Annotated in this window: 45 protein-coding genes and 9 pseudogenes (2 of these 54 only partly in view); 18 read left to right on the top strand and 36 right to left on the bottom strand. The window is 58.7% G+C overall.

Annotation, left to right across the window (positions count from 1 at the left end):
• From GKZ67_RS11615 to ureC, 6 genes and pseudogenes are all read right to left on the bottom strand, one after another.
• Positions 1–1,210, bottom strand: partial view of a glutamate synthase subunit beta gene (locus GKZ67_RS11615; protein ID WP_410505016.1) — the 5' portion only. It extends 209 nt beyond the left edge of the window; only the first 1,210 of its 1,419 coding nucleotides appear in the window; the start codon lies at positions 1,208–1,210; its stop codon lies beyond the left edge, outside the window.
• 32 nt (positions 1,211–1,242) lie between these two features.
• Positions 1,243–1,767: a hypothetical protein gene (locus GKZ67_RS11610; protein WP_173242491.1), complete on the bottom strand. Its 525-nt coding sequence runs from the start codon at positions 1,765–1,767 to the stop codon at positions 1,243–1,245.
• A gap of 27 nt (positions 1,768–1,794) precedes the next feature.
• Positions 1,795–6,299 (bottom strand): annotated as a pseudogene (gltB, locus tag GKZ67_RS11605) (glutamate synthase large subunit).
• Positions 6,300–6,637: 338 nt separating this feature from the next.
• Entirely contained in the window at positions 6,638–7,390 is a 753-nt protein-coding gene (ureG, locus tag GKZ67_RS11600; RefSeq protein ID WP_173242489.1) for an urease accessory protein UreG, read from the bottom strand.
• A gap of 88 nt (positions 7,391–7,478) precedes the next feature.
• Entirely contained in the window at positions 7,479–8,147 is a 669-nt protein-coding gene (locus tag GKZ67_RS11595; protein WP_173242488.1) for an urease accessory protein UreF, read from the bottom strand.
• 642 nt (positions 8,148–8,789) lie between these two features.
• Positions 8,790–10,471: pseudogene (gene ureC, locus GKZ67_RS11590) on the bottom strand (urease subunit alpha).
• Positions 10,472–10,611: 140 nt separating this feature from the next.
• On the opposite strand from ureC, the gene GKZ67_RS11585 reads away from it, so the two are divergent.
• On the top strand, positions 10,612–11,442 hold the full coding sequence (locus GKZ67_RS11585; RefSeq protein WP_410505015.1) for an IS5 family transposase: 831 nt from the start codon (positions 10,612–10,614) through the stop codon (positions 11,440–11,442).
• Positions 11,443–11,454: 12 nt separating this feature from the next.
• On the opposite strand, the gene GKZ67_RS11580 is transcribed toward GKZ67_RS11585, so the two are convergent.
• The 5 genes and pseudogenes from GKZ67_RS11580 to GKZ67_RS11560 all read right to left on the bottom strand — a co-directional run bounded on the left by GKZ67_RS11580 (position 11,455) and on the right by GKZ67_RS11560 (position 15,161).
• Positions 11,455–11,937, bottom strand: a complete 483-nt coding sequence (locus GKZ67_RS11580; RefSeq protein WP_173242486.1) for a hypothetical protein — start codon at positions 11,935–11,937, stop codon at positions 11,455–11,457.
• 29 nt (positions 11,938–11,966) lie between these two features.
• The gene (locus GKZ67_RS11575; protein ID WP_173242484.1) at positions 11,967–12,692 is read right to left on the bottom strand and encodes an urease subunit beta; all 726 of its coding nucleotides are present in this window, start codon (positions 12,690–12,692) and stop codon (positions 11,967–11,969) included.
• Positions 12,693–12,871: 179 nt separating this feature from the next.
• On the bottom strand, positions 12,872–13,471 hold the full coding sequence (locus tag GKZ67_RS11570) for an urease accessory protein (RefSeq protein WP_173242475.1): 600 nt from the start codon (positions 13,469–13,471) through the stop codon (positions 12,872–12,874).
• 162 nt (positions 13,472–13,633) lie between these two features.
• A pseudogene (locus GKZ67_RS11565) lies at positions 13,634–13,947 on the bottom strand (GNAT family N-acetyltransferase).
• A gap of 269 nt (positions 13,948–14,216) precedes the next feature.
• A complete protein-coding gene (locus tag GKZ67_RS11560; protein WP_173242473.1) occupies positions 14,217–15,161 on the bottom strand; it encodes an acetylornithine carbamoyltransferase in 945 nt (314 codons plus the stop codon).
• A gap of 155 nt (positions 15,162–15,316) precedes the next feature.
• Between GKZ67_RS11560 and GKZ67_RS11555 the strand changes: the two are divergent.
• Positions 15,317–15,921: pseudogene (locus GKZ67_RS11555) on the top strand (Uma2 family endonuclease).
• Positions 15,922–16,453: 532 nt separating this feature from the next.
• On the opposite strand, the gene GKZ67_RS11550 reads toward GKZ67_RS11555, so the two are convergent.
• The 12 genes and pseudogenes from GKZ67_RS11550 to GKZ67_RS11500 all read right to left on the bottom strand — a co-directional run bounded on the left by GKZ67_RS11550 (position 16,454) and on the right by GKZ67_RS11500 (position 27,351).
• Positions 16,454–16,774: a type II toxin-antitoxin system HigA family antitoxin gene (locus GKZ67_RS11550; protein ID WP_173242471.1), complete on the bottom strand. Its 321-nt coding sequence runs from the start codon at positions 16,772–16,774 to the stop codon at positions 16,454–16,456.
• 8 nt (positions 16,775–16,782) lie between these two features.
• Complete coding sequence (locus GKZ67_RS11545; protein ID WP_173242469.1) at positions 16,783–17,112, bottom strand: type II toxin-antitoxin system HigB family toxin; 330 nt, start codon at positions 17,110–17,112, stop codon at positions 16,783–16,785.
• A 79-nt stretch (positions 17,113–17,191) separates the two neighbouring features.
• Positions 17,192–18,022, bottom strand: a complete 831-nt coding sequence (locus GKZ67_RS22645; protein WP_217278583.1) for an ATP-grasp domain-containing protein — start codon at positions 18,020–18,022, stop codon at positions 17,192–17,194.
• A gap of 148 nt (positions 18,023–18,170) precedes the next feature.
• The gene (carB, locus tag GKZ67_RS22640; RefSeq protein ID WP_217278582.1) at positions 18,171–20,129 is read right to left on the bottom strand and encodes a carbamoyl-phosphate synthase large subunit; all 1,959 of its coding nucleotides are present in this window, start codon (positions 20,127–20,129) and stop codon (positions 18,171–18,173) included.
• 8 nt (positions 20,130–20,137) lie between these two features.
• Positions 20,138–20,416: a hypothetical protein gene (locus GKZ67_RS11535; RefSeq protein WP_173242467.1), complete on the bottom strand. Its 279-nt coding sequence runs from the start codon at positions 20,414–20,416 to the stop codon at positions 20,138–20,140.
• 45 nt (positions 20,417–20,461) lie between these two features.
• A complete protein-coding gene (locus tag GKZ67_RS11530; protein WP_173242465.1) occupies positions 20,462–21,247 on the bottom strand; it encodes an Imm50 family immunity protein in 786 nt (261 codons plus the stop codon).
• Positions 21,248–21,314: 67 nt separating this feature from the next.
• Positions 21,315–22,411 (bottom strand): annotated as a pseudogene (carA, locus tag GKZ67_RS11525) (glutamine-hydrolyzing carbamoyl-phosphate synthase small subunit).
• 166 nt (positions 22,412–22,577) lie between these two features.
• Positions 22,578–23,740 (bottom strand): annotated as a pseudogene (locus tag GKZ67_RS11520) (aspartate aminotransferase family protein).
• A gap of 15 nt (positions 23,741–23,755) precedes the next feature.
• Entirely contained in the window at positions 23,756–24,361 is a 606-nt protein-coding gene (locus GKZ67_RS11515; RefSeq protein WP_173242463.1) for a hypothetical protein, read from the bottom strand.
• Positions 24,362–24,437: 76 nt separating this feature from the next.
• Positions 24,438–25,424 (bottom strand): N-acetyl-gamma-glutamyl-phosphate reductase, encoded by a 987-nt coding sequence (gene argC / locus GKZ67_RS11510; protein ID WP_173242461.1) that lies wholly within the window; start codon positions 25,422–25,424, stop codon positions 24,438–24,440.
• Between the two features lie 155 nt (positions 25,425–25,579).
• Positions 25,580–26,764 (bottom strand): argininosuccinate synthase, encoded by a 1,185-nt coding sequence (gene argG / locus GKZ67_RS11505; protein WP_173242459.1) that lies wholly within the window; start codon positions 26,762–26,764, stop codon positions 25,580–25,582.
• On the bottom strand, positions 26,764–27,351 hold the full coding sequence (locus GKZ67_RS11500; RefSeq protein WP_217278581.1) for a GNAT family N-acetyltransferase: 588 nt from the start codon (positions 27,349–27,351) through the stop codon (positions 26,764–26,766). Before GKZ67_RS11500 ends, argG begins: the two co-directional genes overlap by 1 nt.
• A 406-nt stretch (positions 27,352–27,757) precedes the next feature.
• On the opposite strand from GKZ67_RS11500, the gene argB reads away from it, so the two are divergent.
• The 6 genes from argB (at position 27,758) to GKZ67_RS11470 (ending at position 36,719) form a co-directional block, all read left to right on the top strand.
• On the top strand, positions 27,758–28,543 hold the full coding sequence (gene argB, locus GKZ67_RS11495) for an acetylglutamate kinase (protein WP_173242458.1): 786 nt from the start codon (positions 27,758–27,760) through the stop codon (positions 28,541–28,543).
• Entirely contained in the window at positions 28,531–29,598 is a 1,068-nt protein-coding gene (locus GKZ67_RS11490; RefSeq protein WP_173242456.1) for a M20 family metallo-hydrolase, read from the top strand. Before argB ends, GKZ67_RS11490 begins: the two co-directional genes overlap by 13 nt.
• 116 nt (positions 29,599–29,714) lie before the next feature.
• Positions 29,715–31,031: an argininosuccinate lyase gene (argH, locus tag GKZ67_RS11485; RefSeq protein ID WP_173242454.1), complete on the top strand. Its 1,317-nt coding sequence runs from the start codon at positions 29,715–29,717 to the stop codon at positions 31,029–31,031.
• A gap of 72 nt (positions 31,032–31,103) precedes the next feature.
• A complete protein-coding gene (locus GKZ67_RS11480) occupies positions 31,104–34,547 on the top strand; it encodes a pyruvate carboxylase (RefSeq protein ID WP_173242452.1) in 3,444 nt (1,147 codons plus the stop codon).
• Positions 34,548–34,603: 56 nt separating this feature from the next.
• Positions 34,604–35,338 (top strand): hypothetical protein, encoded by a 735-nt coding sequence (locus GKZ67_RS11475; protein WP_173242450.1) that lies wholly within the window; start codon positions 34,604–34,606, stop codon positions 35,336–35,338.
• A gap of 115 nt (positions 35,339–35,453) precedes the next feature.
• Positions 35,454–36,719: a M20/M25/M40 family metallo-hydrolase gene (locus GKZ67_RS11470; RefSeq protein WP_173242448.1), complete on the top strand. Its 1,266-nt coding sequence runs from the start codon at positions 35,454–35,456 to the stop codon at positions 36,717–36,719.
• Between the two features lie 137 nt (positions 36,720–36,856).
• On the opposite strand, the gene GKZ67_RS11465 is transcribed toward GKZ67_RS11470, so the two are convergent.
• The 5 genes and pseudogenes from GKZ67_RS11465 to GKZ67_RS25160 form a co-directional block, all read right to left on the bottom strand.
• Complete coding sequence (locus tag GKZ67_RS11465) at positions 36,857–37,333, bottom strand: META domain-containing protein (RefSeq protein ID WP_173242446.1); 477 nt, start codon at positions 37,331–37,333, stop codon at positions 36,857–36,859.
• A gap of 261 nt (positions 37,334–37,594) precedes the next feature.
• The gene (locus GKZ67_RS11460) at positions 37,595–38,452 is read right to left on the bottom strand and encodes a transporter (RefSeq protein ID WP_173242444.1); all 858 of its coding nucleotides are present in this window, start codon (positions 38,450–38,452) and stop codon (positions 37,595–37,597) included.
• A 135-nt stretch (positions 38,453–38,587) separates the two neighbouring features.
• Positions 38,588–40,393: a M1 family aminopeptidase gene (locus tag GKZ67_RS11455; protein WP_173242442.1), complete on the bottom strand. Its 1,806-nt coding sequence runs from the start codon at positions 40,391–40,393 to the stop codon at positions 38,588–38,590.
• Positions 40,360–40,941 carry a M1 family metallopeptidase gene (locus GKZ67_RS11450; RefSeq protein ID WP_173242440.1) on the bottom strand — a complete coding sequence of 194 codons (582 nt, stop codon included), beginning with the start codon at positions 40,939–40,941 and terminating at the stop codon, positions 40,360–40,362. Before GKZ67_RS11450 ends, GKZ67_RS11455 begins: the two co-directional genes overlap by 34 nt.
• Before the next feature lie 284 nt (positions 40,942–41,225).
• Positions 41,226–41,608 (bottom strand): annotated as a pseudogene (locus tag GKZ67_RS25160) (CHRD domain-containing protein).
• Positions 41,609–42,049: 441 nt separating this feature from the next.
• On the opposite strand from GKZ67_RS25160, the gene dnaK reads away from it, so the two are divergent.
• The 3 genes from dnaK (at position 42,050) to GKZ67_RS11425 (ending at position 45,433) form a co-directional block, all read left to right on the top strand.
• A complete protein-coding gene (dnaK, locus tag GKZ67_RS11435; RefSeq protein WP_173242436.1) occupies positions 42,050–43,987 on the top strand; it encodes a molecular chaperone DnaK in 1,938 nt (645 codons plus the stop codon).
• Positions 43,988–44,762: 775 nt separating this feature from the next.
• Positions 44,763–45,158 (top strand): hypothetical protein, encoded by a 396-nt coding sequence (locus GKZ67_RS11430; protein ID WP_173242427.1) that lies wholly within the window; start codon positions 44,763–44,765, stop codon positions 45,156–45,158.
• Positions 45,155–45,433, top strand: a complete 279-nt coding sequence (locus tag GKZ67_RS11425; RefSeq protein ID WP_173242425.1) for a hypothetical protein — start codon at positions 45,155–45,157, stop codon at positions 45,431–45,433. The genes GKZ67_RS11430 and GKZ67_RS11425 overlap by 4 nt, the downstream gene beginning before the upstream one ends.
• A gap of 194 nt (positions 45,434–45,627) precedes the next feature.
• Here the strand turns inward: GKZ67_RS11425 and GKZ67_RS25155 are convergent.
• Positions 45,628–46,331: pseudogene (locus GKZ67_RS25155) on the bottom strand (endonuclease/exonuclease/phosphatase family protein).
• Between GKZ67_RS25155 and GKZ67_RS11415 the strand changes: the two are divergent.
• Both GKZ67_RS11415 and GKZ67_RS11410 read left to right on the top strand, forming a co-directional pair.
• Positions 46,239–46,523 carry a hypothetical protein gene (locus tag GKZ67_RS11415; protein WP_173242421.1) on the top strand — a complete coding sequence of 95 codons (285 nt, stop codon included), beginning with the start codon at positions 46,239–46,241 and terminating at the stop codon, positions 46,521–46,523. The pseudogene GKZ67_RS25155 and the gene GKZ67_RS11415 sit on opposite strands and share 93 nt — an antisense overlap.
• Positions 46,524–46,849: 326 nt before the next feature.
• Positions 46,850–47,463: pseudogene (locus GKZ67_RS11410) on the top strand (MarC family protein).
• Between the two features lie 64 nt (positions 47,464–47,527).
• Here GKZ67_RS11410 and GKZ67_RS11405 read toward each other — a convergent pair.
• Positions 47,528–48,244, bottom strand: a complete 717-nt coding sequence (locus GKZ67_RS11405; RefSeq protein WP_173242419.1) for a 3-ketoacyl-ACP reductase — start codon at positions 48,242–48,244, stop codon at positions 47,528–47,530.
• 135 nt (positions 48,245–48,379) lie between these two features.
• Between GKZ67_RS11405 and GKZ67_RS24655 the strand changes: the two genes are divergently transcribed.
• Entirely contained in the window at positions 48,380–48,685 is a 306-nt protein-coding gene (locus GKZ67_RS24655) for an alcohol dehydrogenase catalytic domain-containing protein (protein WP_317172135.1), read from the top strand.
• A complete protein-coding gene (locus tag GKZ67_RS11400) occupies positions 48,682–49,389 on the top strand; it encodes an NAD(P)H-quinone oxidoreductase (protein WP_317172134.1) in 708 nt (235 codons plus the stop codon). Before GKZ67_RS24655 ends, GKZ67_RS11400 begins: the two co-directional genes overlap by 4 nt.
• Positions 49,390–49,416: 27 nt before the next feature.
• Here the strand turns inward: GKZ67_RS11400 and bcp are convergent, their stop codons facing one another.
• From bcp to GKZ67_RS11380, 4 genes are all read right to left on the bottom strand, one after another.
• Positions 49,417–49,866, bottom strand: a complete 450-nt coding sequence (gene bcp, locus GKZ67_RS11395) for a thioredoxin-dependent thiol peroxidase (RefSeq protein WP_173242418.1) — start codon at positions 49,864–49,866, stop codon at positions 49,417–49,419.
• 71 nt (positions 49,867–49,937) lie between these two features.
• On the bottom strand, positions 49,938–50,342 hold the full coding sequence (locus tag GKZ67_RS11390) for a hypothetical protein (RefSeq protein WP_173242416.1): 405 nt from the start codon (positions 50,340–50,342) through the stop codon (positions 49,938–49,940).
• A 5-nt stretch (positions 50,343–50,347) separates the two neighbouring features.
• Positions 50,348–51,958, bottom strand: coding sequence for a M23 family metallopeptidase (locus GKZ67_RS11385; RefSeq protein ID WP_173242415.1), 1,611 nt, complete (start codon positions 51,956–51,958; stop codon positions 50,348–50,350).
• Positions 51,959–52,131: 173 nt separating this feature from the next.
• On the bottom strand, positions 52,132–52,746 hold the full coding sequence (locus GKZ67_RS11380) for a fumarylacetoacetate hydrolase family protein (protein ID WP_173242413.1): 615 nt from the start codon (positions 52,744–52,746) through the stop codon (positions 52,132–52,134).
• Between the two features lie 233 nt (positions 52,747–52,979).
• Here GKZ67_RS11380 and GKZ67_RS11375 point away from each other — a divergent pair, with 233 nt between their 5' ends.
• Positions 52,980–53,774, top strand: coding sequence for a M48 family metallopeptidase (locus GKZ67_RS11375; RefSeq protein ID WP_173242411.1), 795 nt, complete (start codon positions 52,980–52,982; stop codon positions 53,772–53,774).
• Between the two features lie 80 nt (positions 53,775–53,854).
• Positions 53,855–54,310, top strand: a complete 456-nt coding sequence (locus GKZ67_RS11370; RefSeq protein ID WP_173242409.1) for a hypothetical protein — start codon at positions 53,855–53,857, stop codon at positions 54,308–54,310.
• Between the two features lie 310 nt (positions 54,311–54,620).
• Here GKZ67_RS11370 and GKZ67_RS11365 read toward each other — a convergent pair whose 3' ends face one another.
• On the bottom strand, positions 54,621–55,292 hold the full coding sequence (locus tag GKZ67_RS11365; protein ID WP_173242407.1) for a hypothetical protein: 672 nt from the start codon (positions 55,290–55,292) through the stop codon (positions 54,621–54,623).
• 77 nt (positions 55,293–55,369) lie between these two features.
• Complete coding sequence (locus GKZ67_RS11360; RefSeq protein WP_254245246.1) at positions 55,370–56,695, bottom strand: UDP-N-acetylmuramate--L-alanine ligase; 1,326 nt, start codon at positions 56,693–56,695, stop codon at positions 55,370–55,372.
• A gap of 430 nt (positions 56,696–57,125) precedes the next feature.
• Here GKZ67_RS11360 and dnaB point away from each other — a divergent pair, with 430 nt between their 5' ends.
• Positions 57,126–57,671 carry the start of a replicative DNA helicase gene (gene dnaB, locus GKZ67_RS11355; protein WP_254245245.1) on the top strand. Its footprint extends 2,049 nt past the window's final position, so the window shows 546 of its 2,595 coding nt (coding positions 1–546); it begins with the start codon at positions 57,126–57,128; the stop codon falls past the right edge of the window.

Genomic DNA, 57,671 nt, shown 5'->3' with positions numbered 1-57,671 from the left:
GGGCCAGCAGCACCAACTGGCACGGGATTTCGCGGTCGGAGCCAGGCACTTCCTCGAAGCGCACGCGGCGGCCCAAGTCGTCGGTTTCCCAGGTTACGTCGCTCACGAGCAGGGCGCGCACAGAGCCGGTTGAGTCGCCCAGGTAAGCTTTGGTATTCACGCCCCAGTAGCGCTGGCAGCCTTCCTCGTGCGAGCTGCTGGTGCGAAAAATGGTAGGGTAGAGCGGCCAGGGCGTGTGCGCCGGGCGCTCCTCGCCGGGCTGGTGCATCATGGCAAACTGCGCTACCGACCTGGCCTGCTGGCGGTTGGCGGTGCCCACGCAGTCGGAGCCCGTGTCGCCGCTGCCGATAACCACCACGTCGAGGCCATCGGCCAGAATGTGCTCGCTATCTACGGGCGTGTCGCTCACGCGGCGGTTCTGCTGCGTCAGGTACTCCATGGCGTAGTGGATACCTTTTAGCTCGCGGCCGGGCAAATTCAGCTCGCGCGGAGCCGAGGCACCGCCCGCCAGCACCACCGCGTCGAAGCCCTGCCGCAGCTCGTCGGCCGAGAGGTCGCGGCCAATTTCGACCTGGCAGCGGAAGGTCACGCCGGCCGCTTCGAGCAGCTTGATGCGGCGCTCAATCACCCATTTTTCGAGCTTGAAATCGGGCACGCCGTAGCGCAGCAGGCCGCCAGGGTGGGGGTCGCGCTCGAAGACCGTGACGCTATGGCCGGCCTCAGTGAGCTGCGCCGCCACGGCCAGCCCGGCCGGACCGGAGCCCACCACGGCTACCGTTTTGCCGGTTTTGAGCACCAGCGCGGTAGGCTGCACGTAGCCCTGCCGGAAGGCTATTTCGATGATGTGCTTCTCGATTTCCTCAATGGCCACCGGCGCGCTGTGGATGCTCAGCACGCAGGCCGACTCGCAGGGCGCAGGGCAGATGCGACCGGTGAACTCGGGGAAGTTGTTGGTGGCCGTGAGAATGTCGTAGGCCTCGCGCCAGTCCTGCCGGTACACCGCCTCGTTGAACTCGGGGATGATGTTGCCCAGCGGGCAGCCCGAGTGACAGAAGGGTACGCCGCAGTTCATGCAGCGCGCCGCCTGCTGGTGCAGCTCCGGCTCGGGGTAGAGGCCGATGAATTCCTGGTAGTGCGCCAAGCGCTCGGTCGGAGCCGCTTTGGGCGGCGCGGTGCGCGGGTATTCCTTGAAGCCGGTGATGTTGCCCATTGGGAAGCAAACCTAGAATTTATTTGTAACGATTAATAACATCTTTTGTAAAACTCACCGCTTAAATCTGTGTGCTCATCAAAGTTCTGCAATGGCTTTATGTTATATGATTTTCGATAATCACAATTAGGGTAGAAGGCAAATTTATTTCCTTGACTTCTATTGTAGCCTTTTTCTGCATAAAGACATAAGAAGTCTTCTTGGCTAAAGTCAACAACTGCTATTATTACATCACCTTTAGTAAAGATTAAACGTGTACCGTTGCTGATTATTCCACCACTCATAACCTTAATACCAACAACCCTACTCATTTCCTCATCCGTTGGATAACCGGAGTCTTCACTGAAAAAATAAATATGTTCCCAATCACAACCCGTCAACTTATCCATATTCACAATCGCGTAAGCAGACTTTTGCGATTTAAGACTATCGGCATAATAATTTAGCTTACTTATTATTTTGTCGTGCAAAGCTTTATTAGGACCATCGCAGCTTTGTAATAGAAGTAGATAGGGTAACACAATGAGCATTACAGCACATTTTTTTGCATTATTCATAACGAAAATTCCATTAGCGCACAACCTTTAAGCAGCTTTCACCACCTTCTCCAACACCCGCTTATACTCCAGCGGGAACACCTTCACGAAGCGCCCGGCTTCCTCTTCCCAGTTGCCCAACAAGAAATTAGCCAGGTGGCTCCCTGTAAGCTCCGCGTGGTGTTTGAGCAGCGTTTGAATCTCCACCTCGTCAGCTTCCGTAAGGCCTTCGAGCGCCACCATTTCGGGGTTGCAGTTCACGGAGAACTGGCCGGCGGGGTCATACACCCAGGCCAGGCCGCCGCTCATGCCGGCGGCGAAGTTCCGGCCTGTGCGGCCCAGCACCAGCACCCGTCCTCCCGTCATGTACTCGCAGCCGTGGTCGCCCACGCCCTCGACTACGGCCGTAGCGCCCGAGTTGCGCACGGCGAAGCGCTCGCCCGCCTTGCCGCGCACGTAAAGCTCGCCCGAGGTGGCACCGTAGAGCGCCACGTTGCCGATGAGGATGTTATTCTCGGGCGTAAACGTGCTGGCCGCCGGCGGAAAAATTGCCAGCCGCGCCCCGCTCAGGCCCTTGCCCACGTAGTCGTTGGCTTCGCCTTCGAGCCGGAAGGTAAGGCCGCTGGCCGAAAAAGCCCCGAAGCTCTGCCCGGCCGAGCCGGTGAACTTGTAGCGAATCGTATCGGTCGGCAGGCCGACCGCGTGGTAGCGCTTGGAGACCTCGTTGGAGAGTAGTGTGCCAATGGTGCGGTCGGTGTTCCTGACCGCAAACTCGGCTGTTACCACTTCCTGGCGCTCCAGCGCGGGCCGGGCGTGTTCGAGCAGCTGCCAGTCGAGCACCTCGGCGATGCCGTGGTCCTGGCTTTCGCTATTATATAAAGTGCCGCCCGAGATGTTCGGGGCGGGCGTCAGCACCGCGTCGAGGTCGATGAGCCGGGCTTTCCAATGGCCGGCCTCGGGGTTTACTTTCAGGAACTCACTGCGGCCTACCATCTCGTTCACGGTGCGGAAACCCAGCCCGGCCATGATTTCGCGGAGCTCTTCGGCTAGGAAGTGGAAGAGGTTGACGATGTGCTCGGGCTTGCCGCTGAACAGCTTACGCAGCTCGGGGTCCTGGGTGGCCACGCCCACCGGGCAGGTGTTGAGGTGGCACTTGCGCATCATCACGCAGCCACCGGCCACCAGGGCGGCCGTGGCCACGCCCCATTCCTCAGCGCCCAGCAGGGCGGCCACGGCCAGGTCGCGCCCGGTTTTCAGCTGGCCGTCGGCTTGCAGCACCACCCGGCTGCGGAGCTGGCTGCGCAGCAGCGTCTGCTGCGCTTCGGCCAGGCCCAGCTCCCAGGGCAGGCCGGCGTGGCGGATGCTGCTGAGCGGCGAGGCCCCCGTGCCGCCGTCGTAGCCCGAGATGAGAATGACGTCGGCGTGGGCCTTGGCCACGCCCGCTGCGATGGTGCCCACGCCCGCCTTGCTCACCAGCTTCACGTTGATGCGGGCGGCGCGGTTGGCATTTTTCAGGTCGAAAATCAACTGGGCCAGGTCTTCGATAGAGTAGATATCGTGGTGCGGGGGCGGCGAAATCAGGCCCACGCCGGGCGTGGCGTGGCGCACTTTGGCAATCCAGGCGTCTACTTTATGGCCCGGCAGCTGGCCGCCCTCGCCGGGCTTGGCGCCCTGGGCCATCTTAATTTGCAGCTCGTCGGCATTGGTCAGGTAGTGCGCCGTGACGCCGAAGCGCGCCGAAGCAATCTGCTTGATGGCCGAGCGCATGGAGTCGCCGTTGGGCAGCTGCTCGTAGCGCAGCGGGTCTTCGCCACCCTCGCCGGTATTGCTCTTGCCGCCGATGCGGTTCATGGCAATGGCCAGCGTGCTGTGCGCCTCGTGCGAGATGGAGCCGAACGACATCGCGCCCGTGGCAAAGCGCTTGATAATGGCCTCAGCTGGCTCCACTTCTGCCAGCGCGATGCTGGGCCGGTGCCGGGCAAAGCCCAGCAGCCCCCGGATGGTGAACAGCTGGTTGGGATGCTCGTTGAGCAGCTGCGCATACTTTTGGTAGGTCTGGTAGTTGCCGGTACGGGTGGCGTGCTGGAGCAGATGCACCGTTTCGGGGTCAAACATGTGGGCCTCGCCGGTGCGCCGCCACTGGTACACGCCGCCCGTGGCCAGCAGCTCGGGGCCGACGGTGCTTTCCTGCCGGAAGCCGTGGAAGTGCTTGTATAAGGTTTCTTTGGCAATCTCATCCAGCCCCAGCCCTTCGATGCGCGTTACGGCGCCGGTAAAATACTGGTCGACTACGTGCTGATTAAGCCCCAGAATCTCAAACACCTGCGCGCCGTGGTACGATTGCAGGGTCGAGATGCCCATCTTCGAGAAAATCTTCAGCAGGCCATCGCACACGGCCTTAATATAGTTGTAGGCTAATTTATCGAGGGCCAGATTGGGGCCCAGCTGCCCCGCCGCGTGGCGCGTCTGAATCGTGGCCAGGGCCAGATAGGGGTTAATTGCCGTGGCTCCAAATGCCAGTAGGCAGGCAAAATGGTGGACCTCCCACACGTCGCCGGCCTCCACTACCAGGCCCACCGAGCCGCGCATTCCGCGCCGGATAAGGTGATGATGGACCGCCGAAACTGCCAGCAGCGCCGGCATCGCCGCGTGTTCCGAATCCATGGCCCGGTCGGAGAGAATCAATACCTCAAAGCCGTCGTTCACCGCGTCTTCCGCGTAGCGACACAGGCGTTCGAGGCCGCGTTGCAGCGCCCCCGGCTTGCCATCGGCCTGGAAGTAGGTCTGCAGCGTTTTGGCGTGAAACGAGCCGGTGTCGATGCTGCGCAGCTTCTCCAGCTCCAGATTGGTGAGCACCGGCTGCCTGGCTGCCACGCAGTGGCAGTGCAGCTGGTCTTCGTCCAGGATATTGCCGTTGTTGCCGATGAAGGTAGCCAGGCTCATCACCAGCCGCTCGCGAATGGGGTCGATGGGCGGATTGGTAACCTGGGCAAAAAACTGCTTGAAGTAGCTGCTCAGGTGCTGCGGCTGGTCGGATAGCACGGCCAGGGGCACGTCCACACCCATCGAACCGATAGGCTCCTTGCCCTCTAGCGCCATCGGGGTGAGCACGGTTTCCACATCCTCACGGGTGTAGCCGAATACCTGCTGGTATTTCCTGACGGCCTCCGCGCCCAGGTCGGTAAATACCTGGCGCGGCTCGGCCAGGTCTTCGAGCCGAATCTGGTAATTTTCGAGCCAGGTGCCATAAGGCTGCTGGCCAGCGGCCTGGGCCTTGATTTCGCGGTCGGTCAGAATCCGTCCGGCCCTGGTGTCGACCACAAACATCTTACCCGGCTGCAGGCGGCCTTTCTTGATAATGCTTGCGGGCGGCAGCGGCAGCACGCCAGCCTCGGAGGCTACCAGCACGCGCCCGTCGTTGGTGATGGCGTAGCGCAACGGCCGCAACCCATTGCGGTCGAGCATCGCGCCTACCAGGGTGCCGTCCGTGAAATTGAGCGCTGCCGGGCCATCCCAGGGGGCCATAAAGGTGGCGTGAAACTCGTAAAATGCCTTTTTGAGCGGGTCCATCTGCTCGTTGCCATCCCAGGCTTCGGGCACCAGCATCATCATCACGTGCGGCAGCGACCGGCCGCAATGATATAGTAACTCCACTATGTTATCCAGGCAGGCGGAGTCCGACTGCCAGGGGTCGATAACGGGCAGCAGCATCTCCATCTCTTCGGCCGAGAAGTAGGGCGATGTGTAGTTGGGCAGGCCCGCAAAAAACCAGTTCAGGTTACCACGCAGCGTGTTTATCTCGCCGTTGTGCGCCAGGTAGCGAAACGGCTGGGCCAGTCGCCACGAGGGCATGGTGTTGGTGGAGAAGCGCGAGTGCACCAGCCCGAACGCCGAGGTCACGCGCTCGTCGCTGAGGTCGGGGAAGTACATGCCGACCTGGAAAGTCGTCAGCTGGCCCTTGTACACAATGGTGCGGCACGAAAGCGAGGCGAAATAGAAGTCGTCGAGCGCGGCGGGCAGCTTTTCGTTCAAAAGCTTGATAACCAGCCGGCGCAACACGTAGAGCTTGCGCTCGAAGTCGGCCTCGGTAGCCAGGCCCAGCGGCCGCCCCAGCAGCAGCTGCTCGATGGTCGGCTCGGCCGACAGCGCCGTGACGCCGATGCCCGCCGTGCGCACCGGCACCGGCCGGTAGCCGAGTATGGGAATGCCCAGCCGCTGGGCGGCCTCCGCAATTACCTGCTTGCTGGCGGCGCGCAGCTTCTCTTTTTTGGGAAAGAAGACCATGCCCACGCCGTAGCTGCCCGGCTCGGGCAGCCGGATGCCGTGGGCCACGCACTCTTCGAGCAAAAACCAGTGCGGCAGCTGAATCTGAATACCCGCGCCGTCGCCCGAGTCGGAGTCGCAGCCGCAGGCCCCCGGTGCTCCATATTGGCGAGCATGGTCAGCGAGTCGGCCACAATCTGGTGGCTCTTGCGCCCGTCGATATACGTCAGAAACCCGGTGCCGCAGGCATCGTGCTCAAACTCGGGCCGGTAGAGGGTGGGCGTAGTCATGTCAGGTAAGAATTATCAAGTAGTAAAGCGGCCGCCTGCCTGTAGCGTGGACTCTGGGAGTCCGCGCGTGCTATCGTCCGGCTGCCACCTGCGCGCGGACTCCCAGAGTCCACGCTACAGGCAGGCGGCCGGGCACGGCTTCGCAGCGCTGGCCCCAAGCTGCTTTTTGAAAACAGCGAGGCTAGTGCCGAAAATCGGCATCCGTAGTGGGTGGGAAGGGGAAGGGTAGGGGCGAGGCAGGGCCAACAGAGTCAGCCGTTACCGGGGTAGTAGCGCGCAGTGGGGACGCGAACCGGAGAGTAAGATACAACGCTGAGGCTCAGTCCGCGTCGCCGGGGCTAGCGGCGGTCTTCGCGCACTGCCGCCAAAGCCTGCGCCTTAGCCAGGTGAATGTGGTCGATAATGGGCCCTAAGTTATGGCCATCGGCGGCACGCGCAAAAACAAACGGCCCGTCGCCGCGCATCCGGCGCGAGTCGCGGTCCATCACCTCCAGGTCAGCCTTGACCAGCGGAGCCAGGTCAATCTTGTTGATTATCAGCAAGTCTGATTGGGTAATGCCCGGCCCGCCCTTGCGCGGAATCTTATCGCCGCCCGACACATCAATCACGTAAATAGAATAGTCGACCAGCTCGCGGCTAAAGTGGGCAGCCAGGTTGTCGCCGCCGCTTTCCACAAACAGGTAATCAAGCTGATTGTCGAAACGCTCCATGAGCCCTTCCAGGGCATTCATGTTCAAGGATATATCCTCTCTGATGGCGGCGTGCGGGCAGCCGCCGGTTTCGACGCCCACGATACGGTCGGCGGTGAGGGCGCTGTGGCGAATCAGAAACTCAGCATCCTCGCGGGTGAAGATGTCGTTGGTGACGACCCCTAGCCGGTAGTCGTCGCGCAGGCTTTCGCACAACGCCTTGAGCAGCGCCGTTTTACCCGTGCCCACCGGCCCACCGATTCCCACCGTAAACGCCCGCTGGCGGAAGTTGCGGTACGGCGGCAGCCGCCGGGTTTCGCGCTCGGCAAAGCTGCCGGGCGAGTCGAGCACCTCGTGGCTGTGACCGTGGAGCAGCAGGGCGAGTTTATCGACGAAAGCCATGTTGAAGTAGCGTGGACTCGGCGAGTCCGCGCGTGAGAGTGTCGTTCAATGGATACCACGCGCGGACTCGCAGAGTCCACGCTACAGCTTAATTCTGAAAGAGTCGCGAGTAAATGTCGTCGTGAAAAATCTGGGCCACGTCGAGCAGCAGGGTACAGCGCGTAGCCTCGGTATAAGGCCGAATATCGGTGCTGGCTAGTAAATTCTCAAAAACTCCGTAAAAATCGTGCTGCAGCAAGTGCCCCGCCATCGGCCCGATAAAGCCCAGCCGAATGGACGCGCTGAGCTGGTCGCGCAGCGCCAGGTGCAGGTAAGTAGCCTGAATAGCAGCTGTCGCAAAGCCAATTCTGCCCAGGCTCAGCCCAAACAGCGGCACGAAATGCGCGGGCAGCTCTTGCCGCGCCAGCTCGCGGCCCAGCTCGGCTAGCCCGGCTTCGGGGTAAAAGGTCGTCAGCAGCCGGAGCCAGTTTTTGCCCTGCATAAGGCTGGCCCGGTGCAGGGGCGGTGTGAGGAGCTGCGCGTCGTATTCGCCGAGTAAAGCTGCCAGCTCGCCAGCCGCAGCCGTGGCCGCCGACGTGACGAACGGCAGCTCAAACCCAACTGCCTGCTGCAAAAATGAATAGAGGTAGGCCCGCAACTCGGTTTCGGTCTGGATAAGGCCAAACGTAATACTGCTTTCCAGCCCATAGGAATAGGCGAAGGAGCCAGTGGGCAAGGCTGAGTCGGCGAGGTGGAGCAGGCGGGCGAGGTGCGGCACGGGGAGCAGTTGAAGCGGGCAAGCTACAACTATAGTAGCTTACCTTTGTCACCCTCGCGTTTGGTAAGTCCCCCAGCCTACGGCTACTCTGTAAAAAGAGAAGCCCCGACTGTTGGACCAGTTCGGGGCTTCGAGAAGTGTGGGGGTTGTTGCGTAACCCTTCAACTTCTGAGGAGATGGAATGGAAAAACGCGAAGAAACTGCTAGATAAGTGGCTTGTCCCGCTTGTTTTTGAGCTTCTGAAAGGGCTAGCAAAAGGCGCAGGCCTGTTGTTGCTCGCTCATTGGCTCAGGTAGTTTCGGTAAGGGCATCGGCCGGATAGGCTGGTGCCCTTATTTGTTGTACAAACATACAACACAAACATAAATAGGGTTTCGCCGCCGCGCACGGTTGTCCATGATATTTACGCAAGAACGTCATGCTAGCGCGGTTTCGGAGTCGTTGTACTGTAGCGTGGACTTTTAGTCTGCGAGTTTCTGTACTGAGCACTCGCGGACTAAAAGTCCACGCTACTTGACCAGCCTTACCCTGATTCTGAAACCGCGCTAAGCTTGCCGAAGCATCTTACTCGCTTCATTCAACGATGCGGTAGAGATGCTTCGGCAGGCTCAGCATGACGTTCTTCTTTGCTGTGGGTATTTATTAAAATAGATTATACAGCTGCGCCAGCGGCAGCGTCTGCGCCGGCTCGCATGTCAAATGCACGCCATCCACCAGCACCCGGTACGTTTCCGGGTCTACCGAGATATTGGGTAAATAGTCGTTCAGCGCCATGTCTTTTTTGGCCACCGTGCGGCAGCCTTTCACCGCCACCACGCGCTTGCTCAGCCCGTAGCCGGCTACCGTTTCCAGCGAAGCGCTTGACACGAACGCCACCGAGCAATAGCCTACGCCCCCGCCATACGCCCCGAACATGGGCCGTGAAAATGAGGGCTGCGGGGTGGGAATGGAAGCGTTGGGGTCGCCCATCTGGGCCTGCACGATGACGCCGCCTTTCAGAATCACCTCCGGCCGTGAGCCGAACAGAGTCGGCTTCCAGAGTACCAAATCGGCCAGCTTACCGATTTCGACCGAGCCGATTTCATGGGCCATGCCGTGGGCGCGGGCGGGTTGATGGTATATTTTGCTATATATCGGCGGGCGCGAAAGTTATCGTTCGGGCGCTGGGCGCCGGCGTCTTCGGGGAGAGGGCCACGCTGCTGGCGCATTTTGTGGGCCGTTTGCCAGGTGCGGGTGATGACCTCGCCCACCCGGCCCATGGCCTGCGAGTCGGAACTAATGATGCTCAGCGCGCCCAGGTCGTGCAGAATGTCTTCGGCGGCAATGGTTTCGGGGCGAATGCGGCTCTCGGCAAAGGCCACGTCTTCGGGGATATTCTTGTCGAGGTGGTGGCACACGAGCAGCATGTCGAGGTGCTCGTCGATGGTGTTCACCGTAAACGGCCGCGTGGGGTTGGTGCTCGACGGGATTACGTTGGGCTCGCCGCAAATCTTGATGATGTCGGGCGCGTGCCCGCCGCCCGCGCCCTCGGTGTGGTACGAGTGAATGGTGCGCCCCTTGAAGGCCGCCACCGAGTTTTCCACGAAGCCGCTCTCGTTGAGCGTATCGGTGTGAATGCACACCTGCACGTCGTACTTCTCGGCGATAGTCAGGCAGTTATCAATCGTGGCGGGGGTGGTGCCCCAGTCCTCGTGCAGCTTAAAGCCCAGCGCCCCGGCTTCCACCTGCTCGGCCAGCCCCTCCGGCTTCGAGGTGTTGCCCTTGCCCAAAAACCCGAAATTCATGGGGAAGGCGTCGGTGGCCTTGAGCATCAGCTCGATATAAAATGCGCCCGGCGTGCAGGTGGTGGCTGTGGTGCCGGCGGCCGGACCAGTGCCGCCGCCCACCATCGTGGTAACGCCCGAAGCCAGTGCCTCGGTCAGCTGCTGCGGGCAAATGAAGTGGATGTGGCAGTCGATGCCGCCCGCCGTGAGGATGTGCCCCTCGCCGGCCACCACTTCGGTGGTCACGCCCACCACCAGACGTGGGTCCACGCCGGGCATGATGTGCGGATTGCCCGCCTTGCCAATGCCTACGATGCGCCCGCCCTTGATGCCAATATCGGCCTTGTACACGCCGGTGTAGTCGAGCACCAGCGCGTTGGTAATCAGCAGGTCGAGCGCGTCGGCCTGCCCGATGCCGGCCGCCTGTCCCATGCCGTCGCGCAGGGTTTTGCCGCCGCCAAACTTGCATTCCTCGCCGTACACGCAGTAGTCGCGCTCGACCTCAATCAGCAACTCGGTATCACCGAGGCGTACCCGGTCGCCCACGGTCGGGCCATACATAGCGGCATACGCCTGCCGAGAGAGGGGTAGGGGCATATAGTTCTTATGAAGCTGTTTAGGAAGTAGGCTGGAAACAAAAAAGACTCCCACGGCAGAGAGAAATTTGGGGTGCGACCCAACCAAGTTTCTTACGCCTGCCCGTGGAAGTCCTCTCCAAAGATATCATCGTGACCTGGCTACTGCCCTATTTACCCTTTCCCAGCCAGGGCCGGCGGCGGCGCGTGGCTGCGGCCGAGGTGGTGGGCGCCATTCTCTACAAACTCAAAACCGGTTGTCAATGGCGCTGGCTGCCGGTGGCCGCCCTGTTCAGCGGCGAGCCCCTGAGTTGGCAGGGGGTGTACTATCATTTCCACACCTGGAGCAAACAAGGGGCCTGGAAAAAGCTGTGGCTGACGCTCTTGCGCCTACACCGCCGCTTGCTCGACCTCTCCAGCGTGCAACTCGACGGCAGCCACACACCGGCCAAGAACGGCGGGGTGGCCGTGGGCTACCAGGGCCGCAAAGCGGCGCGCACCACCAACGCCCTGTTCCTGGCCGACAACCAGGGCCAGCCGCTGGCCCTGGCCACGCCTCAGGCCGGGCAGCACCACGATACGTTTGAGCTGGAAGCCGTCTTTGGCGAGCTTTGCCAAACGTTGGAGCAGGCGGACCTGTGCCTGCAAGGCTTGTTTCTGAACGCCGACAAAGCCTTTGATGTCAACAGCTTACGCCAGGCCTGTGCCCACCGCGATATTGAGGTCAACATCCCGCGCAACCGGCGTTCGGCCGACTGGCAAATCGACGATGATACCCTGTTTGACCCCGAACTCTACCGCCGCCGACAGGTTATTGAGCAACTCAACGCCTGGCTCGACGGCTTCAAAACGCTACTCGTGCGCTTTGAAACCTGCCTGCATACCTGGCTGGCGTTTCACTGGCTGGCCTTTACCGTGCTACTGCTGCGCAGAATTGGTCGCTCGCCTACTTCCTAAACAGCTTCTATATTAGTCAGGGTGCGTTGTGTAAGTTATCTGCTTGATTTTGTTGTCATAAAATAAGATGTCCAGCTCGTAGAAACCTGCTGTATCCTCTATCCTTACCTTATTGGAGTTCCAATATTTTTTCGTGATAAATGCACTTTTCTTTTTTGCCAAAAAAGGAATTAAACCTGCAATGGCAGAAGGATTATTAAACTTACAGCTGTAGATAAACTGCTTCCCACCTATTTTGGGATTACCTGTTTTGTAATATTTGATTATGTTGTCAGAGAGAGTAAATATTACAAAGCGCTCATCCCCACCTAGCTTCTGAATTTTCTTACTGAACCCATGCGGCTCATTCTCCAAATTAAGGCGCGTGATTTCTAAGGTGAGTTTTTCGATAGTTTTATAATCTTCTACTGACAAAGGATTAGTAGACAAGACTCTTTGGCCAAATGCAGCTGTAGTAGCGATACAAAGTGCGATTGTTGATGCAAGAACTTTCATAAGGAATAAATTGAAAACAGAAGCTTCAATTACCCCAGCTTCCCTAGCGCCTGCTGCTTGCCGGCCTCATCGAGCGGGCCATCAATCCAGCCATTGCCGCCGTACACGCGGCGCTCGCCGGCCAGCGCTACCAGCTGCACGCGCTTGCGCTCGCCCGGCTCGAAGCGCACCGCCGTGCCAGCCGGGATATTGAGCCGGAAGCCAAATGCCGCCGCCCGGTCGAAGTCCAGCCCCGCGTTGGTTTCGAAGAAGGGGTAGTGCGAGCCCACCTGCACCGGCCGGTCGCCCCGGTTCAGCACCTCCAGCTCGATAACGGGGCGGTTTTCGTTCAGGAGTATGTCGCCCTCGGCCAGCAGATACTCGCCCGGCACGGCGGCGGGTACCTGCGCGGCGGCCGGAACCGTGCGGCGGAGGCCACTGCCGTAGAGCGCCAGCTCGGGCGCGCCGTGCTCGCGGCAAATGGGCTGGTGCACGGTCACGAGTTTGGTGCCATCGGGGAAGGTGCCTTCTACCTGCACCTCGGGCAGCAGGTCGGCTACGCCCTCCAGCACATCGTTGAAGCCGAGCAGCTGCTTGCCCTTGTCCATGAGCGTCGCCACCGATTCGCCGTCGCGGATAAACTCCAGCAGCTGAGTGGCGAGCAGGGCGGCGGCCTCGGGGTAGTTGAGGCGCAGGCCGCGGGCGTAGCGCTTCTGGGCCACTACCCCGGCCTGGTGCAGTACCAGCTTATCAAGGTCTTTGGGAGCGAGGTGCATAGGCAGAGAGGTTTAGTTGCGAATGTAGGATGTAGCGTGGACTCTGCGAGTCCGCGCGTGAGGTGATGTGCGAACGGCGCAACGCGCGGACTCGCAGAGTCCACGCTACAGCACGGGCGGGCAGGCCTACGTGGATTTGCCCGCCAACGCGCGGACTCGCAGAGTCCACGCTACAGCCGTCACACGTGCGTCCAGACCATCCAGCCGCCGTACCCTACACTGAGCACCGACGACAGCACCACCGCGCCCGCCCGCAGCCGCCGGCCCAGCCGCATGCGGGGCGTGAACGGAATGCGCATCAGGCTGACGGCCACCAGCATTCCCAGCACCGAGCCCAGCCCAAACAGCAGGATATAGGCAATGGCCCCGGCCGGCCCAGGGATGGCGTTCAGGGCCAGCAGCACCAGCGCCCCGCTCCCGGCCAGCCCATGCACCAGCCCCACGGAGTAGGCAAAGCCCGGCCGCTGCCGCAGCACCGGCCCCGGCTGATACGAGTTTTTATCCACCAGCCGGCTGATGCCCAGGCCAATCAGCATCAGGCCCACCATGGCTTCGAAGTAGCCCGACTGCAAAAACGTAGCCCGCCCAAAAATCAGCAGTCCGCCGAAAATGGCGAGCATGGTGGTGTGCCCCAGTCCCCAGAACAAGCCGTTTTTGAGGGCTCCCCGCAGCTGGTCGTGGCGCGCCACGAGGGTGCTGACCGCCAGCAGGTGGTCGGGCTCGAAAGCGTGGCCCATGCCCATCACCACCGCGAATAGGAAGGGCAGGAGGGAGGGCATGGAGCTGGCAGGAGGTAGACTTAACGCAAAGAAAGCAGCCATGCGTCGCTGCCTGCGGCATGACTATTTATAGAAGCTGTTTAGAAAGTCGGGGCTGAAGCCGGCAGCCCGCCAGCGATGCCGCCCAACTCCACTTCCTAAAACTGCTTCATAGAGTAGTTGCTACAATTCCCGAATCATCCAAATCTGGCAGCTGAAGTGGCCGCTGTTGCCCATTGGCTGCGGCAGATAGTGAAAGCCCAGCTTTTCGTATAGCGGCAGGGCCTGGGTCATCTCCTCGAACGATTCCAGGTACACCCGGCCGTAGCCGCGGGCGCGGGCTTCGGCCAGGCATTTTTCCAGCAGCTGCCTGCCCAGCCCCGGCCGCGCGCCTGGGGCAGCAGGTATAATTTAACCAGCTCGGTGGTGTCGGCGGGCAGGTTGTCGGTAGGGTAGATGCCTGCGCCGCCCAGCACCACGCCGTCCGCCTCAGCCACGAAATAGGCGCTCTGCGCGTGCTGAAAGAGCGCGTGCAAGTGGTCGGTAGAAGGGTCATAAAATACGGAGCCCGGCTTAGCGGCGCCAAATTCCGTGAGCGTATCCCGAATAATGCGGGCCAGCGCCGCGTCGTCGCCCGGCGCAATGGGGCGAATGGTGATAGTAGCGTCCAAAACGAAGGGAAAGCGGAGAGCTAATCTGTTTTAAATATAGTATTTTAAATATATATTTTATGTATGAAGCCGGAGTGCCACGCCGCTCTGCAACCTTACTTCAGCAGCTCGTGCAGCACCGTCTGCATGGAGAATGTCCGGTTGCCCGCTTCCTGGATGATGAGCGAGCCCGGCGCGTCGAGCACGGCATCCGAAACTTCCACGTTGCGGCGCACGGGTAGGCAGTGCAGGAATTTCGCGTCGGTGGTCAGGCCCATGTGCTCCGGCGTGAGCATCCAACTCGGGTCGTTGCTGAGCACCTGCCCGTAGTCGTGGTAGCTGCTCCAGTTTTTGGCCTGCACGTAGTCGGCGCCCGCCAGGGCCTTGCGCTGGTCGTACTCGATTGTGGCGCCCTTCGTGAACTTCGGGTCCAGCTCGTAGCCGTGCGGGTGAGTAATCACAAAATCCACCCAGTCGATTTCCGAAAACCAGTCGCAGAACGAGTTGGGCACGCACTGGGGCAGGGCCCGCACGTGTGGGGCCCAGGTCAGCACCACTTTCACCCGCTCTTTTTTCTTGGTCTCGGCCACGGTAATTAAGTCGGCAAACGACTGCAAGGGGTGCAGCGTGGCGCTTTCCAGACTGATAACCGGCACCGTGGCGTACTGCAGAATCCTGCTCATCACCTCCTCGCTGTAGTCGGCTTCCTTATCCTTCAGCGTCGGGAAAGTGCGCACGCCCAGCACGTCGCAATACTGGCTCATCACGGCAATAGCATCCTTGATATGCTCCTGCGTCGAGCCGTTCATTACGGCGCCGTCGGCCATCTCCAGCGTCCAGGAGTCGGCCCCGGCGTTCAGCACCCAGGCTTGCGCGCCCAGGTTGTAGGCGGCCTTCAGGCTGCTGAGGCGAGTGCGCAGGCTGGGGTTGAAGAATATCAAGCCTACGGTCTTGTTCTTGCCAACGTGCTGGTAGCCAAAGGGATTTATCTTTATTTCGAGGGCTTGATTAAGCAGCGCTTTATAGTCGCCCGCATCGGCGAAGGAGAGGAAGTTTTTCATGAGAAGTAGCGCGGACTTTATAGTCCGCGAAGCAAAGCGCCAAAGCGGCACTATCCGCCAAAGGCCCTCGCATACTTTTAAGGAGCGGCGAAGATAAGGCCGTACCCAAGCCCCCGACCGTATATTTGGCTAACCCGCTTGCCAATTCTTTAGCCATGACGTTTGCCGACCTCGATAATGTGGTAACAATCCACGGCCCGCAGCTAACCCGGCTCACGGACGAAGAATTCTTCGACCTCTGCCAGCACAACCCCACCCTGCGCCTGGAGCGCAACGCCGACCACGAAATCATCTTTATGCCCCCCGCCGGTTCCGAATCCAGCCACAAATCAGGTGAAGTATATGGCCAATTGTGGTTCTGGAACCGCCAGCACCAACTCGGCTACGCTTTTGAGTCATCGGCCGGCTTCACTATGCCCGATGGCTCGGTGCGCTCGCCCGATGCCTCGTGGGTACCCCGCGCCACCTACGACGCTCTGCCCGAAGCTCAGCGTCTGCGCTTTCCGCCCGTGTGCCCCACCTTCGTGGTCGAAGTCCGCTCGCCCTCCGATGGGCTAGCCCCCTGCGCCACAAAATGGAAATCTACCTGGCCAACGGCGTGCAAGTCGGCTTCCTACTCGACCCCAGCACCGAAACCGCCACCCTCTACCGCGCCGGCCAGGAGCCCGAAGAAATCAGCAGCTTCGAACAGTCGCTCAGCGCCGAGCCCGCCTTGCCCGGCTTCTCGCTGGATTTGCGGCCATTGCGCCGCCTAGTGTAACCCGCTAAAAAACAGAGTGCGAAGCCAACCAGCCCCGCACCTTGCCACCCGCTAGCCTAGTGCTGCGTCAGGCAAGTTCCTTACCTAATCGTTCTGGTGGGCGCCTCACGAGACCCCTTTGGGGCCGGCCCCCTCTCCTCAACCGAGAGGGGGAGCCAGCCGATTCTTTAGGTAATTAAAGTCTATCCGAAAAATACTTTCTTGCTGAATAGGTAATAGTTCCACTCAGTTAGAAATAAAGTAGCTAAAAACTACTGACCCTTATACTCGTTCCAGCTCTCAATCTTCAAGTCGCTCATTTCCAGCTCGCAGAACGCGGTGATAAACGCGCTTGCCAGCCGCGCATTCGTCAGCAGCGGGATGCTGAAATCGACGGCCGTGCGGCGAGTTTAACAGCTAGGTAGCTAGGCAGCTATAGCTTCTGGTTGCTGCCGCTGATGCACAACTTTTGCGTTGCGAGGCAGCGGCTTGGCAGTTACCGCTAATTCGTAGGGCCGATTGAAGGCTTCCTGCGATACATGGAAGTAACTGGCTAAGCGCCGAATAACTGCTTTCGACATACCCGACGGCGGTTCAGCAGGTCGGAAACTGTGCCCCGCCCGATTTCCAGGATGCTGGCCAGGTCCTTAGCCTGCAATTGCTGCCCGGCCATGAGCGAACGGAGCAGGTCGATGGGGTCGGCGGCCGGCACGTGGGAATGCGCTTCGTCCCATGTTTCGATGAGAAGCGTGAGCAAGTCTATCTCATCTTGCGCGGCGGCCGTGGGGGCTTCGGTGAGCAGGGCCTCCAGTTCGCGGCAGTAGTGTTGGTACTGTTGCTCGGTTTTGATAAGGGTGTAGGGCAGGATTTTCATGGCGGAGCTTAGTATAGATTGACGGTGTACTGCTCACCTTTGGCGCAAAGCTTATCGTACTCGGCGTGGGTACCTACCCAGCATACAAACAGGTGGACTTGCTGCTTGCCAAATACGTAGCGGGCAATAAGCCGGTGGTGGTTGCCGCCGATGTCGAACACGACGCGGCTGCTGCCGTTGCCCAGTAAGTCGGCCGAGCCAAAGGTTTGCTGGATGTCTGCTGACGTGTTCCACTCTGCATATTTTACTGCCGTTAGCCACAAGGCAAAGGAGCGAATGCGAGCGTGGTGAGCCGCGTAATCTTCCACTGTCTGGTGTTTTATAAGGTGAACTTTCATAGCGGATACACCAAAGATAAGCCCGGAGTTCGCATTTTGCGAATTCCGGGCTTGCCGGTAGTCAATTCATTGTCTACTACTACTGACCCTTATACTCGTTCCAGCTCTTAATCTTCAAGTCGCTCATTTCCAGCTCGCAGAACGCGGTGATAAACGCGCTCGCCAGCCGTGCATTCGTCAGCAGCGGAATGCTGAAATCGACGGCCGTGCGGCGAATCTTGTAGTCATTATCCAACTCGCCTTTCGTGAGGTTTTTGGGGATGTTGATGACCATTTCGATTTCCTTGTTCCGCAGGTAGTCGAGCACGTTGGGCTGCTGCTGGCTGTCGGGCCAGTGAACGAGGGTGGAGGCTAGCCCCATGTCGGCGAAGAATTTATGCGTGCCCTCCGTGGCGTAGAGCGTGAAGCCGCGCTCGGCCAGCAACTGCGCCACGGGTAGCAGCGTCACTTTCGAATTGATGGGACCGCCCGAAATCAGCACCGACTTTTGCGGGATGCGGTAGCCTACCGACAGCATCGACTTGAGCAGGGCCTCGTCGGCGGTATCGCCCAGGCAGCCGACCTCGCCGGTCGAGGACATATCCACGGTCAGCACCGGGTCGGCGCCGGCCAGGCGGGTGAAGGAGAACTGCGAAGCCTTGACGCCCACAAAGTTGGCATCGTAGACCAGCTCGCTGGCGTCGCGGTCTACGGGCACGCCAAGTAGTATTTTCGTAGCCTTGGTAATCAGGTTATTGCCTGATACTTTCGACACGAAAGGGAAGCTGCGCGAGGCGCGGATATTACACTCAATTACCTTCAGGTCGTTGTTTTTACCCAGAAACTGGATGTTGAATGGCCCGCTGATTTCGTAGCGCTTGGCGATTTTCTCGGCAATGGCCTTGAGGCGACGCACCGTCTCCACGTACACCTTCTGGGCGGGTAGTACATGGTGGCGTCGCCCGAGTGCACGCCTGCAAACTCGACGTGCTCCGAGATGGCGTAGCTCACGATTTCGCCGTGGTCGGCTACCGCGTCCAGCTCGATTTCCTTGGCTTCCTCGATGAACTCCGACACCACTACGGGTATTCGGTGCTCACTTCCTTGGCAAGCTTCAGGAAAGTTTCCAGCTCGTAGTTGTTGGAAACCACGTTCATGGCCGCGCCCGACAGCACGTAGCTCGGCCGGATGAGCACCGGGAAACCGACCTTACCCACGAAGTCAAACACGCCTTCCAGCGTCGAAAGCTCGCTCCAGCGCGGCTGCGAAATGCCCAGCTCGTCCATAATCGACGAGAACTTGTGGCGGTTTTCGGCCTCGTCGATGCGCTCGGGCGAGGTGCCCAGCACCGGCACGTTTTCCTGGTGCAGGCGCATGGCGAGGTTGTTCGGAATCTGGCCGCCCGTGGAGAGAATGACCCCGCCCGGCTGCTCAAAATCCAGGATATCCATCACCCGCTCAAACGACAGTTCCTCGAAATACAACCGGTCGCTCACGTCGTAGTCGGTCGAAACGGTTTCGGGGTTGTAGTTGATAACGATGGTCTTGTAGCCCTCGGCGGCGGCGGTCTGGATGGCGTTCACGCCGCACCAGTCAAACTCCACGCTGCTGCCGATGCGGTACACGCCCGAGCCCAGCACAGCTACCGACTTCTCAGTTTCGGGTGCCAAATCGTTTTCGGTGCCGTGGTAGGTGAGGTAGAGGTAGTTGGTCTTGGCCGGAAACTCCGCCGCCAGGGTGTCAATCTGCTTCACCACCGGCAAAATACCCAGTTCCTTGCGGCGCTTGCGTACGCGCAGCTCACTGGTGCGCAAGTTATTTTCGCCGTAGAATTTGGCGGCCAGCTGCATGTCCGAGAAGCCCAGCTTCTTGGCTTCGGCCAGTAGCGCCTTCTCGGGCGCGGTGCCATCGCCGAGGGGTAGGAGGCGCTGGCCCATTTCAAAAATGGTGCTCAGGCGCTGCAAAAACCACAGGTCGATTTTTGTCAAATCATGGATTTGCTGCACCGTGTAGCCTAGCTCAAACGCCTGGTTGATAGCGAAAATACGCTCCTCATTCGGGTCGCTCAGCAGCTTGTCTACCTGAGCATTGGTCACGGGCGCCTCGGGCCGGTTGGCCACGAAGCCGCGGCGGCCGGTGTCCAGCATCCGCAGGCCCTTCTGAATGGCTTCCTCAAACGAGCGGCCGATGGCCATCACTTCACCCACGCTCTTCATGCTGGAACCAATCTGCCGGGTCACGCCGTCAAACTTGCCCAGGTCCCAGCGCGGCAGCTTCACCACCACGTAGTCGAGCGCCGGCTCAAACAGCGCCGAAGTCGTCTGCGTCACGCTGTTTTTCACCTCAAACAGCCCGTAGCCCAGCGCCAGCTTAGCCGCCACAAAAGCCAGCGGGTAGCCCGTGGCTTTTGAGGCCAGCGCCGACGAGCGCGATAAACGCGCGTTCACCTCAATCACGCGGTAATCTTCCGAAACCGGGTCGAGCGCGTACTGAATGTTGCACTCGCCCACGATGCCCAGGTGCCGAATAGTCTTGATGCCAATCTGGCGCAGCTTGTGGTACTCGCGGTTGCTGAGCGTCTGCGACGGGGCCACCACGATGCTCTCCCCGGTGTGGATGCCGATGGGGTCGAAGTTCTCCATGTTGCAGACTGTGATGCAGTTATCATAGCAGTCGCGCACCACTTCGTACTCCACTTCCTTCCAGCCCTTCAGCGATTCTTCCACCAGAATCTGGCTCGAAGTCGCAAACGCCCGCTCGGCCAGTGCCCGCAGCTCGTCCTCGTTATCGGCAAAGCCGCTGCCCAGGCCACCCAGCGCAAACGCCGCCCGAATAATCAGCGGAAAGCCGATTTCCAGGCCCGCCGCGATGGCGTCGTCCATCGTGGTAACGGCCCGACTACGGGCCGTTTTGACGTCGATTTCATTGAGCTTGTCAATGAAAATATCCCGATCCTCGGTGTCGATAATCGACTGCACCGGCGTGCCGAGCACGCGCACGTTGTACTTCTCGAAAATATTATTCCGGTAGAGCTGCACCGCGCAGTTCAGCGCCGTTTGCCCCCAAACGCCACCAGAATGCCGTCGGGTTTTTCCTTCTTAATTACCTCCTCGACGAAATACGGCGTGACGGGCAGAAAGTATACATCGTCGGCAATATTGTCCGACGTCTGCACGGTGGCAATATTGGGATTAATCAGGATGGTCGTAATGCCTTCTTCCTTCAGCGCCTTCAGCGCCTGCGAACCGGAATAATCAAATTCGCCCGCCTCGCCGATTTTCAGAGCGCCCGAGCCGAGAACCAGTACTTTCTTGATGTCTTTCATTGGTTGCTTAAAGCCTTCTAAGTGAGAAGGAAGCGAATGTGAAAATTAATTGCGTTTCTGTCCATAAGACATGACACCAACCATTCTAAAGCGCATGGCCTTAGAAAATTCTTTGTTGCATATAAGCACTTCCATGCTTTTCAGAAGAGTGCTCACTTGTCCTAGTGCTTCGCTCAATGTCGTTAAGTGTGAATCGTGGCGACCTATGACAAGATAAACCTCTGTTTCATCAAAGAGACTGTTAGCGTATTCTGCTACCATATCTGCTTTGTATTCACTAGCTTGTTCATGATTCAAGCCGACATAAATCCAATCAGACCAATCGAAATTGCGTAGCAAGTGCTCGCTTGCGATGAATATGTTTTTGGCATCCAACATGTCCACTGAACTAGTGTCAATAAGGGGCTCCCTAGGAATGGGTTCGGTTGGCACTAAGCTCAAAACAAACACCTCTTCAGCAACTACCACAAAAGATTCTAATCCATTGGACGAGTCTAAGGTGCATTTGATATAGCTATCGCTCTCTTTAAACGCTAAATCAAAAATGACATTTTGGTGGTCGAAGCCGTTGAACTTTAGCTCTTGAATACCGATGAATTGAAGCTCGACGTTGCAGTGCTTGATTAACTTGTAATAGCCTTGTTTATCAAGCTTATTCGTCATTTCGAAAGCAGCAATAACTAAGGTAACTGAGTAACGCCCAGTAGGGTGAGATTCAAAAGTTACCTTAGTTATTTCTGCGTCATGAAAATCTGGCCAATAACCGAAATGCTGCTCAACTACCTCGTAGTCGATTATGCGGCTAATTGCAGGATTCTCATGTGCTGTCATTACGCTTTTCGACAATGCGTTAGAGATACTTCGTTGCGCTCAGAATGACGTTGATTTTTGCTTCTGTCTATTCTGCTGGCTGAGCCTCCTTGTACTTCTCAACCGAAGCCAAAAAGTCGTCAAACAGATACTCCGTATCTACCGGCCCGCCGGCGGCTTCGGGGTGAAACTGCACCGCGAAGAACGGCTTGGTTTTGTGGCGGATACCCTCGCAGGTGCCGTCGTTCAGGTTCTCAAACAAGCCTTCCCAGTCGGCGGGCAAGTTCTTCATATCCACCGCAAAACCGTGGTTTTGCGAGGTTACGTAGCACTTGTTGGTGCCGAGCTGGCGCACGGGCTGGTTGTGGCTGCGGTGGCCGTATTTCAGCTTGTAGGTGCTGCCGCCGCAGGCCAGGCCCATGAGCTGAATGCCCAGGCAGATGCCGAAAATTGGCTTGTCGCCGGCCAGCGCGGTGCGCAGGTGGGCTATGGTTTTCTCGCACATCGTGGGGTCGCCGGGGCCATTGCTCAGGAACAGGCCATCGTAGTCTAGCTGGTTAAAATCGTAGTCCCAGGGCACGCGGGTTAGCTCCACGTCGCGCTCCAGCAGGCAGCGGATGATGTTGTTTTTCACGCCGCAATCGACCAGCACGATTTTGTGCTTACCGCTGCCGTAGCGCTTCACGCCATCCACGCTCACCTGGGCCACGAGGTTGTCCTCGTTGGGGTCGTGCAGCGGCACGTCGTGGTCGGGTGTCACGATTTTGCCGAGCATAGCGCCTTCTTCGCGCAGCTTCTTGGTGAGCATCCGGGTATCCACATCGTAGATGCCGGGAATATTGTGGGCGGCCAGCCACGCGCTCAGGCTTTGCGAGGCGTTCCAGTGGTTGTATTCTTCCGAATAATAGGATACTACGAGGCCCGAAATATGCACCTGGCTCGATTCGAGGGCGCTCGAAATATCCTGCTCAATCTGCTCCATCGGCACGCCGTAGTTGCCCACCATCGGGTAGGTCAGCACCAGAATCTGGCCCGGAAGGAGGGGTCTGTTAAGTTTTCGGGGTAGCCCGTCATGGCCGTGCTGAACACAACCTCGCCTGCCGACGCCGTGTAGGCCCCAAACGACTTGCCCTCCAGCTCAGTGCCATCGGCTAATACCAGTTTTACCGGCTTCGTATTTTCCACGCTTGTTGAGTTATGTGTAAAGTGGAGGAGTGCTCCGTTGGTCGCTAATTGATTAATTCACAAAGGCTTTTGCACACGTTGAGCTTGCGAAATATCTTACCTAAGGCTCGAACAACTTGTTCTGGCGCAGTAAGATGCTTCGCAAGCTCAGCATGATAGATGGGTCTTAATCCTGCTCTACTACTGTGGTATCAACCGGCACCTTAGCCGATTCCAGTGCGTAAAGCGCCTGCAAAAATAGGTCAGCTTCGGCCTTGGTGATGTTCAGCGGCGGCAATAAGCGCAGCACGTTCGGGTCGCTGGCGTTGCCTACGAAGATGTGATGCTCGAATAGCAGCTTATCGCGGATTTCTTTGATGGGGAAGTCGTACTTCACGCCTATCATCAGCCCGCGCCCGCGCACTACCGTGGCCTGGCTGTGGGTGCGCAGCTCCTGCATGATGTATGCGCCCAGCTCGGCCGCGTGCGCCACCAGGTTTTCCTGCTCTAATACTTCGAGCACCGCCAGGCCCGCCGCGCAAGCCAGATGGTTGCCGCCAAACGTGGTGCCCAGCAAGCCATACGACGCCTTAAACTCCGGCGAAATCAGCACGCCGCCAATGGGGAAGCCGTTGCCCATGCCCTTAGCCGTGGTGATGATGCCCGGCTGAATGCCCGCATGCTGGTGCGCAAAAAACTCGCCGCTGCGGCCGTAGCCGCTCTGCACCTCGTCGGCAATCAGCACCACGCCGTGCTGTGCGCACAGCGCCGACAGTCCCTGCAAAAACTCGTCGGTCGGCAGCACCACGCCGCCCACGCCCTGAATCGGCTCGATAATGCAGGCGCACACTGGCTGCGCCTGCATCACCTGCGCCACGGCCGCGAGGTCGTAGGGTACGAAGCTCACGCCGTGGCCCGCGTTGAAGGGCGCCACGATTTTGGGGTTGTCGGTGGCGGCTACCGCGCCCGAGGTGCGGCCGTGAAACGCGCCTTTGAACGCAATGACGTGGTTTTTGCCGGTGTGAAACGACGCCAGTTTCAGCGCATTCTCATTGGCCTCGGCCCCGAGTTGCACAAAAACAGCGTGTAGTCGGGGTAGCCCGACAAGTTGCCCAGCTTCGCGGCCAGCTCCTGCTGAATTGGGATTTTCACCGAGTTGGAGTAGAAGCCGATTTTGGCCACCTGCTCCTGCACGCGCTGTACGTAGTGCGGGTGGCTATGGCCGATGGAAATCACGGCGTGGCCGCCGTAAAAATCCAGATACTGCTGGCCGTTCTCGTCCCAAAGCGTCGCGCCGAGCGCCCGCACCGGCGTGATGTTTACGAGCGGATAAACGTCGAAGAGGTTCATGGTTTGTTAGCTAGATTATTTGAGGTTAAAATATCTTTTATAATCGGCTACGTAGTCGCTCGCACTTAGTGTAATCATCGCCCTTTTTTCTATATCGTAGTAGATGTAATTATTATTCTCAAAGTATGCGTAACGGAAACGCAGGGCATCATAGAAAAAGCAAATTTTCTTGTTTTTAAAAAGGTCGTAGACTATAGTTGCTGTCTCTGGGTCAGTTGCTCCCATACTCTCGATGCGCTTAGAGTTAGGGTACTGTGGAGAGGATACGATAATATTTGCCAACTCTTTTCGATTCATTAAAAAGGCAATGAAATGCGAATGGTCAGTTGTAAAAAGACTGTTGAGCTGCAAGTTTTCGCCATTTGCTATGCTGCTGGGTTCGAAGCGTAGAACGGGAATTGGAATAACTGTGCCTTTGCGATATAGCTCTTGCTTGTCATTGAATACCTCGCGACCAGACAAATCATCTGAAAAAATTTCGAAATTGTCTTTTCGCAGCAGGTAAGTCCATATTGCTTTTTCGGCTTTTAAGTAATCGTAAGAATAACACTGCTTCGGCTGTGAATAAGCCCTTGTGAAAAAGCAGAGAAGCAGTAAAGCAGCAGCGACATAGGTTTTCATCGTCTTGTATTATCGACTGAGGCAAAACCACCTCAATTAATATGATGCTAAGGTTGCTACTTCTTCACACGGTAGGTTAAAAAAACGAAGCCTTACTTTTCAACCCCGCCGTTTCCTTCAGGCCAAACAGCAGATTCATGTTCTGAATAGCCTGCCCCGACGCGCCTTTCAGCAGATTGTCCAGCGCGGAGGTAATGAGCACCTGGTCGTCGTGCTTGGTCACGTGCAACAGGCATTTGTTGGTGTTCACCACTTGCTTGAGGTGAATTTCCTTCTCTGATACTATCGTGAATGGCGCATCGCGGTAGTAGTCGGCGTACAACTCTTGTACCTCTGGTATTAAAAGTTCGCAGGTAGTATAAACCGACGCGAATATGCCCCGCGTGAAATTGCCCCGGTAGGGGATAAATCGCACCGGCTTGTCAAAGCTCGGCTGCAAGTCCACCAGCGTTTCGCCAATTTCGCCCAAGTGCTGGTGCGTGAATGTTTTATAGGTCGAAATGTTGCCGGTGCGCCAGGTGTAGCCCGTCGTTTCGACGAGGCCCCGGCCCGCGCCGGTGCTGCCCGTAATGGCCGAAATATGCACCGCATCGTGCAGTTGCCCGGCCGCCGCCAGCGGCAGCAGCGCCAACTGAATGGCCGAGGCGAAGCAGCCCGGATTGGCAATGCTGTCGGCCGTGCGGATTTGCTCCCGGTTCAGTTCCGGCAGGCCGTACACAAAGTGCCGGCCGGCTACGTCACTGTCGGCCGCCAGGCGAAAATCATTGCTCAGGTCAATGACTTTGGTGCTAGCGGGTAGGTTGGCTTCGAGCAGCCACTTGCGCGAGTGGCCGTGGCCGAGGCATAGGAAAACCACGTCTTCATCGCCGCGCAGCTCGCTGGCGAAGGTGAGGTCGGTATCACCCAGCAGGTCGTCGTGCACCGAGTGCAGCGGCTGCCCGGCCTGCGTCGAGCTGACGACCGCGCCGATTTCGGCGTGCGGGTGGTGCAGTAGCAGGCGCAGCAGCTCGCCGGCTGTGTAGCCCGCGCCGCCCACGATGCCGGCAGTGATAGATTTATTCATTGAGCTGCTGTGGCGCCTCACCCCCGGCCCCATCTCCGAAAAGGAGAGGGGGAGCCGAGGTAGCGCAAACGCAAAAACTAAAGCTAAAAACTAAGACTAAAACTAGTCCCCCTCTCCTTTTCGGAGAGGGGCTAGGGGTGAGGCGCCACGTCAGGCTAGTCCTGCAGCGAAGCGTGAATCTTCAGCTGATTCCCGAAAATCTTAATGAACCCGCGCGCGTCGCGCGAATCCCAGGCATTGTTCTCCTCGCCATAAGTCGCTACCTTCGACTGCATCATATCATACTTCGACTCAATGCCCAGCAGCTCAAAGTGGTAAGGTCGCAGCTCCACGAATACCGTGCCCGTTACCCGCTCCTGCGACGATAATAAGAAGGCCTCAAAGTCCCGCATCACCGGGTCGAGATACTGCGCCTCGTGCAGCAGCGTGCCGTACCAGGTCGCCACTGGCTCCTTGTGCAATTGCTGCCAGCGCGAGAGCGTGTGCTTTTCCAGCAGGTGGTGCGCCTTGATGAGTAGCAGCGCCGCCGGCGCCTCGAAGCCCACGCGGCCCTTGATACCCAGGATAGTATCGCCCACGTGTGTATCGCGGCCGATGGCGTAGGCGCCGGCGATGTCGTTTACCTGCTGAATGAGCGACACGGCATCCATGCGCTGGCCGTTCAGCGCCACCGGCTCGCCTTTTTCGAAAGTGATTTCCAGCTGGCTGGGCTTGGTCTGGGAAAGCTGGGTAGGGTAGGCGCTCTCGGGCAGGGCCTGGCGCGAGGTCAGCGTTTCGACGCCGCCCACGCTGGTGCCCCAGATGCCCCGGTTGATGGAGTATTTGGCCTTTTCCCAGCTCATCTCGAAGCCCTGGTCCTGTAGGTACTGGATTTCCTGCTGGCGCGAAAGCTTCTGGTCGCGGATGGGCGTAATAATTTCCACGTCCGGCGCAATCACCGCGAAGGCCACGTCGAAGCGCACCTGGTCGTTGCCGGCGCCGGTGCTGCCGTGCACGATATATTCAGCGTTTTCGCGCTTGGCATATTCGGCAATGGCCAGCGCCTGAAACATGCGCTCGGCGCTTACGCTCAGCGGGTACGTGTCGTTCTTCAGCACGTTGCCAAACAACAGGTAGCGCAGGCAGTCGTGGTAGTAGCGCTCGGTAATATCAATCACCTCATGCTTCACCGAGCCCAGCTCGTAGGCACGCTTCTCAATGGATGCCAATTCTTCGGCCGAAAAGCCGCCCGAGTTCACGATAACGGTATGGATTTCCAGGTCGTGCTCCCGCGAGAGGTTCACCACGCAGTACGACGTATCGAGGCCGCCGCTGTACGCTACAATTGCCTTTTTTTTCATTATTCAGAAAGAGTAGAAGTCGAAGAAGGGGTTTCCGTCTCGGTTTCCGAAGCGGGCAGCGGGGCCGTGACATCGTCGAAGACCATGCCCGTGCAGAGGCACATTTTGCGCTCGTTCTCGGTCAGGATACCGAAGTTTTTGCAGCTCTTGCAGCCTTTCCAGAAATCCTCGCTGGTCGTCAGCTCCGAGAACGTCACCGGCTTATAGCCCAGGTCGCTGTTGATTTTCATCACGGCCAGGCTGGTCGTGATGCCGAATATCTTGGCATCCGGATATTTGCTGCGCGATAGCCGGAATACCTCGCGCTTGATGGCGCGGCCCAGGCCGTGCTTGCGCAGCTCGGTGTTCACTACGAGGCCCGAGTTGGCCACGAACTTGCCGCTCTCGAAGGTTTCGATGTAGCAGAAGCCGGCTAGCTCGTCCTCGACAAACGCGATAACGGCGTTGCCCTGCACCATTTTAGCTTTCACGTACTCCGGGTCGCGCTTCGCGATGCCCGTGCCCCGCAGCTTGGCCGATTCGATGTACCATTGACACAGCAACTCCGCATACTGCGTGTCTGCTGCCGTCGCAACCCGTATTGTCATTTATTTAGAAGGAAAGACTTAGGAAAGAAACGTAGTTTACCGGCCCTCGCCCTCGCGAGTTGTGCGGCAGAAAACCCGAAATCTATCGGTAAGTGGCCGAGCTCGTTATCGGTGGCTCAGCAAAGCTGGCTCGCAGCCAGCACCCGGCAGTTGAAGCCGGCTAGGGTCGTCGCAGCAACGCGCAAACTAGCGTACGCACGCTTCCCGAGCCCGGGTGGGCCGCGTTAGAAAGCAGAGAATTGGTGCGAGCCAAGGAAGTCATTGCAGGAAAGCAGCCGTGGGCTAGCGAGTGAGCCAGCAAACCAGGGGCCATAATGGAGCCGCAAAGGTAAAAGTTCCTACTTTTGTCCGCAATAGGCTGGGTAGTTTTTTTTGTTGGCGGGGCCGGGGCGGCGATTAAGTAATTATGAACAAAACAGAGATAACTATTTATAAAATTGGCGGAGGTATTATTGATGATGCCGACGCCCTGGCTAAATTCCTGGGCTTGCTGGCCCAGGGTGGCGGCCCTAAAATTCTGGTGCACGGTGGCGGCAAAGGAGCCAGCACCATGCTACGCGAGCTGGGCCTCACGCCGCAGCTCATCAACGGCCGCCGCGTCACGGATGCCGCCACGCTCGATATCGTGGTCATGTTTTATGCCGGCAAAACCAACAAGCAGGTGGTAGCCGAATTGCAGCACCTGGGCGTGAACGCGCTGGGTTTGAGCGGCGCCGACGGCAATATTATTCAAGGTGTTAAGCGGCCAGTTAAGGATATCGACTACGGCTTTGTAGGCGACTTGACGCCGGCCAGCGTCAATGCCGGGCTGTTGCAGCAAGTAATTGCTGCTGGTATTACGCCGGTACTGTGTCCGATTATTCACGACGGCCAGGGGCAACTATTAAATACTAACGCCGATACCATTGCTTCGGCTGTAGCCGTAGCGCTGGCCGAATTTTATTCGGTAACGCTGCACTATTGCTTCGAGAAAAACGGCGTACTACATGACGTAAACGATGACCAATCAGTAATTTTGGAAATTAATTTGGTGAAATACGACGAGCTGAAAAAGCAGGGCATTATTGCCGACGGGATGCTGCCGAAACTGGAAAATTCCTTCGCGGCGCTGCACCAGGGGGTAAGCCGAGTAATTGTCGGTCACGCGCTTAATATTGGAAATTCACTACATACGGTGCTGTGTCTGAAGTAATTGAGCAGCTTGGCGACGACGCGATTGCGCTGTTAATTCAATTAATTAAAACGCAGTCGTTTTCGCGCGAGGAATCGGGTACGGCCGCTATTCTGGAGGAATTCCTGACCCGATACGATATTCCAACGCAGCGACGGGGCAATAACGTGTGGGCCGCGCAGCCGAATTTCGACCCGCAGAAACCCACTATTTTACTCAACTCGCACCACGACACGGTGAAGCCGGGCGCGGGCTGGACGTACCCGCCCTTCGGCGCGACGCGGGAAGGCGATAAATTAATTGGCCTTGGCAGCAATGATGCCGGGGCGTCGGTCGTCAGCCTGCTGGCTACCTTTCGCTATTTCTACAACCGGCCCACGGCGTTTAATTTAATCTGCGCCATTACGGCCGAAGAGGAAATTTCGGGCGCCAACGGCATTAAAAGTATTTTGCCGGAATTAGGAAAAATTGACTTCGGCATCGTGGGCGAGCCTACCGGCATGAACGCCGCCGTGGCCGAAAAGGGCCTGCTCGTGCTCGATGGCGTGGCGCGGGGCCGCACCGGCCACGCCGCCCGCAACGAGGGCGAAAACGCGCTGTATAAGGCGCTGGATGATATTAACTGGCTGTGCAATTACCAGTTCCCAAAAGTGTCGGAACTACTGGGGCCGGTGAAAATGACCGTGACCCAAATTTCGGCCGGTACGCAGCACAATGTAGTGCCCGACGAATGCCGCTACGTGGTAGACATTAGAACTATTGAATATTATTCGAACGAAGAAATTCTGGATACCGTGCGGGCCCACGTGCGGGCTGAAATCACGCCGCGCTCTACCCACTTGCAGTCGTCGGGAATCCTGCTGACGCACCCGATTGTGCGCAAAGCCGTGGCGATGGGCAAAACCACGTATGGCTCGCCCACGCTTTCCGACCAGGCAATGATGCGATTCGATACCCTGAAAATGGGACCGGGCGATAGCGCCCGCTCACACGCGCCGGACGAGTATATTTTACTCAGCGAAATTCGCGATGGGATTGCGGAGTATATTAAATTGCTGACTGACTTCACATTTTAAGCGCAAGGTTTCGCAAGGTTAAAATAGGTCGCGCTGCGCCAAGCCTGATTTTAACCCTTGTTTGACTGTGTTCCAAACCCTGCGTAACCTCATTTAACCTTGCGAGACTTCGCGCTATGAAAATCTGGGAAAAAGGCTTTTCGGTAAACGACAAAATTGAGCGCTTCACGGTGGGGCAGGACCGCGAACTGGACATGTACCTGGCGCCCTTCGACCTGCTGGCCTCCCAGGCGCAGGCGAAAATGCTGGCCAGCATCGGCTTGATTTCCAAAGCGGAAGAAACCCAGCTGCTTGCCGGGCTGGCCGAGCTGCGGGCGCAGGTCGAAGCGGGTACGTTCGTTATCGAGCCAGAATTCGAGGACGTGCATTCGAAAATTGAATATTATTTGACCGATAAATTTGGCGATGCGGGCAAGAAAATTCACACGGCCCGCTCGCGCAACGACCAGGTGCTGACGGCCATTCAATTATTTATTAAGGATTATACCGAAAAAATCGGCGCAAAAATTCTGGAATTAGTCGATTTACTAATTCGGCAAGGCGAAAAATACCAGCACGACCTGCTGCCCGGCTACACGCATTTTCAGGCGGCCATGCCCAGCAGCTTCGGGCTCTGGTTTGGCGCTTATGCCGAGCATTTGCTGCTCGATATGAGCTTGTTGGAGGCCGCGCATACCGTGGCCGACCACAACCCGCTGGGCTCGGGCGCGGGCTTCGGCAGCAGCTTCGGCATCGACCGCGAGCAGACGACGCGCGAAATGGGATTTAGCAACCTGGCCATCAGCGCGGTGGGCGCGCAGATGCTGCGCGGCAAAACCGAAAAAACGCTTGCTTTCGCCATCGCGGGCGTGGCCGGTACGCTCAGCAAGCTGGCCTACGACCTGGTGCTGTATAACAGCCAGGATTTGGGCTTCGTGAAGCTGCCCAAGGAATTCACGACGGGCTCCAGCATTATGCCGCACAAGAAAAACCCCGACGTGTTTGAGCTGGTGCGGGCGCACTGCAACCGCCTGCAAGCGCTGCCGAACGATATCATTCTCACCATTAATAACCTGCCCAGCGGCTACCACCGCGATTTCCAGCTAGTAAAGGAAATCCTGTTCCGGCCCATGACGCAGTTTGCCGATATTCTGGATATTTTATTATTTGCCGTGCCGGTGCTGGAGGTGGTGCCGGGCGTAATAAATCAGCCGAAGTACGACGCCATCTTTTCGGTTGAGAACATTAACCAGCTTATTCAGCGCGGCGTGCCGTTTCGGGATGCCTACAAGCAGGTGGGGCAGGCGGTGGATGCGGGCACCTATGTGCCACATAAGGAATTTGCAACCAGTCATTTAGGCAGCGTGCACCAGCCCGGCTTACCAGAGCTGGGAGCGCGGCTGCAACAAGCGCGCGCGCGGCTGCCCTGGGCCAGCGGCGCGGCAGCGGAGTAGGGGCCAGGTAGGATGGCTGTAACCCGGAGCGTAGCTTAGCCGCTACACTGCTGCCATCTCTACAAAACCCGTATGAAAATCACGAAGCTGCTCGTTGCCAACCGCGGCGAAATAGCCATCCGCGTGTTCCGCGCTGCCTCTGAGCTGGGCATTGCCACCGTGGCCCTCTATACGTACGAGGACCGCAACTCGCTGCACCGCTACAAGGCCGACGAAGCCTACCAGATTGGTCGCGACGACGAGCCGCTGCGCCCGTACCTGGACATTGAAGGCATTATCACCCTGGCTAAGGAGAACGGCGTCAACGCCATTCACCCCGGCTACGGCTTTCTGAGTGAGAACGCCGACCTGGCCCGGCGTTGCCGCGAGGAAGGCATTACGTTCGTGGGCCCGCGCCCCGAGGTGATGGAGGCGCTCGGCGACAAGGTAGCCGCCAAGGAGGTTGCCCTCAAGTGCGAGGTGCCGCTCATCGAAAGCAGCGAGGCTGACCTGGTTGACGCGGACGTGGCGCTGGCCGAGGCGCACCGCATCGGCTACCCGGTGATGCTGAAGGCGGCCAGCGGCGGCGGCGGGCGCGGCATGCGCGTCATTCGCGACGATGAGCAGATGCGCAAGGGCTTTTTCGAGGCCCGCAACGAGGCCCAGAATGCCTTTGGCGACGATACGGTTTTCCTGGAGAAATTCGTGGAGCGGCCCAAGCACATTGAAGTGCAGCTGGTGGGCGACCAGCACGGGCACCTCACGCACCTCTACGAGCGCGACTGCTCGGTGCAGCGGCGCTTCCAGAAGGTAGTGGAGGTGGCGCCGGCCGTCGATTTAACCGAGTCGCTGCGCAGTCGGCTCTACGAATATGCGCTGAAAATCGGCAAGGCCGTGGGCTACGACAACGTGGGCACCGTGGAGTTTCTGGTGAACCCCGAGCTGGACCGCATCTATTTTATCGAAGTCAACCCCCGCATTCAGGTCGAGCACACCGTGACCGAGATGATAACGGGCGTGGACATCGTGAAAACTCAGCTTTACATCGCCTCGGGCTACCCGCTCCAAGCGCCCGAAATTGGCCTGGGACCCGATGTGGCAGTGCCGCGCGTGGGCGTGGCGGTGCAGTGCCGCATCACGACCGAGGATGCTACCAACGACTTCAAGCCCGACTACGGCACCATCCTGGCCTACCGCTCGGCGGGCGGCTTCGGCATCCGGCTCGACCAGGGGTCTGTTTATCAGGGAGCTATCATCTCGCCGTTTTTCGACTCGCTGCTGGTAAAGGTGTCGGCCCACGCGCCCACCCTGGCCGGCGCGGCCCAAAAGATGCTGCGTACACTCGATGAGTTTCGGGTGCGCGGGGTGAAGACAAATATGCAGTTTTTGCAGAATATCGTGCGTAACCCCGAGTTTCAGGCTGGGCACGCGACCGTCGATTTTATCAAGGACCACCCCGAGCTGCTGCAATTCAAGACCCGCCTCGACCGCGCTACGCGCCTGCTGCACTACATCGGCGAGGTAGTGGTAAATGGCAACCCCGACGTGGCCGGCCGCGTGGATGAGCGCCGCCAGGTGCGCAAGGTGCCGCTGCCCCAGGCCGACCTGCACCAGGCGCCCGCGCCTGGCACCCGTCAGAAATTGCAGGAGCTGGGGCCCGAGAAATTCGGCGAGTGGCTGCGCCAGGAGCCGCTCATCCACTACACCGATACGACCCTGCGCGACGCGCACCAGAGCCTGCTGGCCACGCGCATGCGCACCATCGATATGCTGAAGGTGGCCGACCGCTACGCCCGCCGGCACCCGCAGACGTTCTCGCTGGAGGTGTGGGGCGGCGCAACATTCGACGTGGCGCTGCGCTTTCTGCACGAAGACCCCTGGGCCCGCCTGACCCGCCTGCGCGAGGCCGTGCCGAATATCCTGCTCCAGATGCTGATTCGGGGGGCCAACGGGGTGGGCTACAAGGCCTATCCGGACAACCTGACCGAGCGCTTTGTGGCCGAGGCCGGCGCGAAAGGCGTCGAAATCTTCCGCATTTTCGACTCGCTGAACTGGATGAAGGGCATGGAAGCCTGCATCGGTTTCGTGCGTAAGCAAACCACCGGCCTGGCCGAAGGCAGTATCTGCTACACCGGTGATATTCTGGACCCCAGCCGGCCCAAGTACAACCTTCAGTATTACCTGACCCTGGCCAAGCAGCTCGAAGATGCCGGCGCGCACATCCTGTGCATCAAGGACATGGCGGGCCTGCTCAAGCCTTACGCGGCCCAGGAGCTGATTCCGGCGCTGCGCGCAACTGTGAAGCTGCCCATTCACCTGCACACCCACGACACCAGCGGCCTGCAAGCCGCCACCTACCTCAAGGCCGTGGAGGCGGGCGTCAACGTGATTGACGTGGCGCTGGGCGGCCTCTCGGGCCTCACCTCGCAGCCCAACTTCAACTCGGCGGTCGAGATGCTGCGCCACTCGCCGCGCCACCGCGAGTTCGACCAGCACAGTCTCAACGAGTTCAGCGATTATTGGGAAGCCCTGCGCGAGCAGTATTACCCCTTCGAGAGCGGCCTGCTGGCCAGCACCGCCGAGGTGTACGAGCACGAGATTCCGGGCGGGCAGTACTCCAACCTGCGGCCCCAGGCGGCCGCGCTGGGCTTGCTCGACAAATTCGAGGAAGTGAAGCAGCGCTTTGCCGACGCCAACCAGCTGCTGGGCGACATTCCGAAGGTTACGCCCTCGTCGAAAGTGGTGGGCGACCTGGCCTTGTTCATGGTTTCCAACAAGCTCACGCCCGAAGACGTCATCAGCCGCGGCCCGAGCCTGAGCTTCCCGGAGTCGGTGCGCGAGCTACTGCGCGGCGACATCGGCCAGCCGCTGGGCGGCTGGCCCGCCGACGTGCAAAAAGCCGTGCTCAAGGACGAACAGCCATTCACCGACCGCCCCAACGAGCACCTGGCGCCCATCGACTTCGACAAGGAGTGGGCCGAGTTTGAGAAAACGCACCCCAATGCGCAGTTCACTGACCTGTTATCGAGCCTGCTCTACCCCAAAGTATTTGCTGAATACTGGGAGTTCCGGCAGCAATACGGCGACGTGAGCCGCATCCAGACGCCGGTATTCTTTTTCGGGCTGAAAGAAGGCGAGGAAACCATTATTGAGATTGCGCGGGGCAAGTCGATTATCATTCGCCTGCAATCCATCGGCCCGGTCAACGCCGAAGGCATGCGCACCGTGTTCTTCGCTCTCAATGGCCAGACCCGCAACCTGGAAGTGCGCGACCAGCACGTAGAGGTTAAAACTGTGCACAACGCCAAGGCCGACCGCGCCAACCCCCGGCAGATTGCCGCGCCCCTGCAAGGCATGTTGAGCAAGGTGCTGGTGCAGCCCGGCCAGCAGGTAGCCAAAAACACGCCGCTGTTCGTGATTGAGGCCATGAAGATGGAAACCACCATCACCGCCCCCGCTGACCTCACCGTGAGTACGGTTTCGCTCGGCGCGGGCACCCGCGTACAGGCCGACGACTTAGTGCTAACGATGGAGTAGTGGTCGGTAAGAAATTCTCAAAAGTATGCTTTAATATTAAAGTATAAATTTTATATATGAAAATAATATTTCTACCGTTACTGGTGCTACTGCCACTAAGCATTTTTGCACAAGGTGCCCCAGCTACCGAGCGCCTTCCGGAAACGACCCAAAGCCTGTCTAGCCTATTGGGCGGGAGCAATAAAATGACTGGTTTGGCTAACCGCGACGAAGTAGCGCTGGGCTCGCCCCTGTTATTTTCCGACTGGCGGCTGGGTGAGGTGCTGCTCCGGGGCAATCAACGCCCCATTGCCGTGCCGCTCAAGTACGATGAGTACCGGCAAGAACTACGGGCACGACTCCCTCAAGGCGATTCGGTGGCTGTACCAATGGGAAAGGTGCAGGAGTTTAGAGTATTGAATCCGGCACCAACTCGGCACTTTGTTAATTATTTGTCGGCACCGCCTGATAGTCCTGGTACATGTGCTGAAGTGCTAGTAGAAGGCCCGAATGCCCAGCTGGTTAAGTTTTGGCACAAATCACTGGTCGCGCAGCAAGCTCCCGGCAGCACGTATGCCGCCACCACGACCGTAAATACGTTGGTAGAGCAATCCAACTATTACCTGCGTTGGGTGAGTAACGATAAGTTTTCGCCGCTACGCCTGAAACAGGCTAGCTTAGAGCAGGTACTAACAGCTTATCCGGCCGCGCTGGCTGCCCTCAAGGCCCGGAAAGGTAGACTTAGTTCGGAAGCTGATTTAATTCATGCCGTGACCGAACTCGAGCCGCTATTGAGTGCTCCTAGTCATTGACCAGCACCATTATTAAGGAGTTGGTTAATGGTACTTGGTGTTGAAAAACTACTTGAAAAATGATTGTCAAGCTATGCGTATAATTTTGCTGATGAGTTGCCTTGCCGGGTGCCTGGTGTCAGCCACCGCTCAAACTCAACACGGTGTATCGGCTAAAACCGTGAGGCGCGTGCTCAACACCCTGGCAGCCGACGATATGCAGGGCCGCGCCAGCGGCCAGCCCGGCAACCAGCGGGCGGCCGACTTTCTAGCTGCCGAGTTTACCCGTTTCGGCTTGCAGCCGCTGCCGGGGCAAATGAGCTTTATGCAGGAGTTTTCGGCCTACGAAACGGCCGTGGCCAGCCTGGCCGTAACGCTCAACGGCCAGCCGCTGCCGGTCGGACAGGCGTTTGCCATCACGACTCAGCCCGCGTTGAACTGGAGCGAAAAAGACGGCGTAGAAGTGCTGGTGCTGGGGCCAACCGAAAAAATCCAGCCACACTACCGCGATATTTTCCGGCCCGGTAAAAATCTGCTGGTACTGCTCGACCCGGCCCAGAAAGAGCTATTTACCTCGCTGGCAGCGCAAATGACCAGGCCCCGTGTGCGGGCCGAGCAGGCCGCCAGCCCATATTCGTGCGTGGTGGCGCTGGCCACCGCGTCCGTCAGTCCGGCCGCGTACCAGGTGACTGCCAGAACCACCACCAAGCCGCTGGCGCTGCGCAATGTGGTAGGCTACCTGCCGGGCCGCGAAGCGGCCCGCAGCACCGAAAAAGTTATCTTCTCGGGCCACTACGACCACCTGGGCATCATCAAGCCCGCCGTGAATGGCGATTCGATTGCCAACGGAGCCGACGACGACGCCAGCGGTACCACCGCCGTAGTGGCGCTGGCCCAGTATTTCAGCAAGCGCCACGACAACGCGCGCTCGCTGGTATTCGCGGCGTTCACGGCCGAGGAAATCGGCGAGTTTGGCTCGCAGTATTTCTCAAAGCAGCTCAAGCCCGAGGAAATAATAGCGATGTTTAATATTGAGATGATTGGCAAAGTCGCCAAGTTTGGCCCGAATACCGCTTTCATCACGGGCTACGACAAATCAAATTTCGGCCAGCTGCTGCAAGCCAACCTGCAAGGCACCAGATTTAAGTTTGAGCCCGACCCGTACCCCGAGCAAAACCTGTTTTACCGCTCCGACAACGCCATGCTGGCCCGCGTGGGGGTGCCGTCCCACACCATCAGCACCGACCAGATTCCGACCGATAAGCTCTACCACAGCGTCGATGATGAAGTAAGCAGCCTGGACGTGAAGAACATGACGGCCGTCATCTCGGCCATTGCGCTAAGTGCCCACGGCATGGTAACCGGCCAGCAGACCCCGACCCGGGTAGCTCCTGAAAAGTAACCCATAGCTCCCTGCTCCTTGTAGTTTTAATAGCAAGCAATTTTGCGGAAGTCAGGCGCGACAGTGAAGTCAGCCTAGGAAAAGGCATTGACGCTGACTCCGCTGCAGATAAGCTAATGAACTAATTTGGGCAACTACTAAGGCATTTTGGCCGCTACCAGCTGCACAAGCGGCGTGCCCGTGCGCTCGGCACTGGTATAGAGCCGCAGCGTGTCGCCGCTGATGTGGTAGTAGCGCGTAGCGTCGAGGGCCTGCGTGAACTTATGCTCGGTATCCATAAGCGGGCAGGCCATCCGGGTGCTGCCCAGGTTGGCAAATTGCAGCTGGCCATCGGTTTCGGCGGGCTTCAACCCGCCCCGGAAGCGGTTGCAGCCGCTCATGCCCTCAGCCGTGCCCGCATTGCTGATAAGTAAATAAGGCACCTGGTCCGGCGAGGCAGCAGGCGCGAGCGGCTGGCCACCCATTGCGAAAACCGTCCAGCGGGTTTCGCGCAGGGGCGCATCCGGAGTAGTAATAGCACTGACCATCGGCGTAGTGTTGGCGCGGTCAGTAACGCGCTGGCAGGCAGTGCCAACCAGTATCAGGCAAGGCAGAAGAAAGGCGAAGCGACGCATAAAATAAAGCCAGCTATAATAAGCAAGCTCGAGCTTATACGGTGAGAATGGCTCCAAAGTAATAAAGGGTGATGTTTTCCGGCAGCTGACCGGGATTTGTGGGTACTGGCCACTACAGTTACGGTAGCTTATTCTCGCGCAAAAAGGGCAGCGAATCAGCTGCTTAGCCTGATTCGCTGCCCTGGTGTGTTGCAGATAGCAGCTATTCTTGAGCTTGGCGGCCGAAGCAGCGGCGTAAAGCACTGCGCCGGTTATTTTGGCTTAATTGCCCCCAACCCGGAAGCTCATGCCCACGCCTACAGTGGTAGCCCCGGCAGCTACCCCACCCATGATACGACCCAGGGTGGCGTCGAAGCGCAGGCCAGTCCAGGGCCGGTAATACAGGCCGGCATTGGCTCCGGTAGTCAGGTTATCGCGCCCCCGGCCATAGGCTTCGACAAAGTAGCCGGCTTTATTGCTGATGGGCGCGGTGAGTGCCAGTGAGCCGATATACTGGCCGGCTATCTCGCCATTGAAAACGTCGGCCAGCGTGAGGCCCGACTGGACAAAGCCAAGGTTGCCTTCGAGCGCGGCGCGGCGGCCCAGCTGCTGGCTCACCAGCAGGCGGCCGGCGGGGGCCCAGGTAGTGCGGCGCAGGCCATTCTGGCCGGTGTTAGGTATGGCTACTTCAGCCAGCAGCGCTACCTGGAAGCGGCTGGCCCGGTCGGGCGTCAGCATCAGCTTGGTGCCTACCGTTATGGGTGCCCACCCGGCCGAGTCGGGCCGGAGTACCGGCTTGTCGCCCACGAAGCCCGGCGTAGCTGTCGAATTTCCAAACACGTAGGGCTGCGTGATGCGCAGTTCCATACTATTGAAGAAGCCGATGCGCAGCGTATTTACGTTGCTGCTCACGCCGACGCCTGTTCGCGGCGAAAAGCGTTGGATACCCGTTTCGAGCTGAAACTGGCCCGGCCGTAGCACACCAGCCGTGATAGTCTGGCCGGGGCGGTCGGGGCGGATATGCTGCGCGAAGGGCGTGTCAGCATTTTCATTGTTTTCATCCGGCGTATTCTGGGCCAGGGCGGGAGTGAGGCGGCCTGCAAGCAGGGCAGCCAACACCAGCGGAGTGGTCTTGCGCATGACTACCCGACGCGAAACCCAATAGGATAGTTCAACGTAAAAGGCCGGCTTTTGGAGAAAACCAATACGACCCCGTTAGAAACCTGTAGTTTCTAACGGGGTCGTGTGCCTGGTAACTAGCTTATTGTAAATAATTTACTTGCTTTGCTGAATGGCCTGCACGGCGGCGGCCACGGTAGCCTGATTTTGCGCGGCGTTGGGCTTGCCGGCCTGGGCTTCGGCACCTTTCTGCAACACATTTATCATCATTTTATCGTAGCCCCGCGCTTTGAATTGCGGCGACACAGCTAGTTTTTGTAGTCGGTCCACATCCTCGGCAAAGGCCGTGGGGTCGTTGAGGCGGCCCAGCATTTGGGTCAGCGCCCCGATGAGACCGTACTTGTTACGTCCCGAGGCAGCATCGTACGTTGTGCGGATATAATTCCACTGCTCCGGCCCGCCCTGCTGGGCGTAGACGGTCGTCACGGCCTGGCCCAGGTGGGCGTCATTCTCAAACGCTTTGGCCCGAGCCAGCGCGGCCGTGGGATTAATTTCGCCCAGGGCTTCGAGGCCGGCTCCCTGCACCAGATACGACTGGCTACCGAGGGCAGCAGTCAGGATTTTCTCATCCTTCTTGTCTTTCAGCTGGCTCAGGGCTATTAGGGCGGTGGCCCGTACATGGTTTTCGGTTTCGGTGGCGGCCAGCTGGCGGAGGATAGGTGCGGCAGCCTTAGCCACTTCCCTATTATCCAGCTTCAGGCCCTGAATAGCGGTAATGCGCAGCTGGTAAAACTTGTCTTTGAGGGCGGCCAGCACCAGGGCGCGGGCTGCCGCATCGGTCGTTTGTTTTTCCAGCGCGGCATCAAGAGCCTCGCGGCGGTCTACAAATAGCGGCGCGTGGCTATATTGGTACACGTACTCGCTGAGCGGCTTGTTGTCGGTTTTCTGCCAGAGCGTAAACTTCTCGGCGTCCACGTTCACCAGCTGGGGCTGGGCCGCCAGCGGCATACTGAACGTCTGGGTGGCCTGGGTCATCATCACGCGCTGGCGCTGCGCTTTGCCATTTACGTAGTAATCAATTGCCAGCGGCAGCTGAAATACCTTGTCGGGCTGGGTTTGCTTAATTGTGACAGTCTGGGTCTTGGTGCCCGCGTCCCAGCCGTAGTCAATCGTCACTACCGGCTGGCCGCTGCCGAAGTACCATTGGTTGTAAAACCAGTTCAGGTCCTGACCCGATACCGCTTCCATAGCCAGGCGCATCTGGTGCGCCTCGCCATTGCCGAATTTATTGTCGGTAAGGTACTTGTGCAGGCCGGCAAAGAATACGTCGTCGCCCAGGTAAGTGCGCAGCATCTGCACAATGGCCCCGCCTTTCTGGTAGCTCACGAGGTCGAATACATCCTCACGCTCATTATAATGAAAGCGCACCAGGTTTTTACCCGCATCACGCTGGCTGGCCAGGTACGATTTCAGGTAGCGGTAGTTGTGGGCATCCGACGCCTCCTGCCCGTATTTGTGCTGGGCGTATAAGGCCTCTGAGAAGTCGGCCATCGACTCGTTTACCGTGATGTTCGACCACGACTCGGCCGTGACGTAGTCGCCAAACCACTGGTGAAACAGCTCGTGCGCAATTACTGATTCGCTCTGGTACTCGCGGTCGAGCAATTCGCGGGCGTCCATCTGCACCTGCTCGCCGTGGAGCGTGGCAGTAGTGTTTTCCATGGCGCCGCTCACGTAGTCGCGCGCCACAATCTGCGCGTATTTATTCCACGGAAACTCTACACCCAGGCGCTGGCTGAAAAACTCCAGCATGTCGGGCGTGTTGCCGAAAATCTGCTTGGCGTAGGGCGCGTACTTGGGCTCCAGGTAATAGTTAACCTCCTTATTGCGCCAGGTGTCCTTGTAGATTTTAAAGTCGCCCACCGCCATCATAAACAGGTAGGGCGAGTGGGGCAGGTCCATCTTCCAGGTGTCGGTGCGCAGGCCGGGCCGGCGGCCACCTGGCTTACCAGCCGGCCATTGCTGAGCGTGGTGTATTTGGCCGGCACCGTCATGGCGATTTCCTCGGTCGTTTTCTGGTTGGGCCGGTCGATGGTCGGAAACCAGGCCGAGGAGCTTTGCGTCTCGCCCTGGGTCCAGATTTGCACAGGCTTACCCTTTACCGTGCTGTCAGGGTTGATAAAGTACAGGCCCTTGGCATCGGTGATGGCCGCTGAGCCCTTCACCGACAGCTCGTCGGGCTTGGCAGTATATTCAATATAAACTATGTATTCCTCGCCCGGCTTAAACACCCGGCCCAGGTTGATACGCAGGTTGTTTTTGTCGGAGTAGTCATATTTGAGCGGCTGCTGGGCGCTACCGCTCATCATCGCCACCGTTTTGATATCCATGCCCTGGGCATCGAGGCGCAGGGTATCGGTAGCATAGGCGTGGGGCTTGAGCGTCACCCACTCCTGCCCGTAGAGGTAGCGCTTGGCATAGTCGAAGCGCACGGCCAGCCTGGTGTGCACCAGGTCATTGGTTTTGGTCGACGAAGGCTGGTAAGGAGCGTTTGGCGCGGCTAGGGGGTAGAAGGGGCCTGGGCCTGAGCCGCAACGGCCAGCAGCAAACAGCTTGGCAGCAGTGCGGCAAAAAGGGTGGGTTTCATGGAAGAAGAGAAGGTAGCAGACTATGGAAGGCCAAAGATGCAGGCCACCCGGCAAAGTTGCCTTCCGGGCCGCTATAAACACGAAAGCCGGCCGCTGTTTCAGCGGCCGGCTCATAGTAGCGGAGAGTCAGTAATAATATTATTTGGCTACCAGATTGGCACGAATCTCACCGCCGGGTTAGCTGCCGTATGAATGTTAGCATACACGTGGCCCATTGTCAGCGAGTCGGGCTGCGAAGTAATCAGCGGAGCGGTGCTAGAAGTAATAGTCGTGAGCGTGGTAGTACCCGTGATGGTACCGCTGGTAGCTGCAGGTAAGTTTGCAAAAGGCAGCCATACGTTGCCTTTATGCTTCGCGTCGCCATAGTGCAGGTGCGCGGAAGTGGGATTACCCGTTAGCCCGAGAAGGTGATTGTGTAAGACAGTACCTTGGTATTAGGGTCGTAGGTTCCGGTAAAGCTGCCCGTTGCCGATGTAGCCGAGGTGGCGGGCGTCTCATTGGCGGCACTCAGCGTACCCGTTACCTGCATGGGCGCGGGAGTAGTGCTGTTATCACTTTTTTTGCAGGCTGTAGTTAAAGCCAGGCCAGCCAGAGCGGTAAGGAAAAGATTTTTCATGTAAGCTGAAAAGAGGTGGAGATTGAAATGTTGGGCGTTCAACGTATAACGTCATAAACGGTTTTGCCAAGGTACCCGGATTGCAAAAAGAAAACTAATTTTTTGGCTCAACTGCTTAAAGTAGACGCCCAGCTGCTTTCGCCGCAGCGCCGGCAACTTCGGCAGGGTGGCCGGGCGGGGGTAGGTGTTTGTGCGCCGCGCTGGCAGCCGCTGCGTCAGCGAGCGGCGCGGCCCGGCCAAAGTGGCAGAAAACAGCGCTTGGTACGCGGCTTGTAACAAGGCCTCCAGCGGCTCCGTAGCCGTTACTCCCAACCCAGACACCTGTCACTTTTAAACTTCAGCACCCGCACTATCATGGGCAAAATCATCGGTATTGACTTAGGCACCACCAACTCGTGCGTCGCCGTAATGGAAGGCAACGAGCCGGTTGTAATCCCCAACTCCGAAGGGCGCCGCACCACGCCGTCGATTGTCGCCTTTCTGGACAATGGCAAGGGTGAGCGCAAAGTAGGCGACCCGGCCAAGCGCCAGGCCGTTACCAACCCCAAAAATACGATTGCCAGCATCAAGCGCTTTATGGGCCGCAACTTCTCGGAAGTATCATCCGAGAGCAAGTACGTGGCGTATGACCTGACGCCCGGCTCTAATAATACGGTAGCCGTAAAAATCGGCGACCGCAACTATACGCCCCAGGAAATCTCGGCCATGATTCTGCAAAAGATGAAGCAGACGGCCGAAGACTACCTGGGCCAGCCCGTAACCGAAGCCGTTATTACGGTGCCGGCTTACTTCAACGATGCCCAGCGCCAGGCTACTAAAGAGGCGGGCGCCATCGCGGGCCTCGACGTAAAGCGTATCATCAACGAGCCGACGGCTGCCGCGCTGGCCTACGGCCTCGATAAAAAGCACAAAGACCAGAAAATAGCCGTGTATGACCTCGGCGGCGGCACGTTCGATATCTCCATTCTGGAGTTGGGCGACGGCGTGTTTGAAGTGCTGAGCACCAACGGCGATACCCACCTCGGCGGCGACGACTTCGACCAGGTTATTATCAACTTTCTCGCCGACCAGTTCAAGAGCGAAAACGAAGGTCTCGACCTGCGCAACGACCCCATGGCCCTCCAGCGCCTCAAGGAAGCGGCCGAAAAAGCCAAGATTGAGCTGTCGTCGTCCAACGAAACTGAAATCAACCTGCCCTATATTACGGCCACGGCCAGCGGCCCCAAGCACCTGGTAGTGAAGCTGAGCCGCGCCAAATTTGAGCAACTGAGCGACGACCTCGTGCGCCGCTCGATGGAGCCTTGCAAAAAGGCGCTGCAAGATGCCGGCCTCTCGGCTTCGCAGGTTGATGAGGTTATCCTGGTCGGCGGCTCTACTCGTATTCCCCGCATTCAGGAAGAAGTAGAGAAGTTCTTCGGCAAGAAGCCTTCAAAGGGCGTGAACCCTGACGAGGTAGTAGCCATCGGCGCCGCCATCCAGGGCGGCGTGCTCACCGGCGAGGTGAAAGACGTGCTGCTGCTCGACGTAACCCCGCTGTCGCTGGGCATTGAGACGATGGGCGGCGTGATGACCAAGCTCATCGAGAGCAACACCACCATTCCGACCAAGAAATCGGAAACCTTCTCGACGGCTTCCGATTCGCAGCCTTCGGTCGAAATTCATGTGCTGCAAGGCGAGCGCCCGCTGGCCAGCCAGAACCGCACTATTGGTAAGTTTCACCTCGACAGCATTCCGCCCGCACCCCGCGGCGTGCCGCAGATTGAAGTAACGTTCGACATCGATGCCAACGGCATCCTGAACGTAACGGCCAAGGACAAAGGCACCGGCAAAGAGCAGAAAATCCGCATCGAAGCCAGCTCGGGCCTCACCGACGCAGATATCGAGCGCATGCGTACCGAAGCTGCCGCTAATGCCGACGCCGATAAAGCTGAAGCCGAGCGCATCAAGAAAGTAAACGATGCCGACTCGCTCATTTTCCAGACCGAGAAGCAGCTGAAGGAGTTTGGCGATAAGCTGAGCGGTGGCAACAAAACTGCCGTAGAAGGTGCCCTCGCCGACCTCAAGAAAGCTCACGAAAGCAAAGACCTCGGCGCAATTGATGCTGGCGTAGCCGCGTTGAACAAGGCCTGGGAAGCAGCTTCGCAGGAGATGTATGCTGCCGCCGGAGCGCAGGGCGGCCAGCCGGGCGCCCAGGGTTTCCCCGGTGCCGACGGCCAGGGTCAGAGCGGCCAGGGCCAACCCGCTGGCGACCACGTAACCGACGTAGATTACGAGGAAGTAGAAGGCAAATAACTGGCAGAGGAGCACCGACTGAGTTAAGTCAATCGGTGCTTCGAAAAGGCCGGCAGCGCAAGCTGCCGGCCTTTTGTCGTTTGGCTACACGCCCTGCCCGCCTGCTGGGCTGCCGGAGGACACAAGGTGCTAGCCTCCGCATAGGCAGGCGCTGGAAGTAGCTGCGTGCTAGCTACAGCCCCGAAACGCACCAGGATGCTGCTTGGGAGCGAGTAGGACTTTTTCAATATTTTATTTTTGCGCCGAGGCCGAGCGGGAGTACTACGTCAGTACGAGGTGTACTTGCAGCGAGTGAAAAATCTTTACTATTTTCAAAGCAAGAATTCGTATAACTTATCTAATTATGCATGATGCAGTAAAAAATATAAAAAACTGTAAAACAAGAAGTTAATAAAGTAGCGTAAGCTTTGACTTTGCATAATTCAGGGTTAGTAGCTTGTCTGGTTTTCTATTGTGGCGTAACTTGCATCATAATTATCAAAACAAGATTATTTGAGTCAACTTCTAATTTGAGTAATCTCTTCAGGTTGCACTAAGCAAACGCCGGGCGGTAACGCATGGCCATAGCTTTAGGATAGCCGTAGAGAGGGAAAATCTGCCAGTTGCCGAAATTTTTGGCGGCTAAGTAGGTGGGTGCAACCGGTCAAACTAGTAGTCTGGCGAAAATTGCCTTCGGCATGGTTTTTATTTCATTGTTTTGCCAACCGATTAGCCAAGTCACTACGTAGGTCAGGCCATGAGCATTTCTACTACTATGTTATTTCTCCGCCGCTTTTTGCTTCTGCTGCCTGCCTTCGGTCTGCTGCTCGCTACCAGCTGCACCCTGCGCGAAACCCGCCAGGAAGGAGCACCCAGCGTAGAGCCGCAGATTAAGCTGCGCGGTATTGAGCAGGCCAGCCTGGGTACGCTCGATGTGCTGAACCTGCACACGCCTGCCGACGTGGACCTGCCGCGCCGCAACCAGCTTATTGAGGGCTATGTAAACAAGACTCTGCCCCTGAAAATGCGGCTTAAGCTGAACGCGTATAATCCTAACCTGGAAGAAACCGCTATTACCGGCCTCGACTATACCGTGCTCGTAGATGGCCGGGAGCTGGGCTCGGGCCGGATGCCCCTGATGCTGGAGCTGCCCCGCGCGACTCGGTGCGCGTGCCGTTTGACTTTGAGATGAACACCTATAAACTGCTCGGCAACGACGCTTTGCCCGCACTTCGCAACTTTGCCCTTGGGTTTGGCGATTTGCATCGCCAGCGCATAACCCTGCGCCTGCATCCCATTTTGCGTAACGGCCGGGGGCGTCTCAGCACCTTGATTAAGCGCCTGCCGCTGCCGATTGCCAGCAGCAAGGGCAAAATGGCTGCTCCCGTGAAGCCTCGCCCGGCTGCGGCCAGCGCCGCTGCCGACTCGCGGGTGAAGCCCAGCCGGCCGGCTCCGCAAACGTTATAGAATTTATATTATATAGTTGTTTTATTGTGCGTGGCGTATCTGGCCCGCCTGCCTGTCCCAATAACTAAGGGCAGGTAGGCGGGCCGCTTTATGTCTGAACAGGCTGCGTACAGCCGGCTGGTGGCCCGATAATACAGGGCGAAGCTGATGCGGCGCGCCAAAATATGCGCAGCGCACAGTTGTGTTCTGCAATTTTAAGCTTCCTCCGTAGCGGCTTCCTGAATTTTCTCGCGCGATTCGAGCCGGTCGGCGGCGTCGGGCATTTCCAGCTCGGCTTCCTGCTCCTGCCAGCCCTGGGGCTCGTAGCTGAGGCGGATAAAGATGGGAAAGTGGTCGGAGCCGATGTGCGGCAGCCGCTGAATGCGCTGCAAGCGAAAGTGCGCCGAGTGAAAAACGTGGTCGAGCGGCCAGCGCAAGAGCTTGTAATCGGCGTGAAAAGTGGGGAGCAGGCCCCGGCCCACGCGCGGGTCGAGCAATCGGGCCAACCGCCGGAATAGCTCGGAAGTATGCGACCACGCCACGTCGTTGAGGTCGCCGGCCACGATGGTCGGCCCGTCGTGCGCCTGAATGGCCCGGCCCACCAGCAATAGCTCGGCGTCGCGGCGGGTACTGGTCTTGGACTCCTGCGGGCAGGTGGTTTGGGATGCACAAAGTGCAGGTTGGCCTCAATGCCGCTGGGCAGTTGCACCCGGCCGTGAAATGAAGGAATACCGGGGTCCAGAATGAATTGTATCTCTTTATGTAGCAGTGGTAAGCGCGAAAATACGAGCATGCCATAGGTGTTTGCCAGCGGCGCGTGGCAGGTGTGCGCATACTCGCTGGTAATGCTTTCCAACTGACTCAGCCACCACGCATCAGTCTCAACGGCCAGCACGACATCGGGCTGGTACTCCCGAATGACGCCGAGGCAGCGGGAGGCATCGCGGTTGTACATCAGCACGTTGGTTACCAGCAGGCTGAGATGATTGGCATTGTCGGATGGACGGCGCTGACTGTCTTTAACCTGCTTGCGGTGCCAGGGCGTGTAGGGCCACACGCGGGTAAGCTGGTAAAGCACGGCGGCTCCTACAGCCGCCAGTATATAAGATGACCAGGCGGAGCTGCCGGTAAAAGCCAGCAGCAGCAGGCTCAGCAGCAGTCCGGCTATTATTTGTAGCCTGGGAAAATCGCATATCCGAATCCACCACGCCGTTTGGCGAAGAAGCGGCAGCAGCGTAGCCAGCAGGCCCGCGCCACCCAGCACCAGCCCCAGGCCGTGCAGCAGTAAATAAAGAATGGGCACGCAAGCAGAAAATAGGCCGTGGGCCGATGAGCAGGTAAAGATGGTAACAACCCGCTAAAGTTGGGCAACAAGGACGATTAGGTGCGTTTGCCCTGCTTACTGCTTAGCTGTTGTGTTCCCAATACCTTTGGGGTATGGAAATATTGCTCGCCACTGTCACCACCCTGTTCTCGGTTGTCAACCCGTTTGGCGCCATGCCCATGTTTCTGACCCTGACCAGCGATGATACCAACTCGGAGCGTACGGCCACGGCCCTGCGCTCGTGCGTGTACATGATGGCAATTTTATCGGTGGCCTTTTTCGGGGGGCAGTATATTCTTAACTTCTTTGGAATCAACATTCAGCACCTGCGCATTGCGGGCGGCATTCTGCTCATGCGCTCGGCTTTCGACCTGCTGACGCCAGGGGCAAACCGCGACCGCGTGGGCCCCGATGCCCTGGAGGAAAGCAAGCAAAAGGACGACATCAGCTTTACGCCGCTGGCCATGCCCATGCTCTCGGGCCGGGCTCGATGGCGCTTTGCATCGGCCTCATCCGGCCCACCTATGCCGACAAGGCGTTTACAGTGCTGGGCTTTGCGCTGGTAGCAGCGGCATCGTTTCTGATTCTGGTATCGTCGCTTCGCCTCACCCGCCTCATGGGGCGGCCGGGCATGGCGGCGCTGGCCCGCATCATGGGTTTTCTAACGCTGGCTATCGGCGTCAACTTCTTCGTAACGGCCGTGAAGGTGCTTTTTCACGTCGAGTAGGTTGTTGTTAGCGTTGCCGCTTCTGCTGACGAGCAAGCTACCCGTCAGCAGAAGCGGCTTTTTGCTACGGATTGGTGGACCACAGTCCCGCTTCCTTCACGAAGATGCGGCGGTTCAGCTTCAGCTGCGAAACGACAAATTCGGCAATATCTTCGGGCTGCATCACCTTCTCGGGGTTGCCGTCGGTGAGGTTGTTATTGATAGCCAGCTCCGTAGCTACGGTGCTCGGCGCCAGGGCGCTGACGCGAATATTACTTTTGCGCACTTCCTGCATCAGGGCTTCGCTCAAACCCATCACGGCAAACTTGGAGGCGCTGTAGGCGCTGCTGCCAGCTGCTGCCCGCAGCCCCGAAGTTGAAGAAATATTGATAATGTCGCCGCTCCGCCGCACCAGCATGGCCGGCAGCACAGCGCGGGTCACGTAATATACCCCTAACAAGTTGACGCGGATAATCTGCTCCCAGTCGGCCGGTGCCATATCCATGAACTTGGCAAATGTGCCGATGCCGGCGTTATTTATCAGGATATCCGCCGGCCCCAGCTCACCCGTAAGGTGAGCTACGGCGGCATTTACGGCGGCTTCGTCGGCTACATCGGCGGTGGCTACGCTGGTTTTTACGCCCAGTACCTGTAGCTCAGCGGCTACGGCCTGCAGTTGGTCGAGCGAGCGGGCCAGCAGGCCCACATGCACGCCCTCGTGGGCCAGCGCCACCGCAATCGCTTTGCCGATTCCCTTGCCCGCGCCCGTGACAAGGGCGACTTTTCCGGTTAGTTTTTCCATGGAATGAAAGAATGAATGTGAGGAAAATAGTCAGGCCATAACCGGACTAAGCGCCTGGAAGTTGGGTGCCGAGGCAGCGCAGGGGTATCTTTTATATAGTAAATTTAATATATAATAAATCATTGCTTTGCCGGTATGACACAACGCCCGGCTGCTTTGGCTCGTCTTTATCGGCATGAAAGCCATCGTCATCACCCGCCCCGGCGGCCCGAAGTTCTCGCCTTACAGGAGCGCCCGCGCCCGGTGCCGGCCGCCCACGAAGTACTCATCAGGGTGAAGGCGGCCGGCCTCAATCGCTCCGACATTGCCTTGCGAGAGGGCAAATACGGCGGCTCGCCCGTGGCTGGCGTAGTGCCCGGCCTGGAAATAGCTGGCGAGATAGTCGAGGTAGGCGCTAACGCCCCCGCTGGCAAACCGGCGATGCCGTGTGCGCGCTTGTGAGCGAAGGAGCTTACGCCGAATACGCGGCCGTAGACGCCCGGCACTGTCTGCCGGTGCCGCTTGGTTGGTCGATGGTCGAAGCCGCTAGCCTGCCCGAAACCACGTTTACGGTCTGGGCCAACGTCTTTCAGGCGGCCGCTTTGCAACCCGGCGAAACGGTGCTGGTACATGGTGGCAGCAGCGGTATCGGGCTCACGCTCATTCAAGTGGCGCACGCGCTGGGCAGCCGGGCGCTGGCCACCGCCGGCTCAGACGCCAAGTGCCGCGCCTGCGAAGAGTTTGGCGCGGCTATGTGCGTAAACTACCGCGCCCAGGACTTCGAGCAGGCGTTTAAAGCCGAAAAAATCAACGTTATCCTCGACATGGTGGGTGGCGACTACACTGCCAAAAACCTGCGCCTGCTCGAGCCCGATGGCCGCCTGCAATACATCAATGCCATGCAGGGCGCTAAAGTTGAGCTTAACCTGCTCGACGTTATGACCAAGCGGTTGAGAATGAGCGGCAGTATGCTGCGCCCACGCTCCGCAGAGTTTAAAGCCGCCCTGGCGGCCGAGGTAGAAAAGCACGTATGGCCGCTGGCCGCCAGCGGCCAGCTTCGGCCGGTTATCTACCAGACTTTTCCGTTAGCCGAAGCCGCCCTGGCCCAACAGCTCATGGCCAGCAGCGAGCACATTGGCAAAATACTGCTGGTGAACGAGCTATAGCAGCTCAGGAGTGCTTGGCAGCATGGGCTACTTCAGCACCTGGGCGGCGTGCTCCTTGGTATCAGGCCGTTTGATAACCTTCTCAATCAGGCCGTTGGCATCAAGCAAAAATGTGGTGCGCACGGTGCCCCAGTAGATTTTACCGTAGTTTTTCTTTTCCTGCCACACCCCGTAGGCATTCACGATGGTCTTATCGGGGTCGGCAATGAGCGGAAAGTTAAGGTCGTATTTGGCCGCAAACCTGGCGTGCGATGCGGTGTCGTCGGTGCTCACGCCCACTACGCTGATGCCCTGGGCCGCCAGCTGGCTTTCGTTGTCGCGCAGGTTGCAGGCCTGGGCCGTGCAGCCGGGCGTATCGTCTTTGGGGTAGAAGTAGAGGGCCACCCGCCGGCCGCGCAGGCTGCTCAGCGTGAAGGGGTTGCCGTGCTGGTCGGGGGCCGTAAAATCGGGAGCCAGGGTGCCGGGTTCAAGGAGCATGTTGTGAAGGATTAGTTTTTGAAAGGGTAAGAGCCACCTGTCAGGGCATTTTTCAGCGAAGGAGACAAGAATTACAAGTTCAAGGAAATAACCTTCTCATTACCAGCCTGGTCGGCAAGGTGCAGCTCGGCGGGGCCGCGCAGGTGTGGCCCCAGCGAATCGCCGGCCACGGTGAAAAGCGTCGCGTTCTTGTACTCGTAGCGCAACAGCCGGAAGCGTCCGCCGATAAGCAGCTTATACGACGCCAGGCCCGACAACTCATCGCCTACGCGAAAGGTGAGCTGCCCGCCCGCGCGGCCCAGCAGCTGGGCCGTGGGCGGCTTGGTATCGGTATAGAGCCGGAATTGCCCAAACTGCTTGATATTTGCCGAAATCTGGGTGCCGTCTTCGTTCCAGGTGCCGCCCACGTAGGCCCGGCCACCATTGGCCGATACACTATATACGGCCGTGTGCATATGGTCGGTGGGTGGGGCCACCGGCTTCAGCGTGAGGCGCAGGGGCAGGTAAAGCGGTACGAGCGGCGTGCCGACCGTCCAGCTTTCGGGTGCGGCGGGCCGGCATCGGCCCGGTGCAGCGTGCTGAGGTAAAAGGTCGAAAACAGCGTTTGGGAGCCGAAAACTACATTCAGGAAAGGCGTCGCGTAGTTGGTTTCCTGGCCGCCCGCAATAATGGCTTGGCGGTCGAAGGCCTGGTGAATATCGCCCAGCAGCAGCGAGTCGGGCAGGCCGGCGCGCAGGTCGTAGAGGTAGGTAGTGGTGGCGCTCACGGTATAGCTGGGGCGCAGGGCCAGCTGCCGGCCGCCCCGGCGCAGCAGCAAATACTGCGGCTGCCCGGCCGAGTCGGTTGGGGCGTGGAGTACGGTGGCCCGCAGCAGATTGCGGGCGATGTCGTAGCTGAGCTTGGCCCGGCCGGCCGAAGCCGCCGCGCCGGGCAGACGGGCATAGTCGGTGGGCTTTTCGCCGCGCAGTACCAGGTGAGCGGTAGCCTTGTTGTTGTACGAGTCGGCCAGCTCCAAATCAATGCTATAGACCTTACCATCCTCCACATTGAGCTTGCCCTGGCCCAGACCCGGCGGGGTGTAGAAGGGCAGGTCGTTGCCTTCCTCCACCCACAGCTTTTGCAGGGTGCGGCCGTTGGTGCGGGCGTAAGCGAAGTCCACAAAGTTGTTGACCTGCCGCGTACCGTTCGGAAATGGTACCGCGTCGATAACATGCTGGTAGTGCGGCTGGCCGTTTACCCGCATCGTCACGCGCTGAATGCCATTCTTATTCCAGGCGTTATCAAACCGGTCGAAGCCCTGTAGAAGCAGGCCGATTTGCCCAAAGCAGCGGATGGTGTCGGGCCACGCAGTGGCCGCGCCCGAAACAGGCTGCACCCTGGGCACCAGCAGCGCGCGCTCGAAGCGCCCACGCACCCGCGCCGTAATGGCCAGGGGCTCCACGGCCAGCGCCTGTAGCGTAGGCCCGGTATGGTCCTGGATTTCGGCAAAGCCGCCCCATTGCAGAGGGTTGAGCTGGCGGTCCTGGGCGTCGCGCACTTCCCAGTGCACGTGCGGGCCGGCCGAGCCCCCCGTATTGCCCGATAGCGCCACTTCCTCGCCACGCTTCACCGGATATTTGTCTTTCGGAAAAAACAGCTCCAATTCGTAGGTCTGCTTCTCGTACTGGCGGTGCAGCAGCTCGACGCCGGCCGCGCCCTCAAACTTGTTGAGGTGGCCGTATACTGTCGTCAAGCCATTGGGATGCGTGATATACAGCACGTTGCCGTAGCCAAACGACGACTGCTTGAGCCGCGAGATGTAGCCATCGGCCGCCGCATACACCGGTCGGTTGACCACCCCGCCCGTTTTGATATCGAGGCCGCCGTGGAAGTGATTGGGCCGCAGCTCGCCCATGCTGGCCGCCAGCAAGCCCGGCTGCCCCGGCGCAATCGGAAACAGGAAGTAACCGGGCGGTACCTCTACTTTACCGGCCGCCGCGGCCGGCCTGATGGGGCCGCTTACGCGGCGGGTATGGGTAGTGGTGTCGTCCTGGCCATCATCCTGGCCGTGGCCGATGGTAGCTACGGCTAGTAAGCCGACCGCGACTGGCAAAGAGATTCGACCTAATAATCTGATAGTAAGCAAAATAATTTGTCTTGATAACCAAAAATACTGGCAACGGGTGCCGCGACGCAGCTGTACGTCTCCTCGTTGCACGAGGCTAAACGGGCGGTTTATACAGCGGCGGTACGCAGGAATGCGTCGCGACAATAAGCAGCCAGCGCTTAGCGCACGGGTACGTCCAGTATTTTTTCGTCTTCCAGGTAGCCTATCAGCTCGTCGCCCGCTTTCACCGGGCCTACCCCGGCGGGCGTGCCCGTAAAAATGAGGTCGCCCTGCTTGAGGGTAATATATTGCGATACAAAGCTGAGGATTTTGGCAAACGGGTGCAGCATGAGCCCCGAGTTGCCCTGCTGGCGCACTTCGCCGTTTACTTCGAGCCGAAAGTTGATATTGGCAAAGTCGGGGAAGTCAGCCACCGGCTTAAATACCGGCGAGATGGGGGCCGAGCCGTCGAAAGCCTTGGCCAGCTCCCAAGGCAGGCCTTTTTTCTTCAATTCGCTTTGCAGGTCGCGGGCGGTGAAGTCAATTCCCAGGCCAATGGCATCGAAATACGTGTGGGCAAACTTCTCCTCGATATGCCGGCCGTTTTTGCTGATGCGTAGTACCAGCTCCAGCTCGTGGTGGACGTCGTGCGAGAAAGCCGGCACAAAAAATGGCTGGCCCCGCTGCACCAGCGCAGTTTCGGGCTTGAGGAAGATGACCGGCGCAGCGGGCGTTTCGTTTTGCAGCTCAGCAATATGGTCGGCGTAGTTGCGGCCGATACAGATAATTTTCATGGGGAAGCAAGGAGGGAAGAGGAGAGCAGAAAAGAAAGAGCTACCGGGTAGCCAGAAGCGATACGGAGAAAACACAGGACAGTACATTCCTGGGCTTTGCATTCGTTTTTCGGCATCCTTTCTGCTACAAAGTAAACATTTTCCCCGTCCGGTTGCGTATAGGCAACGCTGGCTGGCTTAAAAAATCCCCATCTGGCAGGCCGCCTTACTCTTCTCTCACCTCCACTTTTTTCATGTTAAAGAACATTATACTAGCCAGCAGCCTGCTGCTTGCCGCCGGCTGCACGACCGTGCCGATTACGGGCCGGCGCCAGCTTAGCCTGGTGTCGGACAGCGAGATGAATACGCTGGCCATTACGCAATACAAGCAAACTCTGGGCACGGCCAAGCTCTCAACCAATGCTGAGCAAACTGCTATGGTGCGCCGCGTGGGCCAGCGGGTAGCCGCCGCCGTGGAGCAGTATTTTAAGCAGCAGGGCCAGTCGAGCCAGCTCGAAGGCTACCAGTGGGAGTTTAACTTGATTGATGACCCTAAAACGGTGAATGCCTGGTGCATGCCCGGCGGTAAAGTAGCCGTGTACTCCGGCATATTGCCCCTAACCAGGGACGAGAATGGCCTGGCCGTGGTGCTGGGCCACGAAATATCACACGCGGTAGCCAAGCACGGGGCCGAGCGCATGAGCGACCAGCTGGTCGCCCAGCTCGGGGGCACGGCGCTTTCTACGGCGCTCTCGCAAAACCCCACCGTAACTAACAGCCTGTTTCAGCAGGCGGTGGGTGTGGGCACGCAGGGTATGCTGCTCAAGTTCAGCCGGCGTCAGGAAAGCGAGGCCGACCACCTGGGCCTGATTTTTATGGCGATGGCCGGCTACAACCCGGAAGGCGCAATTCCGTTCTGGGAGCGGATGGCCGCTCAAAGCCAAAACAGTACGCCCGCGTTTCTCTCCGACCACCCCAGCGATGCCACCCGCATTGCCGACCTGAAGAGCCTGTTGCCCGAGGCCATGAAATATTACAAGCCACGCTAAGTAAGCGGTCAGAGAAAGTTAACTCTTTCATAAAGAGTTAACTTTCTCTGACCGCTTACTTACCCACCTCCTGCCCGTATATGACCCGTACGTTACCCCGCTTATTTGGCCTGCTTTTACTGGGTGTGCTCAGTAGTCTGCTGCTGCTTTGCTCGTGCGAGACCTCCCGCACCCGCGAAGCCAGCAACCCGGCCCGTGAAGCGCAGCGCGTGAGCGATGCAGCGGGGGCTTCGCTGTCGGGCGCAGCCAGCAGCCACCAGATTATGCGGCTCGATAGTAAAGGCGGGGTAAAGTATAAGCTGGCGCAGTCGGTGATGGCGGCCGCCCTTATCCGGCAGTTTCACGATGGCACGGTTATCGACCGCATTATGGTGCGTAAGGCGCCCGGCAGCGATGCCGCGCGGCCCGTCTACTACCTTATTGGTATGGGGCACAACAACGGTAGCTACCGGGCGGTGGCCCTGCCTCTGCACGGCACCGACGACAGTACCTTTTACCTCACGCCCAGCGCCAGCCGCTACGTTATCTCGGGATAGGCTGCCCAAGCTGCTACTTCGATTTCGAGGACGGTCACATTATCGGCACCACCTGCGACGACAATTCCGGGGGCAGCAGCTGCACCCTCAAAGTGCTGCCCGAAAACGAGGTTTTTGCGACCACCCGGCCCGACCCGGCCATCAAGCCCGGCGCTGCTAAATGAGCCGCGCCGCCAAATGGGCCCTGCGCCTGAGCCTGGCCGCCCTGGCTATCCTGCTGGCTAATGACAGCGGCCAGCCACCCCGCCCCTAAAAGCCCGCCGTTTAGCCGGCTTTCTTGCTACAGCAACAGCCTGACAGCAAGATAGCGCTAGGCCTGCGCGGGCCGGGGCCTGATTACCAGCGCCCGGCAATAGCAGCAGTGCAACAGAATAATCAGCCCGGTGTGAATCGTCCAGATGTTGCGGTTAAACGCCATCGAATAGTGCTGCATCATATAGTTGCTGAAAAGCGCTATTTGCAGGTACCCTACAAAATAGAGGAACAAGCCGATTGATACCCAGAACATTGGCTCCCGTGTCAGGCTCCGGGTTTGCAGCTCGTGGAGCAGCTTGCGAAAATAAAGCCCGACCATTGCCAGTATCAGCAGGCCCTGGATAACCTGCTGGCCGGGTCTGAATCGGGTGAGGTCGGCCGCCAGTAAGCTATCGAGCAAGGCATAAGCAGCAAAGCCGCCGACCAGCCACGGTACTACTTTGTTGAAAGCCGCCGACTGCAGCGTGCGCCGGTACATCAGGGCCAGTAGCCAGAATTCACCCACCGTGTACAGTGGCATGATAAACAAGTTATTGCGTTGCAGCAGCCCCATGATTTCTCCGCCCAGGTCGAGCGGTAGCTCAAACCAGGCCAGCCAGGCCAGGCAGCGCAGGTTGCCCGGCAACTGGCGATACCGCTGGCCGGCAATGATGGCCGCGCCAAAAATGGGCAGCAGTATCAGCACCGCCGTTACGAGCTGCGAGGTGGTAGGAGAGGTAGGAGCCATGCACGATAGGGCAAGTCGAGTAGCTAATACCCGCCGGGGTATAATATTCAATAAATAATATATTATACCCCGGCGGGCTAGCCGGCTACTTCGGCCGCCAGGGCGGCAATGTCCAGCCCGTCGAAGGTGCCGGAAGTCATCAGCAGCAGGTTGGTATTGGCCCAGGTCTGGGCCTGCAGGAAGGCTGCCAGCTCGGCGCTGTTGGTGAATACGCGCAAATCGGGCCGGGCGAAGGCGGCCGCTACGGCTTCGGGCGGCAGGGGCGGCAGGCGCTTGTGCTCGAGCACGTGGGGGTTAAAGTACACCACGGCCACGTCGGGCGCATCGAAGCAGTGCGCGTACTGCGGCAAAAAGGCCGGATTGAGCGAGCTGAAGGTATGCAGCTCCAGGCAGGCCACCAGCCGCCGCTGCGGAAACTGCTGCTTAAGGGCAGCCGCCGTGGCGCGCAGCTTGCTGGGCGCGTGGGCAAAGTCCTTGTATACCACCGACGTAGCACTTTGCTTGACCAGCTCGAGCCGCCGCGCCGCGCCCTTGAAGGTGGCTACGGCCTTATAAAAATCCTTGCCTTTGATACCCAGCTGCTTACAGACTTCCTTGGCCGCCGAGATGTTGCGCAGGTTGTGCTCGCCAAACACCTGAATAGGTACCTCCTCGTCCTTTTTGGTCAGCAAAAACGTGCGGCCGTCGCGGATAACGTGCTCGTGCGGGCCATAGCCCACGTAGGTTACATCGGGGCTGGCAGGCACGGCTACCAGTTGAGTTTGCTCGTCGTCGCGGTCGTAGATGAGCACGCCGGCCTTGGGCGTCTGGCGGGCAAAAACCTCGAACTGCTCGCGGTAGATTTCCTCGGTCGGAAACACGTTGATGTGGTCCCAGCTAATGCCCGAAATAACGCCGATGTGGTGCTGATAGAGGTGAAACTTGGGCCGCCGGTCGATGGGCGACGATAAGTATTCATCGCCCTCGATGATGATAACCGGCGCGTCGTCGGTCAGCTGCACCATCAAGTCGAAGCCCGCCAGCTGCGCGCCCACCGCATAGTCGAATTTGCGTCCGTGAAAGCGCAAAACGTGCAGAATCAAGGCCGTAATGCTCGTTTTGCCGTGCGAGCCGCCAATTACCACCCGCTGCTTATCCTTGCTGGCCTCGTAGATATATTCAGGAAATGAGTATATTTTGATGCCCAGCTCCTGGGCCCGGGCCAGCTCGGGGTTGTCGGGCCGGGCGTGCATGCCCACAATCACGGCCGACAGGCCCGCGTGAATCTTTTCGGGGTGCCAGCCGTCGGCTGCGGGCAGCAGGCCGGCCTGGGCCAGCCGGGTGCGGGCCGGCTCAAAAATCTCGTCGTCGGAACCCGTGATGTGCGCGCCGCGCTGGTGCAAAGCCAGCGCCAGGTTGTGCATAATACTGCCGCCGACGGCAATGAGGTGAATATTTTCCAAGTGACTTGTTCTTAATTACTTACTGCAAAAAATAATAGAGGCCAGACTCCCTGTAAAGCAGCTTAAACGCTGCTAAAGCCGCGGGTAAGCGGCGCGCTGCCAGCCCGTTGGGGGGAGCGAAAGTACGGCCGCGCCTGCGGTCGGGGCGGGGCGGTGCTTAAAAACAATTGCGTATCCCATGCGTTTTTTTCGGGTACTTTTAGGTTAGCTTTGTTAGTTCGGGTACCCAATTACCCGGTCAGCTTTCCTAAAGCTGACCCTCGCGCTGTTATCTGCCTTTTGCCCCAGCCTGCCCTACATGAACGACCGTATGGACGACCGCCTCAAGCAATCTGCCGCCCGCGCCGCGGCCGCCTTTCAGGGCGTACGCGGAGGCCGGCAGCCCGTGCCCATGTCGCCCACCGGCAAGCTGCCGCCCCAGCGCCTCGAAATGGAGGCGGCCGTGCTCGGAGCCCTCATGCTGGAGAAAGATGCCCTTACTACGGTAGTCGATATCCTGAAAGCGCACAGCTTTTACAAAGACGGCCATCAACGCATTTATAAGGCTATCAGCAACTTATTTGATAAGTCGGAGCCCATCGACCAGCTCACCGTGGTGCAGGAGCTGCGCGAGATGGGCGAGCTGGAAGCCGCCGGCGGGGTCGGCTACGTGGCCGGCCTCACCATGCACATCAACTCGGCCGCTAACATTGAGGCCCACGCCCGCGTGATTCTGGAAGCGGCCATCAAGCGCGAGCTGATTCGCACCGCCACCGACATTCTGCGCGACGCCTACGAGGAAACCACCGACGTATTTGAGCTGCTCGACGCGACGGAGAAGAACATCTTCCAGGTGTCGGAAGACAATATGCGCAAGGGCGTTGACTCGATGCAGGATTTGATGGTGAAGGCCATTAAAGAGCTCGAAGAAAAGAAGCACCAGAAAGACGGCTTAACG

It is taken from the genome of Hymenobacter sp. BRD67, assembly GCF_013256425.1.
Lineage (GTDB): Bacteria > Bacteroidota > Bacteroidia > Cytophagales > Hymenobacteraceae > Hymenobacter.
This window is presented reverse-complemented; position numbering and strand designations above follow the sequence as displayed.

What these genes read in the sequence shown, in the direction of transcription:
- GKZ67_RS11610 (WP_173242491.1), bottom strand. Translation starts at nt 1,767, where the DNA reads ATGAATAATGCAAAAAAATGTGCTGTAATGCTCATTGTGTTACCCTAT.
- ureG (WP_173242489.1), bottom strand. Translation starts at nt 7,390, where the DNA reads ATGGCTTTCGTCGATAAACTCGCCCTGCTGCTCCACGGTCACAGCCAC.
- GKZ67_RS11580 (WP_173242486.1), bottom strand. Translation starts at nt 11,937, where the DNA reads ATGAAAGTTCTTGCATCAACAATCGCACTTTGTATCGCTACTACAGCT.
- GKZ67_RS11575 (WP_173242484.1), bottom strand. Translation starts at nt 12,692, where the DNA reads ATGCACCTCGCTCCCAAAGACCTTGATAAGCTGGTACTGCACCAGGCC.
- GKZ67_RS11570 (WP_173242475.1), bottom strand. Translation starts at nt 13,471, where the DNA reads ATGCCCTCCCTCCTGCCCTTCCTATTCGCGGTGGTGATGGGCATGGGC.
- GKZ67_RS11560 (WP_173242473.1), bottom strand. Translation starts at nt 15,161, where the DNA reads ATGAAAAACTTCCTCTCCTTCGCCGATGCGGGCGACTATAAAGCGCTG.
- GKZ67_RS11550 (WP_173242471.1), bottom strand. Translation starts at nt 16,774, where the DNA reads ATGAAAATCCTGCCCTACACCCTTATCAAAACCGAGCAACAGTACCAA.
- GKZ67_RS11545 (WP_173242469.1), bottom strand. Translation starts at nt 17,112, where the DNA reads ATGAAAGTTCACCTTATAAAACACCAGACAGTGGAAGATTACGCGGCT.
- GKZ67_RS11535 (WP_173242467.1), bottom strand. Translation starts at nt 20,416, where the DNA reads ATGAAAGACATCAAGAAAGTACTGGTTCTCGGCTCGGGCGCTCTGAAA.
- GKZ67_RS11530 (WP_173242465.1), bottom strand. Translation starts at nt 21,247, where the DNA reads ATGACAGCACATGAGAATCCTGCAATTAGCCGCATAATCGACTACGAG.
- GKZ67_RS11515 (WP_173242463.1), bottom strand. Translation starts at nt 24,361, where the DNA reads ATGAAAACCTATGTCGCTGCTGCTTTACTGCTTCTCTGCTTTTTCACA.
- argC (WP_173242461.1), bottom strand. Translation starts at nt 25,424, where the DNA reads ATGAATAAATCTATCACTGCCGGCATCGTGGGCGGCGCGGGCTACACA.
- argG (WP_173242459.1), bottom strand. Translation starts at nt 26,764, where the DNA reads ATGAAAAAAAAGGCAATTGTAGCGTACAGCGGCGGCCTCGATACGTCG.
- GKZ67_RS11500 (WP_217278581.1), bottom strand. Translation starts at nt 27,351, where the DNA reads ATGACAATACGGGTTGCGACGGCAGCAGACACGCAGTATGCGGAGTTG.
- argB (WP_173242458.1), top strand. Translation starts at nt 27,758, where the DNA reads ATGAACAAAACAGAGATAACTATTTATAAAATTGGCGGAGGTATTATT.
- argH (WP_173242454.1), top strand. Translation starts at nt 29,715, where the DNA reads ATGAAAATCTGGGAAAAAGGCTTTTCGGTAAACGACAAAATTGAGCGC.
- GKZ67_RS11480 (WP_173242452.1), top strand. Translation starts at nt 31,104, where the DNA reads ATGAAAATCACGAAGCTGCTCGTTGCCAACCGCGGCGAAATAGCCATC.
- GKZ67_RS11475 (WP_173242450.1), top strand. Translation starts at nt 34,604, where the DNA reads ATGAAAATAATATTTCTACCGTTACTGGTGCTACTGCCACTAAGCATT.
- GKZ67_RS11465 (WP_173242446.1), bottom strand. Translation starts at nt 37,333, where the DNA reads ATGCGTCGCTTCGCCTTTCTTCTGCCTTGCCTGATACTGGTTGGCACT.
- GKZ67_RS11460 (WP_173242444.1), bottom strand. Translation starts at nt 38,452, where the DNA reads ATGCGCAAGACCACTCCGCTGGTGTTGGCTGCCCTGCTTGCAGGCCGC.
- GKZ67_RS11455 (WP_173242442.1), bottom strand. Translation starts at nt 40,393, where the DNA reads ATGGACCTGCCCCACTCGCCCTACCTGTTTATGATGGCGGTGGGCGAC.
- dnaK (WP_173242436.1), top strand. Translation starts at nt 42,050, where the DNA reads ATGGGCAAAATCATCGGTATTGACTTAGGCACCACCAACTCGTGCGTC.
- GKZ67_RS11425 (WP_173242425.1), top strand. Translation starts at nt 45,155, where the DNA reads ATGAACACCTATAAACTGCTCGGCAACGACGCTTTGCCCGCACTTCGC.
- GKZ67_RS11405 (WP_173242419.1), bottom strand. Translation starts at nt 48,244, where the DNA reads ATGGAAAAACTAACCGGAAAAGTCGCCCTTGTCACGGGCGCGGGCAAG.
- GKZ67_RS24655 (WP_317172135.1), top strand. Translation starts at nt 48,380, where the DNA reads ATGACACAACGCCCGGCTGCTTTGGCTCGTCTTTATCGGCATGAAAGC.
- bcp (WP_173242418.1), bottom strand. Translation starts at nt 49,866, where the DNA reads ATGCTCCTTGAACCCGGCACCCTGGCTCCCGATTTTACGGCCCCCGAC.
- GKZ67_RS11380 (WP_173242413.1), bottom strand. Translation starts at nt 52,746, where the DNA reads ATGAAAATTATCTGTATCGGCCGCAACTACGCCGACCATATTGCTGAG.
- GKZ67_RS11375 (WP_173242411.1), top strand. Translation starts at nt 52,980, where the DNA reads ATGTTAAAGAACATTATACTAGCCAGCAGCCTGCTGCTTGCCGCCGGC.
- GKZ67_RS11370 (WP_173242409.1), top strand. Translation starts at nt 53,855, where the DNA reads ATGACCCGTACGTTACCCCGCTTATTTGGCCTGCTTTTACTGGGTGTG.
- GKZ67_RS11365 (WP_173242407.1), bottom strand. Translation starts at nt 55,292, where the DNA reads ATGGCTCCTACCTCTCCTACCACCTCGCAGCTCGTAACGGCGGTGCTG.
- GKZ67_RS11360 (WP_254245246.1), bottom strand. Translation starts at nt 56,695, where the DNA reads ATGCACAACCTGGCGCTGGCTTTGCACCAGCGCGGCGCGCACATCACG.